The organism is Anaerotignum sp. MSJ-24 (assembly GCF_018918145.1).
Taxonomy (GTDB): domain Bacteria; phylum Bacillota; class Clostridia; order Lachnospirales; family Anaerotignaceae; genus Metalachnospira.
The window spans coordinates 1-57,671 of sequence record NZ_JAHLPX010000002.1; the positions used below are offsets into that span (position 1 = coordinate 1).

The window sequence follows — 57,671 nt, forward strand, 5'->3', positions numbered from 1 at the left end:
GGCTGCCAGAGATAGTAATGCGGTTGGCGGAATCCATTCAATGCATCTTAAGATGCTGCGCCTGTAATACGCCCTTCTAGGGCGAGTACAAACCACTAGTTTAACTAGTGGTTTTGATTCGTTGAAAATAAGTTGCGTCAAATTCGCGTCAAAAGGCGATTTTGATAGCATCGAAATCCGCAAAAGCCTTGTATTTAAAGGCTTTTCTGGCTTCTGCAATTATTCCCACTCGAGCGCCAGACCTTAATTTCTCGTGATAATATGCACTGATAGTGCACTTTTCGCCCACATATTCCACATATTTCAAGCTATCCGTAGCGTCTCGAAGAATTCTGTAGCCATTTTGTAGCCACGGCTATAAGTGCAACCTCCGCTGGCTGATTCACCTCAAAGCCACTTGGTACTATCTTATTTCAAATAATATATGGAGGTTTGCAATATGGAAAAATGCATCTACAACAACAGCAATGGTCTTTGGTATGAACTGCACGGAGATTATTATATGCCGTGTTTGGTCATTCCGGAAGAAGAAGTCCACACCATCGGTATCTGGGGCAGAAAGCACCAGCAGTATCTCAGAGAACATCGTCCTATCATTTACTCTAATCTGATTCTCAGCGGCAAGCTGTATAGCTATCTCGCTGACATTGACACTCAGGCTCGAAATAAGCTCGACCTGCTTGTAATTCAGTTGGCAGAAAAAGAAGGTATCAATGACCAACTGAAAGAACAGAATCAGCTGGCTTGGATTGGAGCCATGAACAATATCCGCAACCGTGCCGAGGAAATCGTCCTCAACGAATTGATCTATGGGGAGGATGCAGTATGAGAATCCTTGAAGAATTCTGGTATGGCAATATTGAGCCGACAGAGTATGACACATCTTCCTGCAAGGAGTACAAGAAACTACTGGAGCTGATTTGCCGGAATGAGGAAAAGATCCAAACCGCCATGACAGACGAACAGAAAGAACTGTTCTCCCGCTACACAGATGCCGTTCGTGAACACCAGATGACAACCGATTGCCTGATATTCCAGAACGGTTTTAAGCTGGGTGCCAGGATAATGCTGGAGGTCATGGAAGAATAACAGTAAGGAGAACAGCCGGGCAGTGATTAGTTGCTCGGCTGATCGTTTATTCTACTCTTCAGCTATGCCTTTTCCCACTTCGTCGCAAACCATTCTAACAACGAAATTAGCATCATGTCTGCACTTGGAAATGATATACTCTTTTGTTTCATCAGTAATCCCGTTCATTTTATGAAGGTGTCGTATAATCAAGTTTTTGATATATACGCTATTAGAATCAACAAGATTCACCAACTGATGGTTTACGATACCGCAATTCTCCGGATTACGAGACATGGTAAGAAGAATGCGGGTGGCATTCCATCTGATATCTGTATATTCAGAATGGAGCCACTGTAAAACATTTTGAAGGATAATTGCCTCCACTCTGCACGGTAATATAACATTTTCTGAACTTTCCAAATATTCGACGATCAGGTGAGTTACTGAGATTGTTGTTGAAACATCGCCCTGAATATACGGCATTAACTCAAGTATATCAGCATACACATCTTTTCCCATAGCGGTATACAATAACTGCAATCCGATTTTCAAGGAAATGCTGTCGATATTAGATGAAATAATCGGATTGTCGGCAACTTCAATGGTCTTCTGCTGCTCAAACAGTTTTTCATATACCCATTGATTTCTTGTATAGTCTTCAGGATATTTTACTGCAATACAAATGAGAAGCGCTATCGCATCAAGTTTTGTAGAAATTCCTTCTTTGGAAATCAGAAGAGTATCTGCAACTACCGAGATAAGCATGTCCATGGTATCTGTATCGAATGTGAGCTCTTTTCCTAACAAAATGGATCTAACTGTTGCAATCTCACATGTGCCATGTCCGAAATAAACACCATCTTTTCCCTGTGTTTCATTGCTTTTTCTAATACATTCTACATATTCTTTCACGAACACAGGCATATCTTGATTTTCATCTTCGTTGGTTTCTAATTTATAGGTACCTTCGTAATAGCTTGATAAGTATTCAGCTATCTTTTTATCCATTTCCTCTGTAAGAGAACGATTTTGCTTTCTGAGAACACACAAAAAGACAGGAGAATGTTTTATCTGCTCTCGTTCTTTTTCACTGCCAAGCACACAATTAATATGTTCAACCAGCGCTTTTGCAGAAGCATCACTCATTTTTCTAAGATCAATGCAATTAGTAATGAACTTAAACATATCCATATACCAGCGACTATAATGCCTGTCAATGAATTGACAGCATATTTCACCGAGCATATCTTGTGACATACGATAAGCTACTCCGGAGAGACACTTGAATATGTTTTGTCCTATAGCCACAACAGAAGTATCACTACTCAACCACGATTTGATTTCTCCAACAATGGATTTTTCGCAAGATTCATAGCATTTATCATCCAGAAAATATCCTACTGAACCGAATGCCAACAGTTGGATGCTTAATCTCTTGTACTTTATTGGATGGTTCAAACAAAAATCCATAATTGATGCTGCTTCGTCAGCGGTTAAATTATTCAAAACCTCCGGATAAGAGTCCTGAATACCTTTGACTTCCTTTTCTTTTCCTTCAAAAATCGCAAATTTGTACAGATTGAGTCTAAGATTCCAATCATCATATTTACAGCTCAAATAAAATACAAAATTCCTGATTTTCTCGTAAATAAGTAAAATATGAGTCAATGAACCATTATACATAGATACAATAAGAGAACTTGCAAGCATTTCACCATACTGGTCTAAGTTGTTGCCTATGGTAACTGAATAAGGAGAACTTGTTTTCTTCTTATACAAACCCTCTATGTATTTTTCATGTAACGATTCATGGATGCGGTCCAGAATCGGATAATAAAGTTCTTCGCTACTTTCTGTTAACTCCTTTTGTGCAGGTGTATCAGAATACTCATTTCTTGCAGTGCAACGAGTCCAGTGCTGATTGCGCAAATCCACCAGAATATCTTTTATGATCCATGTAGGTTGATTAGTTTCTTTTGCAAGATTTAATGCTGCTTCAAGATGCTCTACACACTTTTCGATATCTCCAGCAAAATATGCCTGAATTGCTTGCCAGCGAATCTGAACGACTTGATAATGTTCATTATCTTGCTGTGCTTTCAATGCATCCAGATACATTGCAGTATTGAAGTGTTTGATAGATTTACCTTCAAATAATATAGGGAGAAACTGGATGCCCCAATCATCAAATTCACTTGTTTTTTCCGCTTCATCTTGGTATCTGCCTCGGGGATATCCAAGTACAAATTTCAAAAAGTAATCTCTACATTTATCCACATTTTTTAATGTAGATTTAGGAATAGTAGGAAGCTGATACTTTTCTGTACCAACAACGTCTACTGCTTGAATTTCATCATTTTCACCGGAGTTCAAAACTATTCTTCCAGTACAGTAGTAGTGATATATAGCAACGATATCATCTATCAACGCCTGCGCTCCATCTTGGCTTAATTCGCTAAAACTGTGAACGGTTTTACTTTTGGCAAAATGTGCTCCCATCAAGCTTTGTTCCAATGCAGTTTTTTCTTTTTGTGTTTCATCACAGAAATAGTACAAAGCCTTAATATTATGTTTTTTGACAGTGTCGATTTCCGCCTGTACCCCTGGATTGATTCCGTCTGCATTATCTATTAAGAAAATGCAAATATCACTATCTTCCAATGCCCATGTGTAATGGGATCCAGCAGACAGTGTAGAGGCACCCTTACTCTCAAAAGTGTATGCATCTGCTAATTGTGTGCTCTCAATAGCACTTTTTAAGTCAGCTCTTACTTTATCGTATTTCTCTACACCACAAATCGAACTAATAAAAACTTTAATTTTTTGACCCGGGAATATCGGCAGAGAAGTAGCGTGCCCCTCTGCCTTGGTATATTCCCAGGAAACTCCACCCACAGGTGTGCTTATGCTCGTTAACCTTACACCCATAATGCTCCTTCTAAACGAATGTATAATTTGCTCTCATAAATTATTCCTGTGCGCCCTTCTTCAAATTGCAATCACGGCAAAGCATCTGGCAGTTTTCCGGTGTAGTTTTACCACCCTTAGACCATGGTGTGATATGGTCTGCGTGCATCTGCTCAAACTCGAATGCTTCACCACAGATAGGACACTTATGCCCCTGTTTCTCATAAGCCGCCAGTGCATCACGGCGGTCAAATGTACGAATGGACAATTTCTTTTCTTCGCCTGTCAGCAAATACTCATATATACCGGATTTCTTTGTAACATCTTCGTCACCCATAAGGCGTTGAATTTCCAATTCCAGCTTTTTAGGATCGAGGTCAGTTCTCTTGCCATGTACATTGTAGAACAATCCCCAAGGCAGCCCTTTCATTTCTTTACGTTTCTTAGGGAAGATAGCCTGAACCCAATCAATCACAGAACGGAAATAGTTCCAGAGGATAACTGCACTTGGGTCATTCTGGTGCTGAGCCATATAGGCTTCAATCGTTTTTCCTTCAGCACTGGCAGCCCATAGAATTGCCGTTTCCAGATATTCCTGACGGATAGAAGCTCCCTTTAGGTAGTCTCCAGCAAGTGTGTCTGCAGCACATCCGGTCTTTGAAAAATATCTCTTCGCATCAGAAACCCATGAACCGGCATACACCGCATTTCGCAGTTCCTGATCTGTGAGCTGTTCGCCAGCAATATTGATGATTCTGAACCATTCCAGTTTCTCAGAATCAGTTCCATCGCACACATAAACGAATAGAGGATAATCCAAAATCTGCTTTTTCTTATCCACAGGCAGATTATAGAAATACTTATCATCAACAGAGAAAGAGCCATCCACATATTCGCATACGGAAATGGTACGCTGCTGACCATCAAGCACTTCAAATCCGTCTGTTCCGTCCTCTTTCTTGACCTTGCACCAATAAATGACATTCAGCGGCAAGCCTTTCATTACGGTGCGGATTACTTCATCACGTTGCTTGTCTTTATAAACAAATTCCCTCTGATATTTAGGACGAATATCAAGAAGCTCATTATAACCAACAACGCCTTCCTCTGCATCATTGAAATATCCTTCATAAACTTCGCCTATTGTAACTTTTAATTCTTTTATTTCCACAATTTATCTCTCCTTAGGCTGTTCGGGATTTCTGTTTCGTATAATAACCCTACGATATGGAACAACGCATTTTCCATCCGAATCGTAGTAACACAAATCAGGGTGCCCCTCTGAAATCTGTGCTGTCCCGCCTTGAGCAAAATAATCTTGAACAAATTCGGCACTCATACCAGTCTTGCCAGGCAAAGTCATCTCTCTGCTCAATCCCAAGATTTCAAACTGTTCTGGATTATATTGACTCATGAATGTAATAGGCACACCCATCAATCCTGCGAAATCACAAGGAATGTCCACAATTTTATTCACATTGATACTGTTTTCAAGATTTTCGTATGAAGGGTACTCCTCGGGAGAATACCTTTTCACAAGTATCATTTTTTCATGTCTAAGACGAAAATCCAGATTAGTATACCAACAACAATTACGGAATTTAACTCTGCGTGTTTCTGGATCATAAACACCTTTCGCATATTGAGAGGTATCAACACCCTCTGGAATATAAAAATACGCATTTCCAGACTGGAATGGTGCACCCAACCACATTTTATCACTTTGCATCAATGGGAAAATCTCTTTCATGGAAATGGCATTGGTGCTTCCGATTATTATAAAGCTTTTCTCATAATCCATAAGGGTAGCAATATATTCTCTGAACAATGAGAAAGGCGGATTTGTAGCAACAATATCAGCCTCTTTCAGTAGTTCTATGCACTCTGTGCTTCGGAAATCTCCGTCCCCATTAAGCTCTGTCAGTTCGTTTTCTCCTGACTTGAACAACTCCGCAACATCAACCATGTCTACGCCACCATCACCAGTTGTATCATAAACCTTTGTTACAATGGCTTTATATGGTCGTTTAGAATTTTCGTCCTCAATGCAGTTTTCGCCAAAGCTAAAAGCTAACTGTCCATCACTATTTTCATAATACTGTAGTTGCTGCCCTGCAACAGGAGAGGAAAAATAGCAAGTTGCGATCAATTTTTTCAAGCCTAAGCGATTAAAATTCAAGACAAAATACTTAAAGAAATTGCTTTCAAAAGGGTCATCACAGTTACAGAGTACTGTTTTCCCATTGAAGTGTTGCTTGAAATAGCGCATTTCTCTTTCTATATCAGTAAGCTGTGTATAAAACTCATCCTGCTTTGCCTTTCTTGCACGATCAAAGCTGGCGTTCTTTGCCATTATTCCTTCACCTCACTTTCCTGTTGTTCCTGCAACCACAAACGGATTAACGCAGAAACCGTCATATCTTTATTAAGCGCAATCTGCTTTAGAGCTTTTCGTTCCTCTTTTGTCATTGTAATCATAAGATTCACCATATTTCTTTCAGCCATAATCTTATACCTCGTAACACATTTACTTGTGTATCTGTGTAACAGTGTAACATAAGCATTCTTAAAAATCAATCTATCCTCTGTGCTGAAAAAATCATTTCGCATAGGTTAATGTTCTCTCGTTTTACAAATCGGCAAGCAGTGTAAACCTGTACAGGTTCACTCATTTTCTCGATTTTCCCTCTGGGTCAATCTTCACAAATTTGCTTGTTGGGGAAGCATCCCCAAGCCCCTTTGAACGGTATCTGCGATACCGGCTGCACGATTTTCCAATCGTTTTATAAGAAACAAAATTTTTCATTTTCATCTTTACAACAAAAAAGTGATGACCGCAAAATCACTAAGTGGGGAACACCCACTTTCGGTGGAACCGCTGCAATCATCACTCTCTTATCTGCAACTAACAGGAGCGTGGCACGCTCCTGTCATCTCTCCCAAGGAGAAGTTGTCCATCGGAAGCTCTGCGGAACTCCACGTTCATCCAAATAGCGCTGGCGGGCTGCTTCTCGTTCTTCCAGGGTAGGGGCAGTCTTGTACTTTGCATACCATTCATGCCGCACCATAGCTTCCAATTTTTGCTCCAAGCCATATCGGATTTCATCCGCATAATCGTCATCCATCATCAGATGATATTGGAGCAAAGCGACAAATAAATCATAAGGGATTTGCACATTTTTCATTTTCGATTCGTTCCTTTCCTGTCCGTGTCGGTGGTGACGATGGTGACGGTGTTTTAGGTACCGCCACCACTATCAAAATCATCGTCACAACCGTCACGCTGCTCTGAAACTCGTTTTAAGATGATTCTTCTCCCTGCGTGAGTGCGAATATTTTCATATTGAGTCTGGCACTCGTGAAGCAACCTGCTTGCATTGACATTCAGGTGTTTTGTCAAAAGATTGGGCTTTACCTCTAACTGTAAGGCTTCTGCCAGTTCCGTTGGTGTTCCACTCCACTCTGGAATTTCTTCCGACAGCAAAGCTGCAACCTTTTCCAGAATCGGATCTGGCGGAATCTGCCACAGTTCTGTTTCGGATTTTTCCAGCTCCCAAACAAGACGTTCCATATCCTTTTTTAGAATTAGTCTTTGCTCTGGTTGGTCTCTGCCGGACACTTCCAGTACAGCCGTATTGACTGTGCGTTTTTCTTTTTGCAGAACGAAAGCTCCGTCGGCAGCGCCGAGCAATCCATTGGTGCCGGAAATCATATCAAACTTATCATCAGCTTGCTGTTTTCGGGTGTGATGCACCAGCAGCAGCGCAATGCCAGTCTGATCTGCAAAGTGTTTTAGCTGACCAATCATTTCATAATCGCTTGCATAGCTGTATCTGTCTCCGTTGGCTTCTCTGATTTTCTGCAAAGTATCAATGATAATCAACCGAGTGTCTCTGTGCTCTGATACAAAACGAGTCAGCTGTTCGTAAAGCCCTGCACCGAGCTGTTTGGCGCAAGTTGCGAAGTGGAGGGTATCTGTACCCTCTACTCCGAACATACGGGATAAACGCTCCTGTAAACGCCTGTAGTCATCCTCCAAGGCAAGGTATAAGACCGTACCCGCATGGACAGGATAGTTCCAGAGTGCTTGTCCTGTGCTGACATGATAGGCGATCTGCGCCATCAGGAATGATTTGCCGACCTTGGGAGCGCCTACAAACAGATAGGTGCCGGGATAAAGCAAACCGTCAATAATTGGTAGTCTGCTTTCGTATACAGTATCATACAGCTGGCTCATAGTCATGGTAGCCAGATAGGACGGGTCCGACATTCTCTGCATCTGACGAAGCATCTCCTCCATACTTTCATCTATGGGATCGATTTCTTCGTTGCCAGTTGCTATAATTTCATTTGTTACATAGGAAAGCGACTGTTCCCCATCTGCGCCAACAGATGGAATCGGGACGGTCGTTTTTTCTTTTTCTCCCATCAAGCGCTTTCACCTCCAATTTCCAGGTCGTAGAACTTTTGCTTGAAGAACTGGATAGGGCATTTGCCGGCAATGGTGTGATAGCCCATACTTTTCAGTTCTTTGTTCAGATCTCGGATGACCTGATAGGACTTGCTGCGGCTCACATTCAAAATCTGCTGGACTTCTTCTGCGGTGATAAACTGTGCTCTCATTAGTACCTCCTGTGTTCAAAAGATGATTTGCGTATGTATAATTCACTAATTTCCATAGCATTTTATAAATACGCACTTTTAATACGTTTTCATTATACGAACAAAGGATGCTTTTGTCAATACTTGCAGAATAAAAATATGTACTTGCAATTCGCATTATCCTGTGATATGATATGGACGAGGTGAATGATATATGGACAATTTCGATTATTCCATAATCGGCCAGCGGATAAAAACACTACGAAAACGCAAAGGGCTGAATCAGACACAACTGGCAAACCTAATCGGCAAATCTCTGCGCACCATGCAGAAGTATGAAACCGGAGAAATCGAGGTTTCCATTGATGTCGTCAATGCACTGGCAAAACATCTTGATACTACGCCGACCTTTATTCTTGGCTATGAAACCAATACGGCGCCGATCAGAAGTCTTGCAGACATAATGAACTTCCTGTTTGAACTGGACAAGGTTTCTTCGCTTAAATTCAATGTAGATGTGCAGAAACCGCCCCGCAGCAATGAGTGGACCTGTTCCATCCGTTTCAACGGCAAGGAAATGGATGCCGACCACAATGCGGATATGTGCCTGTTCTTGGAACAATGGGAAGAGATGCGTGAGGATATGCGCAGCTACAACTGTACTCCTGCAGCATTACATAGCTGGCAAGAGCAGACCCTTGCGTACTATGCTGGGGCTTCCGTGGAATGTGTGAAACCGGAAGAACTTGACGAGGACGAGCGCTTGGCTCGTCGCAGAGCTTATCTTGAAAAGGAGTTCGGCTCTGAGAAGTAATTAAGGTCTGACATTGGGATAGAAAAGGAGAACACAATGTCAGTAACAAGAGACAAAAGCACAGGAAAATGGATGTCTCAAATCCGAGTAAAGGATTGGACAGGAAAGGAGATTCACAAAAAGAAAAGAGGCTTCAATACCAAGAAAGAAGCCGTACAATGGGAACGTGATTTTATCAGTCAGGCAGATGGTAGCCTGGGCATGAAGTTTAAGGATTTCGTTGCACTCTATATGAAAGATGCTGATCCTCGTCTCAGAGAAACAACTTTAGCCAACAAGCGCTACCTGTTCGATAAGAAGGTCCTTCCTTACTTCGGTGAGATGCCGATCAATGCCATCAAGCCGACCGATATTCGCAATTGGCAAAACGAGCTGATTCACTACCGCCGTCCCAACGGCAAATGTTATTCGCCAACCTATTTGCGAACCATCAACAACCAGCTCACCGCAGCCTTCAACTTTGCGGTGAAGTTCTATGGGCTGAGAGAGAACCCCTGTCACAAGGCAGGAACTATGGGTAAGAAAAACGCCGATGAAATGCTGTTCTGGACGAACGAGGAATTCAAGGTGTTTATCGAAGCCATGGAGGAAAGACCTGTTGGATACGCAATCTTTACGGTGATGTACTACACCGGGTTGCGTGTTGGCGAGCTACTGGCTCTGACACCAGAGGATATCGACTTTGACAGACACATTATTTCTGTCAACAAGAACTACCAGCGTCTGAACGGAAAAGACTATATCTATCCGCCTAAGACAGAAGCTGGCTACCGTGAGGTGGTCATGCCTAAGGTACTGGAAAGCTGTCTGAAAGACTATCTGGCAAAGCTCTACGATGTACAGCCGACAGACCGTATTTTCCCTTATGATAGGGGCTGGGTCGGCAGACAGATGAAGTATGGTTGTGACCACTCCGGAACACAGAAAATCAGGGTGCACGATGTACGTCATACCCACGCCAGTTTGCTGATTGACATGGGCTGTACGCCACTTCTGGTAGCAAAACGCTTGGGACACGAAAGGGTGCAAACCACCATGGAAACCTACAGCCATCTGTACCCGAACAAGCAGACCGAAGTTGCCGCTCAGCTTGATGCCATAGCCACAAACGATGATGGCTACGAAAAAATGCCTGATGTAGCCAATTTGTAGCCAGTAAAAAACAAGAATCCCGGAAAACCCTGTAATATCAAGGTTTTCCGGGACTCAAAAGCCTAATTTAATTTATTCCCACTCTTCTTACGAAGCTTAACTTAACACATTTTGTTTAGCGATTATTGCTTCGTATCCTCTTGATTATCTAATGTATTCGTATTATCCTGACTTAAAAAGCTCCTGTTATCATTTTGTTATCGAGGTTGATAACAAGAATAGTAACATCGTGGATAATAACAAGTGGTATATAAGTATTATAAACGATTTTGCTTGGAATTTCAAGGGTTACAAGGAAATATCTATAAACCAAAAGCCTTGCCTTATCTTAAATCACACATCACCTTCGCAATATCAGTATCTATATTTCACTCTTATTACTTATCAAATTTTTATTTATCAATATCCCAATTTTTCTCCAATCAAAATAATCTCAAACTCGCCCGTCATCGGCTTTGACCATAACACCGACAGTCCTCGGCAGATACGTTCGGGACTTTTGCAATCATAGCAACGAAGCTCACCAACGGCGCAGGGCGTTTTGAGTCCGAAGCGGCGGGCGTTCAGAGGCGATGCGATATTTCTCGCACGCCAAAGTGCGCTGTCGTAGTCTTTGGCAATTTTGTTTTCGCCTGCGACAAGATACACCTTTTCGTGTCCGTAAAAGATTGATGCCACACGATTGCAGTTGCCGTCGATATTGATGATCTCGCCCGTTTCGGCAAGTCCGTTGACCGAGGACACGTAGATCTCGGCGGCATTTGCGGCAAGGCGCACCTCTTTACTCGTTTTGCCTTCAGGAATACGCTGATGCCAACGCACGTCGTTATGTGTGGAAAGTGCCTTGTAAAGCCCCATTTCTTCTAACGTCATAGAGCCACCGAAGCCGACGGTCTTGCCATCAATCTCGCCGTTTATGTACTCGGTCGCTTCTGCTGTCGTATCAAAGCAGGATACCTTGTAACCGAGGGCTTCTAATTTCTTTTTTATCGTATCGAAGTTCATTTTAAGTATCCTTTCGTACCATTTCCACAAGGGCTTTGTTGCGGTAGGTAAGGTCGTTCCTGACCGTAAAACCTTGCTTTTCCCAAAAGGCGTTGCCGCCTTGATTTCGCTCAAACACCACAAGCGCTACTTTAGTTATGCCGACAGACCTCAAGGTTTCCAGTGCCGCCGACACGAGCGCCGATCCAATGCCTTGTCTGTGATAGTCGGGATGCACCGCTGTGTGATAGATAAATCCGCGCCTACCGTCGTTGCCTGCCATAATGACACCGACAAGCCTACCGTCGCGCTCTGCGACAAAGCAGGTATCGGGGTTGCGGTCAAGAAAACGGACAATGCCACTTTCTGAATCGTCTACATCGTTTAGCCCCATGCCTTTATTGGCAAGCCATAGGTTATATACATCGCTGTAATCTGCTATTTGCATTTTGCGTATCATTGTCGTTTTCCTCACTTATTTGTTCGTATAGTAGAAGAAAATATCCTTCTTGTTCTCCTGCGACGTGCCGTTATACACGTGGGTGTTCAGCCCACCGATCTCAAAGCCGTTGCCAAGATAAAAGTGGCAGGCACCGAGATTGTTGTCCTGACCTTGCGTGTAAACGCCGATGTAGCCGTTATCCTTTGCGACCTTTTTGGACTCGTCAATCAGCATTTTGCCGACACCTTTACTGCGATACTCGGCGTTGACCTTCAAGTCATAAAGGTACATATATTTGAACATATCGTGGCGCAGAATGGCAAGACCAATGCATTTGTCCCCGTCGTATGCGCCGATAAAAATGTGCTTCTTTGCCATCTTATCATAATTGTAATTCTCGTCGGGAAAGCACATTTGGGTGTGGTTTTCGGGCGGGAATACAAGCTCCGTATGATCCCATTTGCCGTTGTTGTAGGACGGCAGCATCAGTCCGAATAGTCGGAAAGGGTGATTGGGAATGTTAATATCGTCTTTTCTATCACTATCTATAATTTTTACAGTTATCATTAAAATCACCTTCAAATTCACTTTTTTGCAAGTCGGTAGCTTTCGTCAATCCGAGTGCAAACTTCCTCGGTCTGTATGCGACCGTCAAGGATAATCGTGTACCAATTCTTTTTGTTCATGTGCCAACCGGGGAAATAGCGGACGTTGTCAATCGTCTGCTCCATAAGTTCCTTTTCAAGCCGCAGGTCTATAATTTCAAGAATTTCATCGGTCGGGAGTCCCAACTTGCGTCCCGATACGGTAAGAATTGCGCCGTACCATTTTTGGTTGTCTTTTCTTCTCCATACGGCATTGTCGGGAAACTTTTCCCATAGATATTCAAGTTCATCACCGTATGTATCCCGAACATAATCGATAACCGCAAGCGTTTGGTCGTTTTTGAAAACGGAAAAATCAAAGCATTTACCAGCGATCTCTGAAAGAACGCTCCCGATCTCGGTTCTTACTTCACCTACAAAAGAGCCTGCCGCACTCGTCTTATACAAAACATACGGCTCATCGGTTTCTTTTTCTACAAGTCGTGTATCGACATTGCCGTTCTTCGTCACCAAAACGGTAAGCAAAAAGGCTTCGTTCATAATAGGCACAGTATATTCAAAGCTACCATTTCGCATTTCAAAACCGAAACTCTGTAGTTTTTCGATATTTAGCTTTCTTCTATGGAAAATATCTTCAAACATAACTGTGCCTGCCTTTGTTTTCAAACTTGAAAGTTCATTTTTAATGTATTATATCACAGAAATATGACTTTTTCTACCTGTTTTACAAAGTAAAGCGGCGGCAAGGAGTTTTATTCTCCCTGCCGCCGTTAATCATAGTGATAAATTTTACTTGTTCCATTCGGAGAGCAGTTTCACCACATCTGCCGTTTTCAACACCTTGCCCATTGAAACCACCTGCTCGTTCACCACAAGCGCCGGAATGTGCATAACACCATATTCCATAACCTTTTTCAAGTCCGTAATATATTCTACTTCTACGGAAATCCCCATTGCTTTAACGGCGGATTGTGTGTTCTCATAAAGAGCATGACAACACCCTGAACCTAATACCTTGATACAGCAAATTCTGCCTTGTATGTCTTGACAACAGTTATTCAAATTTTCCGGTTCAACTGTTTCAGACACGGAACAGTTACCATTGCAAGTACAAACAGGAGCGTTTATTTCTTTTTCTTTCTTCTTTCCAAAACCAAATAATGCCATAATTATTACCTCCAAATTTTATATAATCAAAGGTTGGATCAGATTAAAGAAATATCCAACCACAATAATTCCTACCGTACATACTCCAATAAAGATGGCAAGCAGCTTTGGCTTAACTGCCTTGCGAAGCATAATCATAGAAGGCAGGGACAGCGTTGTAACACCCATCATAAAGGACAAAACTACACCAAGCAAAGCACCCTTTGCAAGTAAAGCTTCTGCAATCGGAATTGTGCCGAAAATATCTGCATACATAGGAATACCTGCGACAGTTGCAAGGATAACACCGAACGGATTGTTATCGCCAAGCACCTTTACGATAAAGTCTTCCGGTATCCAGTTATGGATAAAGGTGCCGACACCGACTCCAACCAATACATAGGGAAATACCTTCTTTGCAGTTTCAGCCACCTGCTCCCACGCAAATTTCATACGGTCTTTGAAATGCAGTTCCTCTTGCGGTACTTCAAGGGTATGACCGTTTCGGATATATTCCTCCACTTGATTTTCAAGGTGAAGCTTCTCGATAATTGTGCCGCCAAGAACGGCAATAACAAGACCGAGTATGACGTAGAGTACAGCAACTTTCCAACCGAAAATGCTCATCAACAACACAAGGCTGCCGAGATCGACCATCGGGGAAGAAATAAGGAACGAAAATGTTACACCGAGAGGAAGTCCCGCACTTGTAAAGCCGATAAATAACGGGATAGACGAGCAAGAACAGAAAGGCGTTACTGTACCAAGCAAAGCGGCAACAATATTTGCTCCAATTCCGTGAAATCTGCCGAGTATCTTCTTTGTTCGCTCCGGCGGGAAATAGCTTTGAATATACGAAATAATCAAAATCACCACACCGAGCAATACCATAATTTTGATGGTATCATAGATAAAGAAATGAATGCTGCTGCCGATCTTGCCGGTTGTATCCAACCCAACGGCATTCAGAATCGTTGCAAGAAGCCGATCCAGCCAATTCATTCCGAGAACTTCATCTTGGATGAAGTTCCACACAGTTTTTAGTGCTTCCATAAGAAAAAGCTCCTTTCATACATAAATATATTGAGATGTGTCTATATATAGGTGTTAAAGGAAGTCGTGCGGAAAAGATTGGACTTCCTGCTTTTCACATCACGACTTGTTATCCCTTTGGGGCGGATGTTAACTCCTTTATACAATCCGCAGCGACTTTCGCCCCTTCTGCCGAAATGGAATAATACATCCACTTACCTTCTTTGCGACCAAGCACAATACCGGAGTCACAAAGAATTTTCATATGATGGGACAGCGTAGGCTGTGTTACATTGAGTTCATCAAGCATTTTACAAGCACACTTTTCGCCGCTTCGGAGCATTTTCAAAATGCGGATACGGTTTTCATCGCAAAATGCTTTGAAGATCAACGCCATCTTTTTTTCATCCATCCGAAACACCTCCAATAGACAATCATCTATATGTATTATATGCAATACATAGATGTTTGTCAATAGGTTTTGCAAAAAAAAAGAAGCGGCGGCAGAGAAATTTTATTCTCCCTGCCGTCACTGACGTTATGCGAATATCAATTTTGCTTATTGACAATTATCTCGTCAACCTTTCAAGTGCCTCATCCTGCGTAGCAACAAAGAACACATCCTTGCCTTTATTACTCTCGTAAATAAAATCCTTCAGCGGCTTGCTTGTATAGTGAGAATAATCTCCGAAGATGGCGAGTTTTGCTTGATAGGTGATGAATTTTTCGAGCATCTCGCCCGCAAGACCTCGACTAAGGATAAAGAAGTCATCGGCTACGGCACTTTTTTCAATGGCAATCAGATTTGTGCCTACCTCATATTTAGCGGTCATAATGAGGTCAAGTGCCGATTGCACATCGGTCAATACTTTTTCAGCTCCCGTGATCACGGCAACCGTTTTTTCATTTCTTATAAATTTCTCAACATTCATTTTCTGTTTCTCCATTTGTTATTTCACGATTGGCAGTTTCCTCCTGCAATATCCTGCGAACCGCCTCTTTCAATTTTGCATTAGCCGACGATGACGGATCAAAGCACATCGAAAGAAACGATGATAATTGCGTGTCCTCTAACGGCTTCGGCTGAGCATCGTACAACTGTCCATGCGGCTCGTCACATCTTCCGAAAATATAATCCAACGATACATTGAAAAAATCCGCATACTTCATCAACACACCGTAAGGCGGAAAGGATTGAGCGTTTTCATAGCGAAAGATGGCAGGCTGATCTAAATCAAAAACAGCCGCAAGCCTTGCTTGTGAGACGTGTATCCCTTCTCTCAGCTCGGTCAATCTATGTGCAACAATGGCAGGTTTCTTTTCCATAATATTCTCCCATAATCGTGATAATATAAATATTATATACGAAATTTATATTATTGTCAATACGCATAATGAATTAACGGCAGGGATTTTTATCTCCCTGCCGCCGCTGACGTTATGCGAATATCAATTCTGCATTTACAATTTCTGTGGCTCTGCTGCGGATATTATTCATACGACCAACCCACTCCATTTGATTATCCGCTTTGAGTTTTTCCGTCACTCCCTCACGCTCTGCCATCTGTTTTACGAGCCGAAAAAACATATCCTCAGCCTGCTTGTCGATCTCGGTAAGGTGGTCATTGAGTTTTCCGGTGGTGAGCAAATTGGTGTATAAAACCTTCCGGTTTTGCTTTAGATACCGTAAATGCCGCTGCCCCCATAAGCCGATTTCGGTTTCTTTTTCGGGTGGTAATTGCAGATCGGGCAGATAATAATCGCCTTGCAAAGTGTAGCGGATGCCGGTTCTTTCGTCTGTGAAATGCTGTTTCATTGTGTGTTCCTACCTTTCATAATTTCTATTTTTTGAGCGTTGCCCACGCTCTTGGGGTTGATTTTTGGGTGCAGGAATCGGCTCATACATAATGCTCTTTTCCTGCTTTTTGAAGCGTTCAAGAATACCGTCTATAAATTCCTTAACCGCTTTCGGAGCTGCTTTTAATGCTTCAAGGTATGGGCGGCACTTCTCAGTCAGCTCAGATAACGCTTCCTTCAGCCGAGAAACTTCCGACTGTAACGACCATATTTGCCGTGACAAATATCGGTTTTGGTCTTGCAATTTTCGCACCTCGGACTCTGCCGAGTAGCTACGCTTCGCAAGAGAAGTCAGCTTCTGATAGTCCTCTGCCGACACGGTGTATTTTCCCGTGAGAGATTTTTTGCCGGAATTGTCTATCTCCATAAAAGTCATTGAAGCGGTTTTCTTGTCATCATAACGCACCTGCACATCGGCAATTTTCTCTTGCAGATCGGACAGCCGCTTTTGATCCTGCTTAATTTTGTGTTCAAGCGAGGTGAGATTTTCAGCGGTGCTGCCACGCTCTCCACGGCTAAAACCGTTAAAGCCTGCACTCTGCATATGCTCATAAAATTTGTCTTGCAGAACACTGTAGGAAGCGTGATAAACTTGTTTCCCTTTGCTGTTGAGAATGGGATTTCCGTCTTCGTCAAGTGCTTTTTCGGAACGCCATTTCTTTGAATGGCTTACTTGATGAATGACCTCTTTGACCGTTCCCACAAGTTCGGGGCTCTTGCACCGCTTTGACCAACGGACTTCTTTATCCACCACCGGCAATGCCATAATGTGCAAATGGTAGTGATAAATCGGTCTGCCGTATTTCTCGGTCATTGCTACGTTCAGCTCGTCAGCGTGCATTACGGCTGAAATAATATTGTCCTTGCCGTATATTTTTTCTGCAAAGCGGAACGCTTCTTCATAGAATCTGCAAGCAAAATCATAGCCGCCGTTCTTCTCAAAATACTCGGTGTTGACATCCATAATCATCTCGTCAAAGACCTTCGCATCGGGTTTCAAGCCTTTCAGCGATACCGTTTCTGCGGCAATCATTTGGTCGAGATATTCATTATAGGTCAGCTCACCGCAACCCTTAAAGCTAACGTTCATCGGGGTACGGGAGAGGTCAACGTTCATATTTTCATAACTCTCGTTTTTGCGTTCAATGTGTCGCTCAAACTTGCCGACAGATGCTCTCGTTCGGGTTTCCACACGAGCGACACTAAAATTTTCCTTCGCCATCTTCTCACTTCCTTTCCATAGGCGAAATTTTGGAGAGCCGCTGTTACACAACTTTTTCAAAGTGTGTAACCCACTATGACACTTTCAGCAATTCTGCTGCAAAGATGTCGTGGGCTCTCCGAGGGGGGTGTAGGGCGTTGCCCTGCTTACTGCGGTAAGCACCCAGCAGAGCTGCCCTTTGAAAATGGCACCCTGCACCCCGCCGAAACTTTCGTATTGCTCACTACCACCCGAAAAAGAACATTGCAAGATTGCGAAAGTCCCGCACCTTTGCAATGTTGCAACCTTAAAAGTTGCCTGCTTCTTTTTCATCGGGTAGTTCCCAATACCATTGACTGCCTTCCTTAACAGACCGCACCCTCAGCGTTTTCTTCGCTTCGTCAAGCACTCGTTTGGAGATACCCAAACGCTGTGCTTTCTGCAGCACGATTTGTTGCGGATACTTCCCATCGGAAAGGCAGTCAACGATGAGGCTTTCAGCCATATCGGATTTCTTCTCACGACTAACACCGCTGAGAAGATCGTCGATAGAAATATCATAATGACCGAGCCATCGAAACCCGTTTGCTTCGCTCAGTTCAAAGGCAATAGGTTTACCTTCCGGTGCAAGTGATGACTTTTGATGTGCTGCCACACGCACCTCCGGCTTGTCCTTTACTCTGCCGACCACAAGGACGCTTCGTGCCGTTGCTTGAAAGTCAATAGAGCCAAGACCTCTATAATTGGATTTATTACCCTGCGCCTTGTTCAAATGCCCTACAAGGATAATCGCACAGCGATATTTCTCTGCGATCCTGCCAAGTTGGGAGAGAATATTTCTGACTTCGTTCGCTCGGTTCATATCGACCTTAGCGCCGATATACGCCTGCATCGGATCCAAGATAATTACCCTTGCTCCCGTTTCAGCAATAGCCTTTTCTACACGCTCGTCAAGCATTGTAAGCGCCGCTTCGGATTCGTCTATCACCTTAATCTGTGAGCAGTCCGCATTGCCTGCAAGCAGGCGGGGCTTGATGGTATCACCAAGTCCATCCTCTGCGGTCTGATAGATGATTTTGATCGGCTCACGTGCGGTATCGTCGCAGGGAAGTTTTTCTCCCCTCGACAACAGCGCCGCCAACCGCAAAATCAAGGTTGTTTTACCTTCGCCGCCGTCACCGTGAATGATTGTCAGTTTCCCGTATGGGATATAGGGATACCACAACCATTCCACTTCCTCGACGGCAACCTCATCCATACTGATGATTTTAAGTTCTGCCATAGGCATTACCTCCTTTCAATTTTCATCAAAACTATTGAAATTGAAGGAGAAGTCGGTTATAATAAGGACAGTACATTTTTGAGAAGACTGTTCCGTATCTGCGCCAACAGATACATTGGGAACAGTCTTTTCGGTTTTATACGCCAACGCCGCCGTCTCCTTTCATTCCATATAAGGTGGTGTTTATCTGCTCAATGGTGTCGAGCAGTTCATCGGTTACGTTGCCGCCGCTTTCGATACGCTTCAGTTCTGAAAGAACAGCGGCAAGCTCATTGCGAAGTGCCTTATACACTCTCGGATTACCGACTACCGTTATCTCCTGCTGCAAGGAGCGAGAACAAAGGTAGTCTTGTTTAGTCAGTCCCGACAGCCTTACGTTCGTATCGAGCTGATCGGCTTCTTCGGGAGACATACGGAAAGCAACAGTTTTGCTTCTCCAACGGTTGTGACGGTCAAGATTTTTAGCAGACATTGGTTATATCCATCCTTTCATAATCTAATTTCTTTGCCATTTCCACTTGCTTTGATGGAAACAGATGTGCGTATCGGTAGGTTATCTCAATGCTTTCGTGTCCTACACGGTCAGCGATTGCCACCGCCGAAAATCCCATATCAATTAAAAGGGAAATATGGCTGTGTCTGAGATCGTGAATACGAATACGCTTTACCCCTGCGGCTTTTGAGCCACGCTCCATCTCTCTGCTCAAATAATGCTTTGAGATATTGAAAATGCGGTCTTTTTTGCCCACGCCGTAGAGCATACCGAGATAATCCTGCATTTCTTCACAAAGAAACTGCGGCATTTTAATGGTACGGTTGCTTTTCTTGGTTTTAGGTGTGGTAATCACATCCCGCCCTTTCAAACGCTGATAGGATTTGTTAATGGTAAGCGTACCTTTTACAAAATCGAAATCGGCAGAGGTTAATGCCAACAGTTCGCCTTCACGGATGCCGCACCAATATAAAACCTCAAAAGCATAGTAGGAAACGGGTTTGTCCATCATTTCATCCGCAAACTTTTTATACTCGTCTTTTGTCCAAAACTTCATTTCCTTGCGTTCCTCTGTGCCCATATTTCCGGCTTTGGAAGCGGGGTTGGAACGAAGGTCATAGTGTCTGACAGCGTGGTTAAAAATGGCGCTGAGTTGATTGTGGACGGTCTTGAGATAGGTCTGCGAATATGGCTTGCGGTTTTCGTCACGGTAGGCAAGCAGTTCATTCTGCCACGCCATAACATCCTTCGTGGTTATCTCGCTGATAATTCGCTTTGCAAAGTAAGGCATAATCTTGGTTTCCACGATATGCTCTTTGGTCAGCCAAGTGTTTTCTTTCAAGCGGGGCTTAATATCGTTTGCATAAAGCTCAAAGAAGGCTTCAAAGGTCATATCCATATCGGCGGCGTTCTGCTGCTGAAAGGTACGCTCCCATTCGACTGCTTCTTTTCTTGTTTCAAATCCTCGCTTGCATTTCTGCTTGCGTTCGCCCTTCCAATCTAAATATCGGGTAAGGACATACCAAGTGCCGTTGTCGCTCTTGTATACCGGCATTTATATCACCACCTTTCCATTGTGATAAAGTCTTTCGTAGAAATACTCTCGGTTGATACGCCCTGCGATTGTTATGAAGCCTTTAGCTTTTAACTCATCGTTCAACTGTCTTATGACCTTATAGGCGAATGAAGTTGAAACTTCGAGGACTTCCGCAACTTCTTCTACTCGCATAAATTTGTTTTCCATTCTGATCTTCCTTTCTTAATAGTAATTGTGATTTGTGCTGCCGTTCTGCCGTCACAAGTTCCTGCAGGCATTCCCACTTGTCGATGGGCGCTGTGCAGTCCCCTTACGGAGCGCTCACTTCCTTTCGGAAGGTCTTGGCGGTTTGTGCTTGATCGGACGGTCATTTAATTTTCTGCAAATACACTAACGGTATTTGTTTAACCATTATACCAAGCAAATTCCGTTAAGTCAAGAGGTTTGCAAGAAAATATTTAACTTTTTTGCTTTGGTTATCTTGACAACGCCCAAGCGTATATGCTATACTATGTTCACAGCACATAGATTGGAGAAGATAACTATGGCAATCGGTGAAAGAATACGTTTTTTGCGTAACCTAAAAGGTATGACTCAAAAGTGGCTCGGTATTGCTGTCGGTTTTCCCGAAAAGACCGCCGACATTCGTATGGCTCAATATGAGTCCGGCTCAAGAACACCCAAAGCAGATTTAACGCAATCGCTTGCACAAGTATTAGAGGTTTCGCCTTTGGCTTTGACCGTACCGGACATTGACAGCGAACTCGGTCTTATGCATACGCTTTTTACATTAGAGGATATTTACGGCTTCAAGATCGACAAGGTCGATGATGAAGTTTGTATCCGTCTTGACGGCAGAGTAGGTAGCAACGCTTCTATTCAGAAATACTTTGCTGCTTGGCAGAAGCAAGCTGAAAAGTACAGAAACGGCGAAATCTCCAAAGAGGAATATGACCGTTGGCGTTACAACTATCCTAAGTTCGATACCGAAAGCGGATGGGTTAAAGTCCCTTCACAAGAACTCAGCGATGCAATGGTCGAAGCATTCAAAGACCACTTAAAAGACAAATAAAGACGACAAAAAGCCCTTAACTGCGTTATCCACAGTTAAGGGCTTTCATCGTCTTATAATACGGTTACATTAGTCCCAATCCACGCATTGTTTATTCTGATAACCTGCAAACCATACGGGATATAGAATAAAGGGTGCTTCAAAGGGTGTTATCAAATTGTTATCAAAAGGGGTGGTCGAAGTCCGAAAAACCTTGATATTACTGGGTTTTTGAGCCTTCGTTAATTATTCCCACTCAATAGTTGCGGGCGGTTTACTTGTTATATCATAGCATACTCTATTTACATGCTTAACTTCATTAACAATTCTTACGCTTACTCTATCAAGCACATCATAAGGTATTCTTGCCCAATCGGCTGTCATAAAGTCAGTCGTTGTAACGCCTCTGAGTGCTATTGTATAGTCATATGTTCTGCCATCACCCATAACGCCTACCGAGCGAAGATCTGTGATTACTGCAAAATACTGGTTAATGCTTCTGTCAAGTCCCGCGTTCTTGATTTCTTCTCTGAAAATAGCATCTGCATCACGAAGAATTTCAAGCTTATCCTCTGTTACCTCGCCGATAACACGGATACCAAGTCCCGGACCTGGGAAAGGCTGTCTCCAAACGATATAATCGGGAAGTCCAAGCTCTGTACCCATCTGACGAACCTCGTCCTTGAAAAGAAGTCTTAAAGGCTCAATAAGCTCTTTGAAATCTACAACTGAAGGAAGACCGCCGACATTATGATGTGACTTTATAACAGCACTGTCACCAAGACCGCTTTCGATTACGTCCGGATAAATTGTTCCCTGTACAAGGAAATCAACCTTACCGATTTTCTTAGCCTCATCTTCAAACACACGGATGAATTCCTCACCGATGATTTTTCTCTTCTTTTCGGGATCCTTAACGCCTTTAAGCTTATCAAGGAATCTGTCCTTTGCATTTACTCTGACAAAGTTTGAATCAAAGAAACCGTCAAATACGTGCTCAACCTCATCGCCTTCATTCTTACGCATAAGACCGTGGTCAACAAATACACAAGTAAGCTGTTTACCGATTGCTTTACTTACAAGAGCGGCAACAACGCTTGAGTCAACTCCGCCTGAAAGTGCACAAAGAGCTTTACCGTCGCCAACCTTTTCTCTGATTGCCTTAATCTGCTCTTCAATGTAGTTTTTCATTACCCAATCGCCTGTACAGCCGCATACATCATAAAGGAAGTTTTTAAGCATAGTCCTTCCATTAGGTGTATGGTTTACTTCGGGATGGAACTGAACAGCATAGAAGTTTTTCTCAGGGCATTCCATTGCCGCTGTCGGGCATGTTGAAGATGTAGCTGTTACTTTAAAGCCTTCGGGAACCTGTGATACATAATCGGTATGGCTCATCCAGCATATTTCTTCTTTATTTACACCCTTGAAAAGCTTGCTTGCCGTATCAAGTGTAACCTCTGTTTTACCGTATTCGCTCTTTGAGTTTGCCGATGTAACAGTACCGCCGAGTGTATATGCCATAATCTGACAACCATAGCAGATTCCAAGCACAGGCACACCAAGTTCAAATACTTCTTTTGAAATATGAGGAGATTTTTCATCATAAACACTGTTAGGGCCACCTGTGAAAATAATTCCGACAGGATTTTTTTCTTTAATCTCATCGATAGACATTGTGTAAGGCTTTACCTCACAATATACATTACATTCACGGACTCTTCTTGCAATAAGCTGATTATACTGTCCGCCGAAGTCAAGTATAAGTACAAACTGATTTTTCATTATATATCCTCCAAATTAATACTCTACACTGTAATTAGGTGCCTCTTTTGTAATCTGGATGTCATGAGGATGGCTTTCTCTGAGACCTGCACTTGTCATTTTGATAAATCTGCCATTCTCTCTTAATTCGTCAATAGTTCTTGCTCCGCAGTAGCCCATACCTGAACGAAGACCGCCCATAAGCTGGTATACTGAATCCTCTACGCTGCCTTTATATGCAATACGTCCTTCAACGCCTTCGGGAACAAGTTTTTTAGCGTCTTCTTGGAAATATCTGTCCTTACTTCCACATTCCATAGCGGCAAGTGAACCCATTCCTCTGTATACTTTATATTTTCTTCCCTGGTAAAGTTCTGTTTCTCCCGGGCTTTCCTCACAACCTGCGAAGTAACTTCCGAGCATACATACATTTGCTCCGGCAGCAATAGCTTTAACAATATCTCCTGAATATTTGATACCGCCGTCGGCGATGATAGGAATATTGTATTCTTTGGCAACCTCTGCACAGTCAAGCACTGCTGTAAGCTGAGGAACACCAATACCTGCAACAACTCGTGTTGTACAAATAGAACCGGGTCCGATACCAACCTTAACGCAGTCTGCACCGGCTTCGATAAGCGCTCTTGTTGCTTCGCCTGTTGCTACGTTTCCGGCAATAAGCTGAACATCGGGATAAACTGTCTTAATCTTCTTAATAGTTTCGATAACACCTGCTGAATGGCCATGAGCGGTATCGATAACGATAACGTCTACATTAGCCTCGATAAGAGCTGCCATTCTGTTAAGAACATCGGCTGTTGCTCCTACTGCCGCACCGGCAAGAAGTCTGCCCTGTGCATCCTTTGCAGAATTAGGATATTTGATAGCCTTTTCAATATCCTTGATTGTTATAAGACCTTTAAGATAACCGTCCTTATCAACGATTGGAAGTTTTTCGATTTTATGCTTTGTAAGGATTTTCTTAGCATCAAGAAGTGTTGTTCCTACGGGTGCTGTTATAAGGTTATCCTTAGTCATTACGTCGGTAATTCTCTTATTATAGTTTGTTTCAAAACGCATATCACGGTTTGTAAGAATACCTTTAAGCTTACCATGCTCTGTAATAGGAACGCCTGATATACGGTATTTTTCCATAAGGGCAACTGCATCATATAAATAATGATCCTCCGAAAGATAAAAAGGATCTGTAATTACGCCGTTTTCGGAACGCTTAACCTTATCTACCTCTTCTGCCTGTCTTGCAATAGACATATTTTTATGGATAATTCCGATACCGCCCTGTCTTGCCATGGCAATTGCCATTTTTGAATCTGTTACGGTATCCATTCCGGCACTCATAATAGGTGCGTTAAGAGTGATTTTATTTGTAAGTCTTGTTGTAAGATCAACGTCTTTGGGAAGAACATTGCTCTTAGCAGGAATGAGAAGCACATCGTCAAATGTTAAGCCTTCTTTTACAATCTTATTCATAGCCGTTAGTCCCCTTCTTTATATATTTTTTGATTTGGCAGAGCATTTTTGCACATATTAATACAAATATCACATCACAGCCTTGCCGTTAATTTGATTAACAATTTTAACAAAAAAACAACCTCTTTGTCAACGAAAATACGACATCTTCCGACCGATTTGCGATTTTTGTAAAACTCGTATTTATTCTTTACATTAAATATGTTTTTAATGTGCAACTTTTCACTTGTGCCGTTATTTTTTTCTATTAATCAGCAAAAATCCTTCGGTATGGAAATCCGAAACCGAAGGATAATTTTTTAGTAATTAGGACCTGCCTTAACTACATTTTCAGGCATATGTGTATATTTTTTGAAGTTCTCATTGAACTTAGCCGAAAGAGCCTTTGCTGTCTTATCATAAGCCTCTTTATCTTCCCATGTGTTCTTAGGATTAAGAATTTCTTCCGGTACATTAGGGCATGTTTTGGGAATAAATACATTAAATATATCATCAAGAACATATTCAACCTTATCAAGATCGCCTTTAAGTGCCGCGGAAACCATAGCTCTTGTATATTTTAACTTAATTCTGCTGCCTGTGCCGTATGAACCGCCTGACCAGCCTGTATTGATAAGGAATACTCTGGCATTGTTTCTCTTAATTCTTTCTCCGAGCATTTCCGCATATACGCTTGGATCAAGAGGAAGGAAAGGAGCTCCGAAGCATGTTGAGAACGTTGTCTGAGGCTCTGTAATTCCTCTTTCTGTTCCGGCAAGCTTGCTTGTGTAGCCCGATACAAAATGGAACATGGCCATATCGTTATCAAGTCTTGAGATAGGCGGAAGTACACCGAAAGCATCAGCTGTAAGGAAAATAACAGTTGAAGGCTGTGCACCCTTTCCGCTCATTTCTGCATTGGGAATATATGATACCGGATAACCGGCTCTTGTATTTTCAGTAAGTGATTTATCGCTGAAATCCGGTGTACGTGTTTCGGGATCGATAATTACATTTTCAAGAAGTGTTCCGAACTTGATTGCTCTGAATATTTCAGGTTCATTTTCTTCAGTAAGGTCTATACATTTTGCATAACAGCCACCTTCGATATTGAATACACCGTCATCAGACCAGCCATGCTCGTCATCACCGATAAGCTTTCTTTCGGGATCTGCAGAAAGAGTTGTTTTTCCTGTTCCGGAAAGTCCGAAGAATACAACAGTATCGCCATCCTTACCAATGTTTGCCGAGCAGTGCATTGAAAGAACGCCGTTCTTAGGAAGAACATAGTTCATAACAGAGAATACGCTCTTTTTGATTTCTCCGCTGTACTGTGAACCGGCAATAAGCACTGTTTTTGCCTCATAGTCTATTGCAATGCAAGCCTCGCTGTTTGTTCCGTCAACTTCAGGAATACATTTGAATCCGGGAGCTGCGATGATTGTATAATCGGGAACAAAGTCCTCTAAATCCTCTGCCTCAGGCTCAACAAGGAGGTTCTGAATGAAAAGGTTCTGTGAAGCAAGCTCATTTATAATTCTGAATTTCTTTGAGTACTTTCTGTCTGCTCCGGCAAAACCGTCAAATACATAAAGCTCACGATTCTGAAGATAGGCGAGCATTTTACTCTTTATAAGGTCAAACTTTTCTTTTTCGATGGGACGGTTTACACTTCCCCATGCAATGTCATCATGTACTGCAGGTGTATCAACGATATATTTATCGTCAGGTGAACGACCTGTATATTTACCTGTGTTCACAACAAGAGCACCTGTGTCCGAAAGCACACCTTCTCCATGTTTCAATGCGATTTCAACAAGCTGGGGTGCAGTAAGATTACGGTATACAACACCGTTGCCGCCGATACCGAGCTCAATGGCATTTAATGTTTTCATTAAAATTTCCTCCTAATATAATCTATAAGTCGAAAACAGGTTTTCGACTTGTTTAAATTAAGGCATGAACGTCTATTCCATCGGCTTTTAAATAAAAGCCTTGAAACACGCCGTTCTCCTCGACGGAAGTGAATCCCGTCTATTGACCGCACAAGACAGTGCGGCGGCAAAGCCGCTTTTGCTTTTTCAAAGCAAAAGTCATGACAGTATGGATTCCACTCGGAAAACCGTTGACTGTGCAAGACAGCACAGTTGCGAAGCAACTTTCGTTTACGAAAGTCATGACTATTGTTTTCCGAACCTTTCCGCTTATAAGCCTTTAGCTCTTAAAAATTTATTTTAAAAACCTTTAACAGAAAACTTTCTAAACAAGTATATCATAAATTTTTCAGTCATTCCACCCATATTTTATCAATTGGAATAAACTTTTTACATTATTTTTACTGCTTTTTATTATACACCAATACTTTACCACAATAGTGAACAAAAAACACATTTTTCAAAAAAATTTTTTTACACTTTTTCAAAATTGTACAACAATTTAAACTTAATTCAGATTAAATTCACAAATTGCGACTATTATTGTTATTTTGTGTAAAGATTGTATTATATCATTTTCATAATAAGCAAATATACAAGTTTTAATTGTTTTACATTACATATGCTGATATAATTAAATAAAAATTAAAAGGGGGCTTACTATGCTTAAATTTACTAAAAAGGCAATGTCCGTTGTTGCTCCGGTTATCCTTTCCGCAGCCATGGTTTTTCCCGTTTCTGCGGCAGAGCAGAAAATTTCGGTTTACCTCAATAATGTTCCCATTGTGTTTGATACCGAACCGTCAATAAATGACGGAACTACATACGTACCTATGAGAGGAATATTTGAGGCTCTCGGTGCAGATGTAAAATGGAACGACAGCGAAAAAAGCATTACCGTCATAAACAACAGTGACACAATAAAGCTTTATGTCGGCAAAAACGACATTGTTATAAACGGCAAAAAATCCGCAAAATCGCCCTATCCCGTAATTTCCGACGGAAGGACTCTCGTACCGTTAAGAAGCATATCCGAGCTGCTGGGTGCTGATGTTGACTGGAATTCGGCAACAAGACGTATTGATATTTCAACCGAAGATAACATTAAATATAAATCAATCGAAGGTGAATGGGTAAACTGTGCATACAACCGTTACTACGGAATGACGATAACCGTAGTTAAAAGCGGTAACAGCTATAACGCAGTTATAAGTGGCATTTCTCCGGCAACAAAGCTTGACACCAAATATGTAACAGGTCACAATATAGTGAAAGACATAACCGGAAGCAAGGGCTCATATAAAGGAACAAGCTATGATAATGATAATAAAAAATCCGTAAATTCTTCTATACAGGTAAACGATAATTTTACGGAAATGGTTATTAATCCAAGCACAAAATATCAGTTCTATGATAATTATTTCAAATTCCGAAGATTATCACCTACTGACGATACAGTAAAAATGCAGAAGCTTGCCGACAACATAAATGTTCCTTCTCCTGCAACAAAAAGCGTTTATTTCGGAAAAGAACGCTACAAAACAATGGACGAGCTGAACAAAATAATCGATGATTTTGTTACGGCTAAATTCAGATATAACGAAGCAATGGCCGAACGTGACAGAATTACGTCTGTTATAAAAACAGACAAGCTTAATGCGGATTCAATCAGAAAAAAGCTTAACTCGCCGACAACACCAAAATATCAGATAGAAACCTATACAAAACAGCTTGCAGAGCTTGAATCTGCAATTGCCAAAAACGAGAGACTTCTCAGTGAGCAAGAGAAAATCGTTGAAAAATCAAGAATAGATTACGACAACAAGGAAGAAATTTACACCGCTACCAAAAAGGCTGTTGGTGGAGAAATAAAATAATTTTCAAAATATGCAAGGAGCTGACATCAATGACATCAACAGATATACTTTTAAAAATGATTGACTTTTCAGACGGAAATCTTCACGACATAGCACACTTTATGAAGGTGCATGGTTATGCACAGGCAATAGCCAAAGCCGAAGGACTTGACAAAGATACCGTTGAACTTATCGAGGTTGCCGCATTGGTTCATGACATAGCCTGTCCGCTCTGCCGTCTTAAATACGGCAACACAAACGGAAAATATCAGGAGCTTGAAGGCATTGAGCTGACAAAGGAATTTCTTAAGGACACCGGCTATTCGGACAAATTCATAGAAAGAGTTGCCTATCTTGTAGGTCATCACCATACATTAAACGCAATAGACGGCATTGATTACCAGATACTTATTGAGGCCGATTATCTTGTAAATGCCGACGAAAGTAAGTATTCAAAAGAAAATATCGCTAATATGGCAGAGAGATATTTCAAGACAAAAACAGGTCTTGCCATGCTGAAATCAATTTATAAGCTTTAAACACAAAACGGACACCAATTCATTTAGAAAAGATGTCCGTTTATTTATGTTATGCCATTATGCGGCCGTTGTTTTTGTGCTTTCTGTTGCACTTTCTGCATATGTTACATTTGTAAAGTTTCTTGTCTCTCTCGTAAAAACAAAGTCTGAGCTTTCCTCTTCAGCTGAATTATTCATACCCATATGGTCTCCGAAGCCGCCTTCCGGCTTTTCCTTAGGCTCTCCGTTTCCTTCCGGTTTTTCGGGAGGTGTTGTCTGAGAGTTGTCCGTATTAGGTTCATTTTCCGGTTTTTCAGGAGGTGTCTTGGAGCTGTCTGAAGAACCTTCTGAATTATTAGTGTTTTCCGGCTTTTCCGGTGGTGTAGGCTGTGTTCCGTCTGAATTTGGTGAATTTTTAGGCATTTCTCCATTGTTATCCGATCTTGCAGGCGGTTCTCCGTTCATTCCGCCCTTTAATTCTCCACCATGCTTAAGCTGTGTTCCGTCCGTATATGATGTTATGCTTGTATAAAGTCCGTCCTCCTCTGTTCCTTCAATGCTTCCGCCTATATAAACATGGTATGTTCCTTCCGCAAGCTTCGGTGTACTGAATACTATATATGTATAATCATAAGGGAAATCATATGCAAATACAGGATTGTCGTTTTCATCTGTCACAACTATTGTATCATCGGTATCTTCCGCAAACTGCATAAACATAAAGAGCTGTTCAGAATCATTTTCAATTTCATCATACATTTCGCCTGCACCTACAACTGTACCGCCGTTTATATATGTTCCCATATCGGAATCAATTCCGCCGTCCATTGAATTGGGATTTGCAAGAGAAATAACAGTACCGCCGTTTATTACAATCCAGCCGTTTGAGTCAATGCCGTCGCCTTCTGCTCCGTTTCCGGCAAAGATATAAAGATAACCGCCGTTTATCGTTGTTACGCTTACTCCGTCCTCATTTGTATTGATACCGTCATCAGCAGAATTTATATGTATAATTCCACCGTTAATAGTAAGGTGAAGCTCACTGTCAAGGCCTTCGTTATCGGCTGTTATGTTAAGTCTGCCTGTTCCGAGTGTTCCTCCGTCAATATTCATTGACATTTTAGAATAGAAAGCCCCGTCAAATTTATATTTTTTATCAGTTGTTCCATCCTTATAGATTTTTGCCACATGCGAGCCTGTTATGTTGTTTACAGTTCCGTCTGCTATTATTACATTTGCTCCTGCCGCTGATGTATCAACATCGCTTGTTGCGGTTTCCGTATCACCAGAACCGCATTCATACACATTATAGAATATTACAGCCGGTGCAACCGAGCAGTTAATATCAACACCGTCAAGCACAAGCGTTACAACCGCATTTGGATCGTCCTCTGCATCTTCGCCAAGGTCACTGGCAAGCTGTCCGTTTGAAAGCGTTCCTTTTATTTCATATGTGCCCGGCTCTGTTATTGTAACCACCGTATTTGCGGCAGCCTCCTCTGCCGAATGCTTTTCGGCCTCCGTTCCTGCACCGTAGCTTTCGTCTGTTCCGTCCTCATAATAAATTATGTCTGCACCGGTATAGACTGCCGAACTGCTGTCTGTCGATGCTTTCTCTCCGTCAACAAGTATTTCGCTGTCGCTCAGCTCAATTACCGAATCGGCCTTTATGTCCTCAGTCATTGCCGATGAAGCCGGCACACAAGCCGTTGTCATAAGAGAAACCGTTCCCAGTGCAACTATTTTATTCAAAATTTTTGTTCTCATTTACATCATCCTTTCGTTTATTTTTTATTACGGATATTATTCTAATATAAAAGTTATTTAGAAACCATTTAACAGAATTAAAATATAAATTAGAATAACTTTAAACCGTTCTAATTTAGAATTGTTGTATATAAACATATTCAGACAATATATTTCTAAAACTTTTTTTGAATGCCTAACTTTTTTTCTGAAAAACTCTTGATTTTCATTCTCCGTATGTTATTATTGTAATATAAAAATATGAGAGGATTGAGGCATTTATGGATAAAAAGATGCTCGATTTCCTTACCCGGCTCAGTCATGGTCTTGCCGCACAGTTCGGTGAGAACTGCGAAATTGTTATACATGACATCAATCCGCACGACGGAAGCTTAAGCAGTATCGCCGCCATCGAAAACGGACAGATTTCCGGCAGAAAGCTCGGTGACGGTCCTTCACAGGCTGTACTTGATGCCATTATGGGTGAGGACAGAGCTGAAGATCATATTTCTTATCTTACCCATACCGAAGACGGAAAAATTCTCCGTTCTACCACAATCTATATCAGAAATGATGAAGATAAAATCGAAGGCGTATTTGCCATAAATTATGATATTACATATCTTGCCATGGCAGAAAACGTAATACGCTCTTTCACCGGAACGGTAGATACAAAAACCGAAACACCGAAAATTGCCGCCAATGTGGAGGAACTGCTCGATGAGCTTATCAAGCAGTCCGTTATACAGGTTGGAAAGCCTGTTGCTCTTATGAGTAAAGACGACAAAATAAAGGCAATCAATTTCCTTAATGATTCCGGAGCCTTTCTTATTACAAAATCCGGAGATAAGGTTGCCAGCTATTTCGGTATTTCAAAATTCACTTTATATAATTACATTGACATCGGAAAGAAAAAAGATAAACAGGAGGACTGAAACTATGGATTACGCAAAAATCAACGAAGCAGCAAAGGCTTATCTTCCGCAGATGACTAAATTTTTAAGAGATCTTATTGCTATTCCCGGCGAAAGCTGCGGCGAAGAAGGCGTTATCAAACGTATCGAGGCTGAAATGAAGGAAGTAGGCTTTGATAAGGTTGTTATCGATCCTATGGGAAACGTAATGGGTTACATGGGAAAAGGCGAAAAAATCATTGCTTTTGACGCTCATATCGATACAGTAGGCATCGGCGAAATCATCAACTGGACATTCGATCCTTACGAAGGCTATGAAACAGACGAAGAAATCGGCGGCCGTGGTGCATCTGACCAGCTCGGCGGTATCGTAAGCTCTGTTTACGGTGCTAAAATAATGAAGGATTTAGGTCTTATTCCCGATGATGTTACAGTTCTCGTTACAGGTACTGTTCAGGAGGAAGACTGCGACGGTCTTTGCTGGCAGTATATTATAAATGAAGATAAGGTTAAACCTGAATTTGTAGTTATAACGGAGCCGACTGACAACAAGATTTACAGAGGCCACAGAGGACGTATGGAAATCCGTGTACAGGTTGAAGGCATAAGCTGTCACGGTTCTGCTCCCGAAAGAGGCGACAACGCAATCTACAAGATGAGCGAAATCATTCAGGAAGTAAGAGATCTTAATGACAAGCTTCATTATGATGAATTTCTCGGAAAAGGCACTCTTGCCGTTTCACAGATTTTCTTCAACTCTCCTTCACGCTGTGCAGTTGCCGATATGTGTGCTATCTCAATCGACAGACGACTTACAGACGGCGAAACATACTTAACAGCTCTTGATGAAATCAAGGCACTTCCTTCAGTTAAGAAATACAATGCAGAGGTCACAATGTATGACTATGCACGTCCCAGCTGGAAAGGTCTTACATATCCGACAGAGGCATTCTTCCCTACTTGGGTTATTCCCGAAGACCACCCTGCATGCAAGGCTCTTGTTGCATCGCACAAGGCTCTTATCGGCGAACCCGTTGTTGACAAATGGACGTTCTCAACAAACGGTGTATCAATAATGGGACGTTACGGCATTCCCTGCATAGGCTTTGGCCCCGGCAGAGAGGCACAGGCCCATGCTCCCAACGAAAGAACATGGAAACAGGATTTAATCAACTGTGCGGCAGTTTATGCGGCTGTACCTATGCTCTACAACAAATAATCTAAGGCTGAACATAAATAGGAGGACAACATCAATGGATAACTTCAACGAATATATTGAAAAGCTTGAAAAACTTGAATACAGAAATATGTATAAAAATGACTTTTTCCTTACATGGGAAAAGACAGATGAGGAACTTGAGGCTGTTTTCACAGTTGCAGATGCACTCAGAAATCTCAGAAAACAGAACAAATCAACAAAGATTTTTGACAGCGGTCTTGGTATCTCAATATTCAGAGATAATTCAACAAGAACACGTTTTTCATATGCTTCAGCCTGCAACCTTCTCGGTCTTGAGGTGCAAGACCTTGATGAAAGCAAATCACAGATTGCTCATGGCGAAACATTAAGAGAAACAGCAAACATGGTTTCATTTATGGCTGACACGGTTGGTATTCGTGATGATATGTACATCGGCAAGGGTAACAAATATATGCACGACTTTGCTGACGCCGTTGACGAAGGCTACAAAGCCGGAATTCTCGAACAGCGCCCCACTCTTGTAAACCTTCAGTGTGATATTGACCACCCTACACAGGTAATGGCAGATACTCTTCACATTATCCATGAGTTTGGCGGAGTTGAAAACCTCAAGGGCAAAAAAGTTGCCATGACTTGGGCATATTCACCTTCATACGGCAAGCCTCTTTCAGTTCCCCAGGGTGTTATCGGTCTTATGACACGTTTCGGCATGGACGTTGTTCTTGCTCATCCCGAAGGCTACGAGGTTATGGACAATGTTATGGAAGTTGCAAAAGAAAACGCTGAAAAGAGCGGTGGTTCTTTCAGAGTAACAAACAGCATGGAAGATGCTTTCAAGGATGCCGACATCGTATATCCTAAGAGCTGGGCTCCTTTCAAAGCTATGGAAGAAAGAACAGAGCTTTTCGGAAACGGAGATATGGAAGGTATTAAGGAGCTTGAGGCACGTCTTCTTGCACAGAACGCTGAGCACAAGGATTGGGAATGTACAGAAGAAATGATGAAGCTTACAAAGGACGGCAAGGCATTATATCTTCATTGTCTCCCTGCCGACATCACAGGAGTAAGCTGTGAAGCCGGAGAAGTTGCCGCTTCTGTATTCGACAGATATCGTGAGCCACTTTACAAAGAGGCAAGCTTTAAGCCTTATATCATTGCAGCTATGATTTTCCTTGCAAAGGTTAAAGATCCCGTTGCAATGCTCAAAAAGCTTAACGAAGGCGACGAGAGATTAAAGCATTAAGTCGAAAACAGCTTCTCGACTTGTTCACTAAATTTTACTAAAATATTTGAAAGTCAACAATGGGGTTGTTTACACAACCCTTTTGTCAATTAAAGATTTTTCAACATATATAGATTGGGGGCTATTTTATGAAGGTTGTAATTGCACTCGGTGGCAATGCTCTTGGTGATACGCTGCCGGAACAGATGGTAAATGTAAAAAAAACAGTTAAAGTTATTGCTGATTTAATAGAAGACGGAAACACCGTAATACTTTCACACGGAAACGGCCCACAGGTCGGCATGATTAATATTGCCATGGGCGAGCTCCACAAGGCACAGCCAGACCTTCCGGTTATTCCCATGTCGGTCTGCGATGCCATGAGTCAGGGCTATATCGGATATGACTTACAGAATGCACTTCGTGAAGAGCTTTTGGACAGAGGCATTCACAAAGGCGTATGTACACTGATAACACAGGTTGTTGTTGACAAGGACGATCCGGCTTTTCTCTCCCCTACTAAGCCTATCGGACGTTTCATGGACAAAGCGGAGGCTGATGAGCTTATAAAGCTCGGCTACACTGTTATGGAAGATGCCGGCAGAGGTTACAGACGAACAATAGCATCGCCCAAACCCGTCGAGATCGTTGAGCTTGATGTAATAAAATCACTTGTAGACAACGGAAATGTTGTAATTGCGGCAGGCGGTGGCGGTATTCCGGTTGTTCATGCAAAAGGCAACCATTTACGCGGTGTCGGCGCAGTCATAGATAAAGACTTTGCAAGCTGTCTAATGGCTAAAAATCTTGATGCAGACTGCCTTGTAATACTTACTGCGGTTGAAACAGTAGCAATCAATTTCGGCAAACCGAATGAAAAAGAGCTTTATAATGTAACCGTTGACGAAATGAATAAATATATTGAGGAAGGACATTTTGCCGCAGGCTCAATGCTCCCCAAAGTTCAGGCTGCTATCGATTTTGCATCATCAAAGCCTGGCAGAACCGCACTTATCACTCACCTTAACAAAGCAAGGGACGGTATCAACGGAAAAACTGGCACAAGAATAATTAAATAAACAAGTTTAATGCACCACTTATCTGTTTTATAAGTTTCAGGTAAGTGGTTTTCTTTTTTATAGCTGTTATTTTGACAACTATATACAAATCTACATTGAAATAATACAATTTCCACTATATAATAGTAATAAGAAATGTAAAATTTTGATGTAATATTTATCATTATAGGAGGTTAGGTTAAATGGCTCTTTCCGAACTAATAAAGTATGAAGGCGATAATTCAACCTTTATTTGGAAATATCCTCATGAAGATTTTAACAACATGACCGAATTAATCGTACATGAAAGCCAAGAAGCGATTTTCTTTGCAAATGGACAAGCAGCAGATACTTTCGGTCCCGGCAGATACAAATTAGATGCAGATAATATTCCCATACTTACAAAGTTAGTTAATATTGTTACCGGTATCAGTGTATTCCATTGCGAAGTTTATTTCATTAATAAAACCGTTCAAATGGCTGTTAAATGGGGAACTGATTCGAAAGTGAGATTTAATGAACCGACTTTAGGGGTTCCCATTGAGTTAGGTGCATCAGGCAGCATGAACCTATCGATTGCAGACGGCAAAAAGCTTCTTGTCAACCTCGTCGGAACAATGAAGGGAATAGCATGGGAAAATGAAGGAGCTGGCTTCACCAAGTCATTGCAACTCTCTTTCAGACCTCTTATTACAACAGCGGTTAAATCCAATCTTTCCTCAGCAATTAAGCAAAAAAATATTGACATTGTAGAAATAGATGAGCATTTAACAGAGCTTTCAGAAGTACTTAAGACAGAAATTGCTCCCGGATTTGACGAATACGGTCTTTCAATTCAGCAATTTTATGTAACAAACATTGTTCTTCCGGAAGATGACCCTAATTTCAGGCGTCTTCGTGAATTACATACAATTACCTTACAGAAACAAATGGCGGCTGCCGAAGCTGAAGTACGTGCCTCACAGGCACAAAACCGCGCTTCATATATGGCTGCCGAAGCCGAAGCCGAGGCTAAAATTAAAGCAGCCCAGAGAGGTGCTATTCTCGAAGGACAAACAACCGAAACCGAAATTGCCAAACGTGAGGCTGAACGAAAACTTATTCAAGCCCAGGCTGATGCACAGGCTGCACAAATAAGCGGCATGGCTGAAGCTACCGTTATGCAGGCTAAGGGATACAATCAAAAAGATGTTCTTCAAGCAGAGGTACAAAAGGCATATGCAGAAGGTATCGGAAACATGGGTTCCGGCGTTTCATCCGGAAGCGGTTCTCCCATGGGTGATATGTTAGGTCTTGGTATGAGTATGGCAGCAATGAATGCAATGGCTCCTCAAGTTGGAGCTATAATGAAAAATTTCAATATCGGAAACACAGACAACACTTCTGCTTCAAATTCAGAATCTTTACAAAATCAGAACACAAAATGTCCTAACTGTGGCAGTTTATTGCCTTCAAACGCAAAGTTTTGTCTTGAATGCGGAACAAAAATTGAAACTCTTTCTGATAACGAAATTATTTGTCCTAATTGCGGAAAGAAAACACCAAAAGGTAAATTCTGTATAGAATGCGGTCAACCTTTAATTAATAAATGTCCTAATTGCGGAGCAGAAGTTCCACCAAACGGTAAATTTTGTTTGGAGTGTGGAACTAAACTAATATAAAGTTTGTTTTATTAAATAATTTTACAGCTTATTAAGGGGGATAAAAATATGTCTGTATTTAAATGTAAAATGTGCGGTGGTACATTGGAATTTAATCCGGGTGACACCGTTGCAGTCTGTGACAGCTGTGGTACAAAACAAACATTACCAAAGCTTGATGATGAAAGACGGGCAAATCTCTATGATCGTGCAAACCATTTTCGCCGCAACAATGACTATGACAAAGCAATGAGTATGTATGAACAGATACTAAGCGAGGACAAAACAGATGCCGAAGCATACTGGTCACTTGTGCTTTGTCGTTACGGAATTGAATATGTGGAAGACCCGACTACGCATAAACGTGTTCCGACTGTTAATCGTTCTCAGTTCACATCTATATTTGATGATGACAATTATAAATCAGCCTTAGAGTACGCCGATTCTGCTCAGCAAGAAGTTTACGAAGAAGAAGCAAATGCCATCAATGAAATACAAAAAGGTATTCTTGCAATTTCACAAAAGGAAGACCCATTTGATATATTTATTTGCTACAAGGAAACAGACAACAGCGGAAGACGAACTCCCGACTCTGTTTTAGCAACAGATTTATACCATCAGCTGACACAGGAAGGCTTCAAAGTATTTTTCTCCAGAATCACTCTTGAAGATAAGCTCGGCATTGATTATGAGCCATACATATTTGCTGCATTAAACAGTGCAAAAATCATGGTAGTTCTCGGCACAAAACCGGAATATTTTAATGCCGTATGGGTTAAAAACGAATGGAGCCGTTATCTTGCCCTTATCAAAAACGGAGCAAAAAAAGTCCTTATTCCGGCATATCGTGACATGGATCCATATGACCTTCCAGATGAATTTTCTCATTTACAGGCTCTTGATATGTCAAAGCTTGGATTTATGCAGGATTTAATCCGTGGCATCAAAAAAATTATTGCTGATACCGAACCAAAAACCGTTATTCATGAAAAAGTTATAGAAAGCACCCCTATTTCAAACGCCGCTCCCCTTCTTGAGCGAGCATATTTATTTCTTGAAGACGGAAACTGGAAAGAAGCAGATGAATATTGCGAAAAAGTTCTTGATATTGAGCCGAAAAACGCAATGGCATATCTCGGAAAGCTTATGGCTGACGAACACGCAAAAACAAAAGAAGCTCTTAAGAACTCTCCTTACAAATTTGATAATAACGATAATTACCGTAAAGCTATACGCTTTGGCAATGATGAGCTTAAAGCAGAGCTTGAAGGCTACATTGATTTTATCGTAAACCGCAACCTTGAAAACGCTTACAATGCTGCCGTAAAATCAATGAATGATGCAAATAATGAAGACAGCTATAAAAAAGCGGCATCAAAATTTGAATCTATTTTAAACTATAAGGATTCGGAACAGCTTAAAATTAAATGTCTTGATTTAGCTGAAAATTCCAGAAAAGAAGCTATTTATGTATCAGCTGTAAATTGGATGGAAAATTCAAAAACCGAGGAATCCTATAAGGCTACTGCATCACATTTCAAGTCTATTATAGACTATAAAGATTCGGAACAACTCAGAACTAAATGCCTTGATTTAGCTGAAAATTGCAGAAAAGGAGCTATTTATGAAGCCGCAACAATAGATATGAATGCCGGCAATCATAAAGAGGCAATATCAAAATTTGAATCCATAATTGATTACAAGGACTCGACAGCTCTCATTGAACATTGCAAAGATAGAATCGCAAGCTTGGAAGCCGAAAGGTTAAGAAAAGAAAAAGAAGACAAAGAAAAAGCAGCTAAAAAAGCTAAAACAATAAAAATTGCTATTCCAATAGTACTTGCCTGCTTTGCAATCATTATGCTTGTTGTAAATGTTGTAATTCCAAGTCAAAAATACAATAAGGCTATGGCATTTATTGAAGCAGAAGATTATGATTCAGCTTATAAAATTTTAACTGATTTAAACTATAAAGACAGCAATGAGAAACTTACTGAACTTATATCAAATAATTATAAATTGGCTGAAGTCGGAGATACTATCAAATTTGGTTCTTATGAACAAGATAACAACTTATCTGACGGAAAAGAACCAATCGAATGGATAGTAATAAAAAAAGACAATAACAAATTATGGTTAATTAGTAAATATTGCTTAGATGCTAAACCATTTGATAACTCATTTAATAGTTCAATTATACATTGGTATTCTTGTTCATTGCAAAATTGGTTAAACAACGACTTTTTTAATACAGCTTTTGATAATACCGAACAATCAGTAGTTTTAGATACAGAACTGAACAAAAATACTTATGATAATAAAGATACTATAACTTATAAAGTTTTTTTAATCAGTAACCATGAATACGATAGTTATAATATTGCTAACTTAGGTTTAAGATTTGCAACCGAATATGCCAAAGCTAACGGCATAAATGATAAAAATGAATGGTGGAAACGAATGACACCGTCGAATCTAAGGGATTCTTCCGGTGGTGTTCGTCCGTCAATGTGGATAAGCCTTGAAGACTAAATCCACTCCAAAAGAGCGGCAATGCCGCTCTTTTCTTTATCATAACATGAAAATGACGCATCTCTTTCGAAATGCGTCATTTAAGTAGATTATATTTTTTTACAATTTAGGGATCAAACATAATTATTTCTTATATTTAAATGAGGATATAAGCACTTTAGATCAAAGTATTTCTGAGAATGACTGAAGTCTTGTCTTTGTCTGCTCATATGATGTAGCTTCCTGGTCAACTTCAATCTGGATATTTTTAACGCCTGCTTTTTCAAATTCCTGAATAAGGATAGGATAATCCCACTCTTCGGGATCGCAGAACTTCATCATGCAAACGATAACTGCATCTGCATTGTATTTCTTAGCCATGTCGATAAGCATTTTTCCACGAGGTTTTTCGGGATCTGTTGCAAGTGAACATCCGTCAAGTGCCTGCCATGCTTTTGCAAGAGCCATAAGAGGATCGCCTGTGTTTTCCTCAACGTCAACTCTGAACTGTCTGCCTTCCTGAGCAAGGTCATCAGCAACAACAGCAAAGTTGTTAGCCTGGAGAATGTCAAGAAGTCCGTCGGGCTCTGCCATGATACCTGTAAGAATAACTTTCTTACCTGTCCAAGGCTGTTTTTCTGTCTTTTTAACAGCTTCGATAAGCTCGTTTACAAGAGCTGTATGCTGTGATTTTTCCATGAAATGTCTTGCTTTGATTACTGCATGACGTTTTGCGGGTGTGATAATGTTAGGATACTCTGCTGCAAGGTCTGAGAATGCTCTCATAGCCTGTCTGTTTGCATTGTATACCTTAATGCTGTTTTCTATAGCTTCATCTGTGATTTTTACACCGAGAATCTGCTCAAACTTTTCTTTAACTACTTCATATTCGCCCTTTGTGAATACATTAGCAGCAGCGATTTTTCTGTTCTGAGGATGTGTAAATGTGATTGTAGGGCATTTACCTTTCCATTTCTGGCTCATACATTTTAATGTATCGCAAGGAACTGAGAATACAACTGCTTCAAGGTCATCATATGCACCTTCAAGCTCAAGCTCCATAACTTCCTGCATGATTGAACATGCGAAAGGAGGAAGGAATGCTCTTGCCTTTGAAATGCTCTTGCTGCCGCCCCACATACCCATGGGAAGGTAACCTGCTGCGTGTACAAGCTCTTCAGGTGAATAAACGGGCATGATACCAACTGCACCTTTACCTGTTGCTTTTTTATAATCATCCATTGCTTTCTTAGGGTTTGAAGCAACGGCCTGTAATTCAGCTATAATGCTGTCGATTGTTCTCATGACGTTATTCCTCCTTATTTTCTTTCCTGTATCATTTCAACGAGAGCCTGAACTCTTGTTTCATACTGTGCTTCTGAATAATTTCTGGGGTCTGTCTGGTCGCCGTCGAAGCTTACATAAGGGATACCAAGCTCTTTTGTAAGATATTCGCCGCCCTCATTGTTGAGGAAGCCCATGAGCTTACAGCTTCTGTTAAGATGCATAACAGCACCTTCGCTGTGTGATTTTTCTGCTGTTTCTTTAAGTACGTTTGCTCTGTTTTCAAGGCAAGTGTTGATATAAATCTTTGTGTATGCCTCAGCCATTGAAAGCATATCGCCGGGTTTGTAAACAAGGCTCCACATTCCTGGGTAGCATGAACCAACCATAACTGCACCCTCTTTTTTGAGTGTCTTGAATGTGTGTCCGAGGTATGTCCAAACTGCGATACCTTCCCAAGCAACACGGCATTTTTCGTTTTCGGCAGCACCGAAAGCATACTGTCCTGCTTCATATTTAGCCTGAAGCTCATCAGCAAACTTCTTGAATGTGATTTCAGCATAATCTCTTGCTCTTGCGCAAACGATAAGGCCCATGTAGTTGAAGAGGTCGAAACCGTTAAGAGGTGAAGGCTCTAACTGAGCGAATGAAGCAACTCTGTTCCACTGCTCAACTGAACGCTGAACCTGTTTCTGAACCTCAAGGAATTTGTCATAGTCAAATTTTCTTCCGCAAACCTTTTCAAGGATTTTGATAGCTTCTTCAAACTGAGCTGCGATATATTCCTTGCAACGTCTCTGTATAGGCATTGTGTGGTTGAAAGGAACGTCGATTATAATGCAGGGAATGTCAAGCTCTTTTGCAAGGTTTTCATACCACTTAAGAAGTGTATTACAGATATTGTTACATGTAATAACGAGATCGGGAAGAGGTACTCTTGCTGCGGGAGAGTTAGCGAGCTTTTCGGGTGTTTCGCCTGTCATAGCCTCCTGTTTAAGAAGTTCCATATATCCGAGGTTTACTCTTGCGTATGAACAGATGTCAAGGTTGTAGCCCTTCTGTTCTGCAACTGCAAGCATATCAAGTGAACCCTTTCTTGCACCGATTCCGGCTGCATGTGTTTCGGGATAAACCATAGCGATGTCCATAGCTACGCACATTTCCGGAGGAGCAACTGATGCTGACCAGCATACAAGCTTGCCTGCTTTTTTTGCTTCTCTTGCTTCCTCATCAAGCTTTGCCTGATAGTAGCCAAGTAATTCTTTAGCACTTGCTTCATTAATGTTAATCACGTTCATATCATCCTTTCCGATAATTTATAAACATTAGTATTTTCAGTGCGGCATAACCGGCAATGTTTTGATTTTTGTTCATTAACATTTTCTGTCATGTCCGACTTGATTAATCTTTATTGCATACTGCTGTAAATATTCAAAATACCCAGCACTGTATTGTCAAAATAATCACAGCAGTATTACTTTTTAATTTGTTTTACAACATTTTCAACATCTGTTTGCATTATATACCACTTTTTATTGCAATGGAATGAAATCAAGTAGCCTTTAGTTTATTCAACTTTCTTGCCTTTGTTTTTATTTCTCACTTTTGAATGTCAAATATTCAAATTGAATTCATATATTCAAATTAATTTTAGTTATCAAAACATACTTAATTGAGATTAGCACGTAAGTTCATGCAGAAAATTGTTTTGTTTTTTCTGCTCTCACAAAATAACGATAGTATTGTTCATAGGCTTTGTGGTATAATTCGAATGAATAAACGGAACAGCAAACTGAATTAAGTGAGGTGTTTTAATGAAAAATAAGCGTATTGGTTTATGTGTTATAGTCTTTTTTCTGGTAGTGATTTTCAGTTATTACAATATACAGAAAAATCATACATATACCTTTTCAAGCAATGAAGGTAAAATAAAGTCAGAACAAATACAGCCACTTTGGGGAACTGTAAAAGTAAGCGGTGATTGCGATACAGATGTGCTTTTTACTGATATCGAAACGGGAGAGCAATATATAATCGGATATATTACACACGGTATGACAGAAAAAATAAGACTCGAAAGAGGAAAATGGTATAAGGTGGAAGGTGCGGGCAATCTCAGGCTGAGGCCGATAAATGTTCGAGTTGAATAACTCCCGATTTTACAGAACGTTTAACTGTGTGATAAATTTGAATTTATGGAGGTCATCTTTTGCGAACGTATGAAAATAAAGAAGAACTTAAAACGGAAATTCGTAAAACATTCGAAAAATATATTTCTGAATTTGATAATATACCAGAAGCATTAAAAGATATAAGAGTTGATGAGGTTGACCGAACTCCGGCAGAAAACCTTGCTTATAATGTGGGATGGACAACGTTGGTTCTTAAATGGGAAGAAGATGAAAGAAACGGACTTCCGGTAAAAACTCCATCAGATGAATTCAAATGGAATCAGCTTGGCGGATTATATCAGTGGTTTACCGATACTTATGCCCCATTATCATTAACAGAGCTAAAAAATATGTTAAACGAAAATGTTACGGCACTCTACGCCATGATTGATTCCATGAGTGAGGACGAGCTGTTTCAACCGCACATGAGAAAGTGGGCAGATGATGCCACAAAAACAGCGGTATGGGAAGTTTACAAGTTTATTCATGTGAATACCGTTGCTCCTTTCGGAACTTTTAGAACTAAGATTAGAAAATGGAAAAAGGCCGCACTGTAACTTATGGTTTGTTATTATATAATAAGAAAAATTATATGCATACATTTAGCAGTGCAAACAATGCCAAAATGTGAAAAACCGACTGATGATAACCATCGGTCGGTTTTTTGTCTTATGACATAAGATATTTGATAATGCCCGGTTTCGCTTAAAACGTAAGTCTCATTTCGTGCCACACAACTCCGCCATGCTCGGAATCCGAAACACCTTCATCAACAAAGCCCAGCTTTCCATAAAAATGTATGAGTTTTTCCTTACAGGTCAGCACAAGACCCTTTCTACTCTGTTCTTTTGCATCGGAAATGACATTTCTGAGAACAGCTTCCGCATAGCCGTTTTTTCGGTATTTCGGCAATGTATTAACGCCGAAAATCATCTGCCATGCGCCGTTTTCATTGTGCATTGACGCATTTTCATACATTTTGTCCGTCAGATGCTCTTCGTCTGTAACCATTCCGTTTACAAAGCTGATAATTTTGCCGTTATCGTCCTCCAATATCCAAAAATGGTCTGCATAATGCTTAAGTCTGTCCTCAAAGGACTTTCTTTCCGCAGCCTCTGCCGCCGGAAAGCACTCTGCCTCTATTGCGGTCAATTCATCAACATCGGAAATTCTTCCGTTTCTTATATTCATTTTTGTACCTCATTTATTTTTTAATGCCTCTGCCATTCTGTTAAGTCCCTTTTCTATTATTGATCTCGGCATAGCAAAATTAAGTCTTACAAAACCATCTGCATTACCTACAAACATATCGTTTCCGCCCTCAAGGAGAACTCCTGCATTGTTTGCGAAAAATTCCGATAAATTTTCACCCTTTACAAAATATCCTCTCATGTCAACCCATGCAAGATATGTTGATTCCGGTATATAGAAATTAGCCTTTGGCATATTCTCCTTAAAAAATTTATCCGCAAATGCAAAATTTCCGTCAAGGTATTCCTTAAGTCCGTCAAGCCATTCATCGCCTTTTTCATAAGCAGCCTGTGCAGCCGCAAGAGAAATCGGGTTGAGCGAACCGGAAGTAAAATCTGTGCTTCTCATGGCGTTTCTGAGTGCCTTATCTCTTATAATTATATTGGACAGCATAAGTCCGGCAAGATTAAATGTTTTGCTCGGAGCCATACAGGTAACAAGCTTATCATAATCGCCCATAATCTTTGCCATAGGAATATGCTTATTTCCTGTTCTTATAACATCACAGTGAATTTCATCCGATATAATCCAGAGATTATATTTTTTTACTATATCGGCAACCTTCTTAAGCTCGTCCTCTGTCCACATTCTGCCTGTCGGGTTGTGAGGATTACACCAGATAACGGCTTTTACGTTTTTATTCGACGCCTTTTTCTCAAAATCATCAAAATCTATCGTAAAATATCCGTTTGTATTGATTAGATCCGAGCATACGTAATCAATTCCGTTGAACTGTGCCGCACCTCTGAACTGCTTATATGACGGTGTTGTTATAAGCAGACTGCCTTTCTTTTCCGTCATTATTCCGATAAGCTGATATATTGCTGCAACAACACCCTGAGTGAACATAAGCTCTTCTTTCGGGAACTCCCAGTCATATTTTTTTCTGCACCAATCGCAGAAGGCGTTATAATAATCATCATTGAATGTTCTTGTATATCCGAAAATGCCGTGGTCTGCTCTTTCCTTTATTGCATCTATTATTTCCGGAGCGGTTTTAAATTCCATATCGGCAACCCACATACGGACAAAATCTTCGTCCGCATAATTAAACTTCTTGTCCGGTCCTGCATGGAATATGTACTGACGGAAACCGTCTGTATTGAGTGCATTGGTATTTCTTCTGTCAATTATTTCGTCAAAATTGTATTTCAATTTACTGCCTCCAAAATATATAATCTTTTATTTTTCAATTTTGTTTATTATATCACATATTACATCTGCTCTTGAAAACGGTGTCATAAAATAATATCCGTCAGCAATGTCCTTAACCTTTTCAGCAATATCAACGGATATTTTTATTCCGAGCTCAACACTTTCTTCCTTGCTCAGTCCTTTGAACATTTCAATAATCTTATCTTCAACATTTATGCCCGATATTTCGCTTTCCATAAAGCAAGCATTCCTATAGCTCATTACAGGAATTATTCCGGCAAGTATCTTTCCGCTAAGCTCCTGTTTTGCTCTTTTAAGATTTTCAAAGCCTTTTTCCGTAAGCACCGGCTGAGTAAGAAAGCCTTCCATTCCGTTAAGCTCCTTTTCCTTAGCCATTTTGAGCTGGACATCAAAATTCTTTGCGTTTATGTTCAATGCGCCGAATGTATGGAATCCGTCGGGAAAAACAGTTTCGTTAAGCGTTCTTACATATTTTGCAAGCATACGCGAATTGAAATTAAACACGCTCTTTACTTCATCTCTCTGTGCCGAAGGAATAGGATCGCCGGTAACGATAAGCACATTTCTTATGTTCTCTATATTCAGGCCGAGAAGAAGTGCTTTTGTTGCATTTATGTTTCTGTCACGACAGGTAAGATGAGGAATAACATCAATATTAAGCTCTCTTTTCAGCTTACAGGCAAGAAGCGAGCTGTCCACTCTTGCCCTTGCTATCGGGCAGTCGGCAATGGTTATTATATCCACTCCGGCATTTTTGAGCATTCCGGCATTTTTCATAAACTTGCTTATATCGGCATTTTCCGGAGGATCCAGTTCAACCGCTATAACCTTTTTGCCTTCGGAAAGCTTTCTGTTGAACTGTGGAACATATCTGATTATTTCAGAAGAATTGCTGTCGTTCTCCTCTTCCTTTATATCACTGGATATGCTTTCGGAAAGCACTTCTATTGTTCTCCTTATGTAGTCCGGAGTTGTTCCGCAGCAGCCTCCGAGTATTGATGCACCGCATTCTGCCATATCACGCATTTTAAAAGCGAAATAATCCGGACTGCTTTCAAAATATGTTCTGTTGTTTATAACCGTAGGATAGCCGGAGTTCGGCATAACGCTGAACGGCTTGCTGAATTTCTTAAGGCTCTTGAAATAGCTGAACATATGGTGAGGACCGGAAACGCAGTTAATACCTATCGCATCTATCCATTTGCATTCATCTGCCGCCGAAAGCAACTCTTCTCCAAGCTCTCCTTCCTTTGTGTATCCGTCGGGAAAAACCGCAAAGGAAACAAGCACAAATGCGTCCGGATTGACCGATTTTATATATTCGGCAGTTTCCGCAATGCCTCTGTAATTGGAAAGCGTTTCAAGCAGAAAGTTCTCGGCACCGAGCTCAAGAAATATCTCTGCATTCTTTTTGTATTTAACGGCAACATTAACATCTTCCGTTGCCTGAATATGTCCTATATCCGCAAAAACATATGTATCGCTGTCGTTTGCGACAAGCTCTGCATTTTTCCAGCCTGCCTCAAGAACGGCTTTAAGCTGTGCTTCATCACCGTTATAGTTATCTATATTTGCGGCAAATGTATTTGTCTTTATTGCATGACTGCCTGCCTCGATATATTCCCTGTGTATGCCGTATATTTTCATAAAATCCGTAACATTCACATTTTCGCAGCGTTCTGCCATTGTTCTGTATTTTGAGGCAAAGTATGTACCCATACTTCCATCAAATATAAGCTTATCATGTTTAAGAAAATCTCTTATATTTTCCATCAGCCGAATACCTCCTTTGCAAAATCAACCGTAGCCTTTGCGTCCTTTGCATAGCAATCGGCACCTATCATTTTTGCATATTCCTCCGTAAGAACAGCACCTCCGACAACTATTTTGCATCCATGTCCGCTTGCTCTTAACATATCGACTGTTTCCTTCATACTGTTTAATGTTGTTGTCATAAGCGCACTTAAGCCGACAAGCTTAACATCTTCTTTAATTGCCGTTTCAACAACAGTTTCGGGAGGTACATCTCGTCCGAGGTCAATAACCTGATAGCCGTAATTTTCAAGAATTACTTTAACTATGTTTTTGCCTATGTCGTGAATATCACCTTTAACTGTGGCAAGAATTATTTTTCCTTTCGATACCGAGCCTGTTCCTTTCGCGAGTATGCTCTTTTTTATTACCTCAAAGGCCTCGCATGATGCCGCCGCCGAATTGATAAGCTGAGGAAGGAATATTTCCTGTTTTTCGTATCTTTCGCCTACTCGGTCAAGTGCCGGAATAAGCAGTTCATTTATTATTTCAAGCTCTGTTTTTTCTTTAAGAAGCTCTTTGGTTAATCGAGCCGTTTCCTCTTTCAGACCTTTGGAGACCGCATAGCCTATTCCTGTTTCGCTATCGGCTCCGTTAGACTTTTTTTCCGTTGTCTGCACAACCTTCTGCTCGGTCCTTCCCGAAAAACGCTCGATATATTTTTCGCTGTTTACATCCTCACCGCTTAATACACGATAGGAGCATACAGCGTCCATAACAGCCTGCTGATTTGGATTGATTATAGGCAAATCAAGTCCGGCATACATGGCCTGTGTAAGGAAGTTTGTTGTTATATATTCTCTTGCCGGAAGTCCGAAGGAAATATTCGATACACCGAGAACATTGTGAAGTCCGAGCTTTTCCTTTACATATCTTACCGCTTTAAGCGTTTCCACTGCCTGCTCCTGCTGCGCCGAAACCGTAAGCGTAAGGCAGTCGATAAATACATCTTCCTTATTTATTCCCATGCTCATTGCTTTATCAAGTATTCTTTCGGCAATGGCAATTCTCTTTTCGGCTGTATCGGGTATGCCGTTTTCGTCCATGGCAAGTCCGATTACAGACGCACCGTATTTTTTAACGATAGGCAGTATTGTATTAATCTTTTCATCTTCGCCGTTTACGGAATTTACAATAGCCTTTCCGTTGAATATTCTTAAGCCTGCCTCAATGGCTTCAGGATCTGACGAGTCTATCTGGAGAGGAAGGTCGCATACAGACTGAATTGTCTTAACAACCTTAATCATCATTTCTTTTTCATTTATACCGGGCATACCGACATTAACGTCAAGTATGTCAGCACCGGCCTCTGCCTGTTCAATGGCTCTTTCGGCAATATATGCCATATCGCCTTCACGAAGTGCCTGCTGAAAACGCTTTTTGCCTGTAGGGTTTATTCTTTCGCCGATAACTCTTACTCCGTCAACCGTAACAACCTTTGACGGCGAACAAAGAACTGTTTTTCTTTCAACCTTTGCTCTTTCATTCTTTATTGGCAAAACAGCTTTTACTACCTCTTTTATGTATTCGGGAGTTGTTCCGCAGCAGCCGCCCATTACTCTTATACCTATTTTGGCATACTGTTTCATGCTTTCCGCAAACTTATCGGCAGTAATGTCATAGGTATTTGTTATGGGATCGGGAAGTCCGGCATTTGCCTTTACGACAACGGGAAGTGTCGTTGCCATTGCAAGTCTTTTTGCTATCGGGAAAATCTCATCGGGGCCAAGCGAACAGTTTATGCCTACTCCGTCAGCACCGAGTCCTTCCAGAACAGCCGCCATTGCCTCAACGGAACAGCCGGTAAATGTTCTTCCGTTTTCCTCAAAGGTCATTGTACAAATAACGGGAAGTGATGTATTTTCCTTAGCCGCAAGAAGTCCGGCCTTTACCTCATACAAATCCGTCATTGTTTCAAAAACGATAATATCACAGCCGGCTTTTTCTCCTATAACAACCATTTCCTTGAAAATATCGTAAGCACTTTCAAAGGACAATGTTCCCGAAGGCTCAAGCAATTCTCCGATAGGGCCTATATCAAGCGCAACCATTGCATTAGTGCCTTCAACGGCATTTTTTGCACATTTAACAGCCGCCTCTATTACCTTATCGACCTCAAGACCTGTCCCTTCAAGCTTATGTCTGTTTGCACCGAAGGTATTTGCATAGACAATTTGGCTTCCTGCCTCAACATACTGTCTGTGTATATCCGTAATTATTTCCGGCTTTTCTATACATATTGCCTCCGGTCTTTCACCGAGCTTAAGACCTGCTTTCTGGAGCATTGTTCCCATTGCTCCGTCAAGGAACAGAAATCCGTCCTTCATTAATTTATCTAATCTGTTTACTTTATCTGCCACAACTTTTATCTCCTTTTCGGTACTCACAATTTTCAAACATGGAACAGCTTTCACAGCCTCGGAACCGTTTTTCTTTAGGCTTATCGGAAATTCCCATTATAGCTGTAACCGTCTTTCTCGGTATCATTATTCCGCCGGAGCTTAGGCTGACGCCTATATTTTTTTCGGTTCTCAGCATTGTGCAAATATCCTTCTGCTGTTCAAAGGGCATATCTCCGTATCCCGGAGAAAATCTGTCGGTTAAAAACAAGCCCTGTTTATTCACCTTTTCTTCAAGCTCATTCTGGAAATTGTCACATACGTTTTCAATGGCCGAGCTTGCACAGCAATCAAATATCAAAGCCGAATACATATCCGTAATCTGTATTGCCCTGAGCTTTTTTTCTATCTCCATTCCGAGAGTAGCCGCCATGAGCACCGCTTTTTTACAGCCCTCAAGCATTTTCTTTATGTCATTTCCGCCGGGAATAAAATTTGTTCCCGAAAAACAGAAATTATCTTCAATATCAAAAACCATATATGTTACAGCCGGCTGTGCCGTTTTTATAACATCTTCGGAAATTCTCTGTATATCGTTTATTGTTTTTTCGTCCGTAGCTCCGCCCTTATAGCCGAGGTATTTCAGCACTTCATTGCGGTTTACGGAATTAAGTGTACCTTTCATAACATCACCGTAAAAGCTTATAGTGGATTAATTTTAGCACAAAACCTACTTTATTGCTATACTTTTGTATCAATCGTCATTTGTAAAATACAAATTCACAAAAATTAAAGCATCTGACGAAACACATCAGATGCTGTTAAAAATCATATATTCTTTAAAACCATTTTAACATAAATATTAATTGTACAAATCAAATTTACTTGCGTGTCGCCTGTATCGGCACAAATTCAATCTTTAACTGCATTCCCATACCTGTCGCAAGCTTCTTCAAAAGCTTTAACGACGGATTTTTTGTTCCGTTTTCAAGCTTACTTATATCTGCCTGATCAATTCCGGTACGTGAAGCAAGTTCTTTTTGTGTCAAATTTTGTTTAATACGCATATCTACCATTGCACGAATAACATCCATTTCAGGCTGTATCTCATTCCATTCCTTTTCAAATTCCGGATCCTTTAATTGTTCATTCAACAACTCTCTGAATTCACTCATTATCTATCATTCCCTTCTAAAAAATCTCTTCTATATTTTTTAGCAAGAGCAATTTCATTTTGCGGAGTTTTTTGTATTTTCTTAACAAATCCGTTTGTTAAGATTATTCTCCCTTCATAATAGAAAAAAATACAGAACTCTCTAAATATCCGAGCCAACCTTTGCACGTAATTCAAATATACCGTCATCTAACGATTTACTATATGGCTCTCTTAATTGATTGCCGTACTGTTCCAAAATATCAATCAAGCCGAAAATTTTAGTATACCGATTTTAGCCAAAATTGAAGTTAAAGCGGCAAATACAGATGAAAGGACCGCAAACAACAGCCACATAAAGCATCCCAAAATTTAAATAATAACAAAGGCACTGTCAAAGACAGTGCCTAAAAGTAATTAATTTATTTCGGTTAATTAGATTTCGATTTTAGCACCCATAAGTTTAACGAATTCTCTTACGATTGCCGCATCTCCGGGCCATGCAGGTGATGTAACAAGGTTGCCGTCAACAACTGCCTGATCTGCCGGTACTTCAACATATGTACCGCCGGCAAGAGTGATGTCAGGGCCAACTGCAGGATAGCATGTAGCCTTTCTTCCTTTAAGTACATTAGCTGCTGTAAGAATCTGAGGTCCATGGCAGATAGATGCAACAGGAAGATTGTTGTTCATGAAATACTGAACGATTTCGATTACTCTGGGATTAAGTCTGATATATTCGGGAGCTCTGCCGCCTGTCATGAAAAGACCTGCATACTCTGTAACATCAACCTTATCAAAATCTGCTGTAAGTGCGAAGTTATGACCGCTCTTTTCAACATATGTCTGGTCGCCTACAAAGTCATGAACAGCTGTCTTAACGATGTCGCCTGCCTTTTTATCGGGGCAAACTACGTCTACCTGATAACCGAGCATCTGCATACTCTGGAAAGGTACCATTGTCTCATAATCCTCTGTAAAATCGCCTGCAAGCATTAATACTTTTTTAGCCATAATGAATTCCTCCTTATATTTTTATGAACTAATTATAATACAATTTATTCATATAAACAAGTATACATCGGTCTTTTTTTATAAAATTCTGATTAAATATTCATTAAAGCTAAAGCTGTATATCAAAAAGCATCTTTCATTATTACATCTTTCAGAAAGCTGTTAAATTCATTATATTCAGCATCGGTAAGCTTATTCGGACGGCTCATAACAATCAGCTCATGTCCGGAATTTCCGATATGATACGGAGGATGAATATGAGAATACTGATTTTTAACAAAACCGCATCTTTCATAAAAGCCCTTTCTTCTTATTGAAATATCGTCAACAGGAGGATCTATTTCAAGAATCAGTCCTATTTCTTTCAATAAATCCAATATTCTCTCTCCATAAATAATTATATAATAAAACCCATCCGGGACTGCTCCCGAATGGGTTTGTATTTTACCTAAATTTACCTAAGGCAAACTATATTACTCATAAAGAGGATATTTCTTTGTAAGTGCATCAACTCTTGCGATAGCCTCTGCCTTAAAGCCTTCAAAGTCTTTAAGTGTGCCTGAAATAATTGCTGCGATTTCCTTCATATCTTCTTCTTTCATGCCTCTTGTTGTAACGGCAGGTGTACCAAGACGAACACCGCTTGTTACGAAAGGTGACTGAGGATCGAAAGGAATTGTATTCTTATTGCATGTAACTCTTACTTCGTCAAGCATCTTTTCAGCATCTTTGCCTGTTACATTGTATTTTCTGAGGTCAACAAGCATAAGGTGGTTATCTGTTCCGCCTGAAACGATGTCAAGGCCGTTTGCCATAAGTCCTTCTGCAAGAGCCTTAGCGTTCTTAACAACCTGTGTCATATATTCCTTATATTCGGGTGTAAGAGCCTCTTTGAAGCATACAGCCTTAGCCGCAATGATGTGCATAAGAGGACCGCCCTGTATTCCGGGGAAAATAGCTTTGTCAATCTTCTGTGCATACTCTTCCTTGCACATAATCATACCGCCTCTGGGGCCTCTGAGTGTCTTATGTGTTGTTGTTGTAACGAAATCAGCATAAGGTACAGGTGAAGGATGAAGTCCTGTTGCAACAAGACCTGCGATATGAGCAATATCTACCATAAGATATGCTCCTACCTTCTTGGCAATCTTTGAAATTCTTTCAAAGTCGATTGTTCTTGCATATGCACTTGCTCCGGCAACGATAAGTTTGGGCTTTGCTTCAACAGCAATTCTCTCAAATTCATCATAATCGATGAAGCCTGTTTCGTCTACACCGTAAGGTACAACGTGGAAATATTTACCCGAAATATTAACCGGTGAACCGTGTGAAAGATGTCCGCCATGGCTTAAGTTCATACCAAGGATAGTATCTCCCGGCTCAAGCATAGCAAAATAAACAGCAATGTTTGCCTGGCTGCCTGAATGAGGCTGAACATTAACATGTTCACAGCCGAAAAGCTGTTTTGCTCTTTCCCTTGCAAGGTTTTCAACAACGTCTACGTTTACACAGCCGCCGTAATAACGCTTTCCGGGATAGCCTTCTGCATATTTATTTGTAAGATGTGTTCCCATTGCATCCATAACAGCAGGTGAAACAAAGTTTTCAGATGCAATAAGCTCGATATTATCTCTCTGACGCTTAAGTTCTGCCTCCATAGCCTGTACAATTTCAGGATCTTCAGCAGCAATTCTTGAGAAATCAAGTACGCTCATTTAAAATATCCTCCTTGAATTATATTTGTAATTTCTAAACTTACAACGAATAATATTATATACCAAAATTCGGCTAATGTCACCAAATTTTTTGTATCAGCCGTTTTATGCTCTGTTCTGTCAAATATGTATAACAAAACGTCAAAAAATTTGTTTATAATTGTCATTATATTTTTATCTGACATTCTGTTATCATGTATGTTATGCAAATTTTCAATTAAACCATGCAGTTTGATACAGTCAGGAGATGCAGTTTAGGTGAACAGTCGAAATATCCTCGAATTTGCCGTAACCACCGGCGAAAGAATGCTTGCCAACGGTTGCGGAACACATAGAATAGAAGGTCTTATAAACAAAATACTTGAGCCCTGCAAGTTCAGAAACCATGAAATTTTCGTTACAACAACCGGTATTGTTATAACAGTGGAATCTGTCGATGAAGGCGTTATAACCGTTATGAAACAGGTGCCGAAGAAAAAAATGCACACGGAGCATATATCCCTTATTGAAGACATAGTAAATTCATTTGTTGCCGGCGAACTCACAGCTGAACAGGCACTTGTGGAACTTAAAAATGCCGATTCAAAGGCGACCTATCCGTACTGGATAACAATACTTGCCTATGGTATGGCAGGCTGTTTTAGAACGCTTATGTTCGGAGGCCAGATAATAGACGGCCTTGTTTCAGTATGCGTAGGAGTATGTATGGGAATTTTTGTGCAGGCATTAAACGCCAAAAACACATTTACGTTTCTTGTAAACTGCTGCGGAGGCTTTGTGGTCGGTTTCCTTGCGGTATTGTTTATGCGTTTCGGTATGGGTTCAATGCTTGATAAAATAATAATCGGAACACTGATGCCCATTGCTCCGGGAGTACCCTTTGTTCATTCGGTAAACGACATTCTTCACGGCGATTATACATCCGGCATGACCCGTGCATATGAAGCAATACTTACCGCCGCCGCAATAAGCACCGGAGTTGCCTTTGCTATGATATTATGGAAGCTTTTGGGAGGTAATGTTTCATTATGAGAACAGTTTTAATAGAAATGCTGCTTGCATCGCTTGCATGTATGTTTTTTGCGATTGTGTACAATACGCCCAAAAAAGAATTGGTTTTCTGCTGGCTTTTCGGCGGCATAGGTTACGGAATATATTATTATCTTGTTAAGTTTTGCAGTATGGGAACATTTGCGAATTTCTTCGGCGCCTTCGCCATAGCAATTCTTGCAAGATTTACATCTAATAGACGAGAGATACCTGTGATGGTATATGTTCTTCCTTCTGTGTTTCCGCTTTCGCCCGGCGGAAATATGTATAACGCCTGTTATGCGCTTATTATGAACAACCTTGATATGGCAATGACAGAAACAATGAAGTGCATAAAAATAGTTGGTATGTGCGTAATAGCGATATTGATTGTGCTTTCACTGCCGGAAGGAATATTCAAAAACAGAGACAAAGCCAAAGCTTAAAATACAGAAAAAGCTCATGTGTGATTACATGGGCTTTTCTTATGTTTTTTAAATTATTATTTAATTCAAATTCATACAATTTTAAAATTAAATATAATTCAGAAAATTTAGATCGAGCAATGAACCGCAAAGTATGCACCCCGAAGAAAACGGGGCGGTCGCAGACCGTTTTGCGTAGCAAAATGCTTTGACCATGATGCGGTGGTCGAAGACCACTTTGCGAAGCAAAGTTCTGACAGTTTTAAAGGTTCGCAGGGTATGGGACAGAGTCCCATAGGTTTTTCAATAGTTTTATTCTTCTCTTGGCAGAAGCTTTTTCCTTTTTGCGAAATAATATCCGTAACCCATTATGTCCGCAAGCACCCAGCCTATCGGTATTGCCATCCATATACCTATCTCACCTATCGGTCCGGCAAGCGTATATGCCAATACAACACGCATTCCGAGTGATATTACCGTAAGCACAACCGACATTCCCGGTCGTTTAACCGCACGATAAAATCCATAAAGCAGAAACAAACAGCCTATTCCTACATAAAACGCTCCTTCAATATGCAGATACTGTACACCGACGGCAAGCACCTGTGTTTCCTCGGCTTTTATAAAAATCCTCATAAGCGGCTCAGCAAATACAAATACAAGTGCAGAGATCACCGCTGAAAAGCCTGCCGACAATGCCGTTGCCTTCTTAAAGCCTTCACGTATACGTGATGTATACCCTGCACCATAATTCTGTGCAATAAATGTAGAAAACGCATTTCCGAAATCCTGAACCGGAAGATATGCAAATGTATCAATCTTTACTGCCGCTGCAAATGCCGCCATTGTTACCGCACCAAAACTGTCAACAAGACGTTGTATAAGCAGTATACCGAAATTCATTGCCGACTGCTGAACACAAGTGAGCATGGACATATCGCATATTTCCTTTAAAATAGCTTTATTCCATTTCATGTGCTTTCTGCTCGGAATAAAATCCTTGCATTTCGTAAGATAATATATCGATATGCCTATTCCCGAAACATACTGTGCCGCAACCGTTGCCGCAGCCGCACCGCCAATTCCCCAATGAAAAACAAGCACAAACAACATATCCAGACCTATATTAAGCAATGCAGATGTTCCGAGAAACCACAACGGCGTCATAGAATTTCCGACTGCCCTAAGCAGACAGGCAAAGAAATTATAAAGCGAGGTTGCGATAAGTCCGGCAAATATAATTATTATATACTCCTTCATTGAACCGTAAAGCTCATCGGGAACCTGCAAAAAAGTAAGTATCGGATTAACGCATATGTAAACGATAATATTCATAACAATCGTTACAGACATAATAAGCCCGAAGGCATGGACTATTGCACTTTTCAGCGAATCTCTGTCGTTTTTTCCAAGATAAATAGAAAACAATGCTCCCGCTCCCATTGAAAGCCCTATAAAAATCGAAGTAAGAAATGTCATCAGCGTATAAGCCGAACCGACTGCCGCAAGTGCGTTTTTTCCGAGAGCCTGACCGACAATCAGCGTATCGGCAATGTTATAAAGCTGTTGCAGCAGATTTCCTGCCATCATGGGCAGTGCAAACAGTACAAGTCCTTTGGTTATACTTCCTTTGGTTAAATCTCGATACATATAATCACCCATAACATTATAATTAATTATAGTAAGCATTATACCATTTTTGCTTACATAATGCAATATATAACTTTCATATTGAAATACAACTACAACTATGCTATACTGTCATAGAGGTGATATTTATGTATCTTGACGGCTTAGACGAAATCGACCAGAAAATAATTACACTGCTTATAGAAAATGCGAGATACACCTATTCGGAAATCGGCGACCGATTGGGACTTTCCCGTGTTGCAATAAAAAACCATATAGATGCTCTTGAAGCACAGGGAATTATAGAAGAATACACAACAATAATAAATCCACAAAAGCTCGGCGGTGCTGTTTCATGCTATTTTGAAATAGAAACATCACCTTCAAGCTTTACAAAGGTTATACAGCTTTTGTGTGACTGTCCTACCGTAACGCAAATTTACCGCACTACCGGCAAATGCCGGCTTCATGTACATGCCGTTGCCGCAAACCACGATGAGCTTGAAGGCTTTCTTTCCGAGGTAATCGACAAGCTTCCGGACATTGTTTCAATAAGCACAAATGTTATTCTATCAAGCATAAAGGACATAAAAGGCTTAAGATTATAGGACGCAAAAATGCACCGAACTTCTTCATTCGGTGCATTAATTTTTGCTTAATTCTCAAATATATTTTTTTCTTTTGCCAGCTTGGCTATATCCTCATAAAATCTGCCCAAAATGCCGTTATAATCATCTTTCCATGGCTTATTTTCACCATAATAGTGAATAATGACTGAGTTTTCCCAAACCCAATTTATATCAATATATTCATTCTTTGGATTTAGATTGTTCATTTTTATAATTCTGTCACTGATATTATACTTCAGAGTATCAAGCAGATTTATTTTATCTCCGTATAATGCGGAAATTATATCCTGATCAGGAAGAATAAAGTGCTTTCCATATTTCTTGACGTAATCAAACACTTCCTTTATTGTCTGGTTTCTTCTAAGTTCATCAAGATTCATAAGCATAACTCCCGAATTGATATACGGTGTGTTTTTCTTCATTCCGAGCCTTATTCTGTTCACATCATTCAAAAACGTCTTTGTGTGGCTGCATGCCGCATAATAATATCCGTCAAGATTGGTATTATAAAGCTCTTCAAGGGAATTTATGACAA

Annotated in this window: 60 protein-coding genes and 1 pseudogene (1 of these 61 running past the window's edge); 18 read left to right on the forward strand and 43 right to left on the reverse strand. The window is 40.9% G+C overall.

Going from position 1 to position 57,671, the window contains the following annotated elements; all coding sequences use genetic code 11:
- Window positions 1–439 precede the first annotated feature (439 nt).
- Both KQI66_RS01715 and KQI66_RS01720 read left to right on the forward strand, forming a co-directional pair.
- Window positions 440–829: a TnpV protein gene (locus KQI66_RS01715; RefSeq protein WP_216426994.1), complete on the forward strand. Its 390-nt coding sequence runs from the start codon at window positions 440–442 to the stop codon at window positions 827–829.
- A complete protein-coding gene (locus KQI66_RS01720; protein WP_216426995.1) occupies window positions 826–1,089 on the forward strand; it encodes a DUF6809 family protein in 264 nt (87 codons plus the stop codon). Before KQI66_RS01715 ends, KQI66_RS01720 begins: the two co-directional genes overlap by 4 nt.
- Window positions 1,090–1,140: 51 nt before the next feature.
- On the opposite strand, the gene KQI66_RS01725 is transcribed toward KQI66_RS01720, so the two are convergent.
- The 7 genes from KQI66_RS01725 to KQI66_RS01755 all read right to left on the reverse strand — a co-directional run bounded on the left by KQI66_RS01725 (window position 1,141) and on the right by KQI66_RS01755 (window position 8,601).
- Window positions 1,141–3,999: a hypothetical protein gene (locus KQI66_RS01725; RefSeq protein ID WP_216426996.1), complete on the reverse strand. Its 2,859-nt coding sequence runs from the start codon at window positions 3,997–3,999 to the stop codon at window positions 1,141–1,143.
- Window positions 4,000–4,039: 40 nt separating this feature from the next.
- Window positions 4,040–5,149, reverse strand: coding sequence for an HNH endonuclease family protein (locus KQI66_RS11460; protein ID WP_216426997.1), 1,110 nt, complete (start codon window positions 5,147–5,149; stop codon window positions 4,040–4,042).
- 3 nt (window positions 5,150–5,152) lie between these two features.
- Window positions 5,153–6,331, reverse strand: coding sequence for an adenine-specific methyltransferase EcoRI family protein (locus tag KQI66_RS01735; protein ID WP_216426998.1), 1,179 nt, complete (start codon window positions 6,329–6,331; stop codon window positions 5,153–5,155).
- Window positions 6,331–6,483, reverse strand: a complete 153-nt coding sequence (locus KQI66_RS01740) for a hypothetical protein (protein ID WP_216426999.1) — start codon at window positions 6,481–6,483, stop codon at window positions 6,331–6,333. The genes KQI66_RS01735 and KQI66_RS01740 overlap by 1 nt, the downstream gene beginning before the upstream one ends.
- A gap of 425 nt (window positions 6,484–6,908) precedes the next feature.
- Complete coding sequence (locus KQI66_RS01745) at window positions 6,909–7,163, reverse strand: complexin-2 (RefSeq protein ID WP_216427000.1); 255 nt, start codon at window positions 7,161–7,163, stop codon at window positions 6,909–6,911.
- A gap of 53 nt (window positions 7,164–7,216) precedes the next feature.
- Window positions 7,217–8,407, reverse strand: coding sequence for a helicase RepA family protein (locus KQI66_RS01750; RefSeq protein ID WP_216427001.1), 1,191 nt, complete (start codon window positions 8,405–8,407; stop codon window positions 7,217–7,219).
- Window positions 8,407–8,601 carry an ICEBs1 excisionase gene (locus KQI66_RS01755; RefSeq protein WP_216427002.1) on the reverse strand — a complete coding sequence of 65 codons (195 nt, stop codon included), beginning with the start codon at window positions 8,599–8,601 and terminating at the stop codon, window positions 8,407–8,409. Before KQI66_RS01755 ends, KQI66_RS01750 begins: the two co-directional genes overlap by 1 nt.
- 193 nt (window positions 8,602–8,794) lie before the next feature.
- Here KQI66_RS01755 and KQI66_RS01760 point away from each other — a divergent pair, with 193 nt between their 5' ends.
- Together KQI66_RS01760 and KQI66_RS01765 are read left to right on the forward strand one after the other, a co-directional pair.
- The gene (locus KQI66_RS01760; RefSeq protein WP_216427003.1) at window positions 8,795–9,394 is read left to right on the forward strand and encodes a helix-turn-helix domain-containing protein; all 600 of its coding nucleotides are present in this window, start codon (window positions 8,795–8,797) and stop codon (window positions 9,392–9,394) included.
- 36 nt (window positions 9,395–9,430) lie between these two features.
- The gene (locus tag KQI66_RS01765) at window positions 9,431–10,546 is read left to right on the forward strand and encodes a site-specific integrase (protein ID WP_216427004.1); all 1,116 of its coding nucleotides are present in this window, start codon (window positions 9,431–9,433) and stop codon (window positions 10,544–10,546) included.
- A gap of 399 nt (window positions 10,547–10,945) precedes the next feature.
- On the opposite strand, the gene KQI66_RS01770 is transcribed toward KQI66_RS01765, so the two are convergent.
- The 16 genes from KQI66_RS01770 to KQI66_RS01840 all read right to left on the reverse strand — a co-directional run bounded on the left by KQI66_RS01770 (window position 10,946) and on the right by KQI66_RS01840 (window position 20,831).
- Window positions 10,946–11,551 (reverse strand): lactate utilization protein, encoded by a 606-nt coding sequence (locus KQI66_RS01770; RefSeq protein WP_216427005.1) that lies wholly within the window; start codon window positions 11,549–11,551, stop codon window positions 10,946–10,948.
- Window position 11,552: 1 nt separating this feature from the next.
- On the reverse strand, window positions 11,553–11,990 hold the full coding sequence (locus KQI66_RS01775; protein ID WP_209346206.1) for a GNAT family N-acetyltransferase: 438 nt from the start codon (window positions 11,988–11,990) through the stop codon (window positions 11,553–11,555).
- A gap of 15 nt (window positions 11,991–12,005) precedes the next feature.
- Window positions 12,006–12,539, reverse strand: coding sequence for a GNAT family N-acetyltransferase (locus KQI66_RS01780; RefSeq protein WP_209346208.1), 534 nt, complete (start codon window positions 12,537–12,539; stop codon window positions 12,006–12,008).
- A gap of 17 nt (window positions 12,540–12,556) precedes the next feature.
- On the reverse strand, window positions 12,557–13,219 hold the full coding sequence (locus KQI66_RS01785; protein WP_209346210.1) for an MmcQ/YjbR family DNA-binding protein: 663 nt from the start codon (window positions 13,217–13,219) through the stop codon (window positions 12,557–12,559).
- Window positions 13,220–13,366: 147 nt separating this feature from the next.
- On the reverse strand, window positions 13,367–13,744 hold the full coding sequence (locus KQI66_RS01790; protein ID WP_216427006.1) for a thioredoxin family protein: 378 nt from the start codon (window positions 13,742–13,744) through the stop codon (window positions 13,367–13,369).
- 18 nt (window positions 13,745–13,762) lie between these two features.
- Window positions 13,763–14,776, reverse strand: coding sequence for a permease (locus tag KQI66_RS01795; protein ID WP_216427007.1), 1,014 nt, complete (start codon window positions 14,774–14,776; stop codon window positions 13,763–13,765).
- 109 nt (window positions 14,777–14,885) lie between these two features.
- Window positions 14,886–15,167, reverse strand: a complete 282-nt coding sequence (locus KQI66_RS01800; RefSeq protein WP_178418505.1) for an ArsR/SmtB family transcription factor — start codon at window positions 15,165–15,167, stop codon at window positions 14,886–14,888.
- A 157-nt stretch (window positions 15,168–15,324) separates the two neighbouring features.
- Entirely contained in the window at window positions 15,325–15,687 is a 363-nt protein-coding gene (locus KQI66_RS01805; protein WP_178418504.1) for a DUF4180 domain-containing protein, read from the reverse strand.
- A complete protein-coding gene (locus KQI66_RS01810; protein WP_178418503.1) occupies window positions 15,677–16,081 on the reverse strand; it encodes a helix-turn-helix domain-containing protein in 405 nt (134 codons plus the stop codon). The genes KQI66_RS01805 and KQI66_RS01810 overlap by 11 nt, the downstream gene beginning before the upstream one ends.
- A 112-nt stretch (window positions 16,082–16,193) precedes the next feature.
- Entirely contained in the window at window positions 16,194–16,571 is a 378-nt protein-coding gene (locus KQI66_RS01815) for a TnpV protein (RefSeq protein ID WP_178418502.1), read from the reverse strand.
- Window positions 16,572–16,580: 9 nt separating this feature from the next.
- A complete protein-coding gene (locus tag KQI66_RS01820; RefSeq protein WP_178418501.1) occupies window positions 16,581–17,834 on the reverse strand; it encodes a plasmid recombination protein in 1,254 nt (417 codons plus the stop codon).
- Window positions 17,835–18,120: 286 nt separating this feature from the next.
- Complete coding sequence (locus tag KQI66_RS01825) at window positions 18,121–19,095, reverse strand: AAA family ATPase (protein WP_209346223.1); 975 nt, start codon at window positions 19,093–19,095, stop codon at window positions 18,121–18,123.
- Window positions 19,096–19,110: 15 nt separating this feature from the next.
- Complete coding sequence (locus KQI66_RS11380; RefSeq protein WP_256441562.1) at window positions 19,111–19,242, reverse strand: hypothetical protein; 132 nt, start codon at window positions 19,240–19,242, stop codon at window positions 19,111–19,113.
- Window positions 19,232–19,567 carry a plasmid mobilization protein gene (locus KQI66_RS01830; RefSeq protein WP_178418499.1) on the reverse strand — a complete coding sequence of 112 codons (336 nt, stop codon included), beginning with the start codon at window positions 19,565–19,567 and terminating at the stop codon, window positions 19,232–19,234. The genes KQI66_RS11380 and KQI66_RS01830 overlap by 11 nt, the downstream gene beginning before the upstream one ends.
- Window positions 19,557–20,642 carry a site-specific integrase gene (locus tag KQI66_RS01835; RefSeq protein ID WP_216427008.1) on the reverse strand — a complete coding sequence of 362 codons (1,086 nt, stop codon included), beginning with the start codon at window positions 20,640–20,642 and terminating at the stop codon, window positions 19,557–19,559. Before KQI66_RS01835 ends, KQI66_RS01830 begins: the two co-directional genes overlap by 11 nt.
- Window positions 20,643–20,831: a hypothetical protein gene (locus KQI66_RS01840; protein WP_022236794.1), complete on the reverse strand. Its 189-nt coding sequence runs from the start codon at window positions 20,829–20,831 to the stop codon at window positions 20,643–20,645. It lies immediately after the preceding gene.
- 337 nt (window positions 20,832–21,168) lie between these two features.
- On the opposite strand from KQI66_RS01840, the gene KQI66_RS01845 reads away from it, so the two are divergent.
- Window positions 21,169–21,696: a helix-turn-helix domain-containing protein gene (locus KQI66_RS01845; RefSeq protein ID WP_178418497.1), complete on the forward strand. Its 528-nt coding sequence runs from the start codon at window positions 21,169–21,171 to the stop codon at window positions 21,694–21,696.
- A 225-nt stretch (window positions 21,697–21,921) separates the two neighbouring features.
- On the opposite strand, the gene guaA is transcribed toward KQI66_RS01845, so the two are convergent.
- The 3 genes from guaA to pckA all read right to left on the reverse strand — a co-directional run bounded on the left by guaA (window position 21,922) and on the right by pckA (window position 26,804).
- Window positions 21,922–23,460 carry a glutamine-hydrolyzing GMP synthase gene (guaA, locus tag KQI66_RS01850; RefSeq protein ID WP_216427009.1) on the reverse strand — a complete coding sequence of 513 codons (1,539 nt, stop codon included), beginning with the start codon at window positions 23,458–23,460 and terminating at the stop codon, window positions 21,922–21,924.
- 15 nt (window positions 23,461–23,475) lie between these two features.
- Window positions 23,476–24,930, reverse strand: coding sequence for an IMP dehydrogenase (gene guaB, locus KQI66_RS01855; RefSeq protein ID WP_216427010.1), 1,455 nt, complete (start codon window positions 24,928–24,930; stop codon window positions 23,476–23,478).
- 299 nt (window positions 24,931–25,229) lie between these two features.
- The gene (gene pckA, locus KQI66_RS01860) at window positions 25,230–26,804 is read right to left on the reverse strand and encodes a phosphoenolpyruvate carboxykinase (ATP) (RefSeq protein WP_216427011.1); all 1,575 of its coding nucleotides are present in this window, start codon (window positions 26,802–26,804) and stop codon (window positions 25,230–25,232) included.
- 701 nt (window positions 26,805–27,505) lie between these two features.
- On the opposite strand from pckA, the gene KQI66_RS01865 reads away from it, so the two are divergent.
- Together KQI66_RS01865 and KQI66_RS01870 are read left to right on the forward strand one after the other, a co-directional pair.
- Window positions 27,506–28,720, forward strand: a complete 1,215-nt coding sequence (locus tag KQI66_RS01865; RefSeq protein WP_216427012.1) for a copper amine oxidase N-terminal domain-containing protein — start codon at window positions 27,506–27,508, stop codon at window positions 28,718–28,720.
- A gap of 29 nt (window positions 28,721–28,749) precedes the next feature.
- Window positions 28,750–29,238 carry an HD domain-containing protein gene (locus KQI66_RS01870; protein WP_216427013.1) on the forward strand — a complete coding sequence of 163 codons (489 nt, stop codon included), beginning with the start codon at window positions 28,750–28,752 and terminating at the stop codon, window positions 29,236–29,238.
- A gap of 57 nt (window positions 29,239–29,295) precedes the next feature.
- On the opposite strand, the gene KQI66_RS01875 is transcribed toward KQI66_RS01870, so the two are convergent.
- Window positions 29,296–30,984, reverse strand: coding sequence for a carbohydrate-binding domain-containing protein (locus tag KQI66_RS01875; protein WP_216427014.1), 1,689 nt, complete (start codon window positions 30,982–30,984; stop codon window positions 29,296–29,298).
- Between the two features lie 260 nt (window positions 30,985–31,244).
- Here KQI66_RS01875 and KQI66_RS01880 point away from each other — a divergent pair, with 260 nt between their 5' ends.
- The 6 genes from KQI66_RS01880 (at window position 31,245) to KQI66_RS01905 (ending at window position 39,530) form a co-directional block, all read left to right on the forward strand.
- On the forward strand, window positions 31,245–31,898 hold the full coding sequence (locus tag KQI66_RS01880; protein ID WP_216427015.1) for a helix-turn-helix transcriptional regulator: 654 nt from the start codon (window positions 31,245–31,247) through the stop codon (window positions 31,896–31,898).
- A gap of 4 nt (window positions 31,899–31,902) precedes the next feature.
- Window positions 31,903–33,096 (forward strand): YgeY family selenium metabolism-linked hydrolase, encoded by a 1,194-nt coding sequence (locus KQI66_RS01885; RefSeq protein WP_216427016.1) that lies wholly within the window; start codon window positions 31,903–31,905, stop codon window positions 33,094–33,096.
- A gap of 34 nt (window positions 33,097–33,130) precedes the next feature.
- Window positions 33,131–34,321, forward strand: a complete 1,191-nt coding sequence (ygeW, locus tag KQI66_RS01890; RefSeq protein WP_216427017.1) for a knotted carbamoyltransferase YgeW — start codon at window positions 33,131–33,133, stop codon at window positions 34,319–34,321.
- 128 nt (window positions 34,322–34,449) lie between these two features.
- Entirely contained in the window at window positions 34,450–35,379 is a 930-nt protein-coding gene (arcC, locus tag KQI66_RS01895) for a carbamate kinase (protein ID WP_216427018.1), read from the forward strand.
- A gap of 182 nt (window positions 35,380–35,561) precedes the next feature.
- Window positions 35,562–37,019: an SPFH domain-containing protein gene (locus tag KQI66_RS01900; RefSeq protein WP_216427019.1), complete on the forward strand. Its 1,458-nt coding sequence runs from the start codon at window positions 35,562–35,564 to the stop codon at window positions 37,017–37,019.
- Between the two features lie 48 nt (window positions 37,020–37,067).
- Complete coding sequence (locus KQI66_RS01905) at window positions 37,068–39,530, forward strand: TIR domain-containing protein (protein WP_216427020.1); 2,463 nt, start codon at window positions 37,068–37,070, stop codon at window positions 39,528–39,530.
- Between the two features lie 162 nt (window positions 39,531–39,692).
- On the opposite strand, the gene KQI66_RS01910 is transcribed toward KQI66_RS01905, so the two are convergent.
- Both KQI66_RS01910 and KQI66_RS01915 read right to left on the reverse strand, forming a co-directional pair.
- The gene (locus KQI66_RS01910) at window positions 39,693–40,814 is read right to left on the reverse strand and encodes a 2-hydroxyacyl-CoA dehydratase subunit D (RefSeq protein ID WP_216427021.1); all 1,122 of its coding nucleotides are present in this window, start codon (window positions 40,812–40,814) and stop codon (window positions 39,693–39,695) included.
- Window positions 40,815–40,828: 14 nt separating this feature from the next.
- Entirely contained in the window at window positions 40,829–42,085 is a 1,257-nt protein-coding gene (locus KQI66_RS01915; protein ID WP_330654952.1) for a 2-hydroxyacyl-CoA dehydratase subunit D, read from the reverse strand.
- A 522-nt stretch (window positions 42,086–42,607) separates the two neighbouring features.
- On the opposite strand from KQI66_RS01915, the gene KQI66_RS01920 reads away from it, so the two are divergent.
- Both KQI66_RS01920 and KQI66_RS01925 read left to right on the forward strand, forming a co-directional pair.
- Window positions 42,608–42,943, forward strand: coding sequence for a hypothetical protein (locus KQI66_RS01920; protein ID WP_216427023.1), 336 nt, complete (start codon window positions 42,608–42,610; stop codon window positions 42,941–42,943).
- Window positions 42,944–43,002: 59 nt separating this feature from the next.
- Window positions 43,003–43,521: a ClbS/DfsB family four-helix bundle protein gene (locus KQI66_RS01925; protein WP_216427024.1), complete on the forward strand. Its 519-nt coding sequence runs from the start codon at window positions 43,003–43,005 to the stop codon at window positions 43,519–43,521.
- Window positions 43,522–43,669: 148 nt separating this feature from the next.
- Here KQI66_RS01925 and KQI66_RS01930 read toward each other — a convergent pair whose 3' ends face one another.
- The 12 genes and pseudogenes from KQI66_RS01930 to glyA all read right to left on the reverse strand — a co-directional run bounded on the left by KQI66_RS01930 (window position 43,670) and on the right by glyA (window position 53,424).
- Window positions 43,670–44,155 (reverse strand): GNAT family N-acetyltransferase, encoded by a 486-nt coding sequence (locus KQI66_RS01930; protein WP_216427025.1) that lies wholly within the window; start codon window positions 44,153–44,155, stop codon window positions 43,670–43,672.
- 9 nt (window positions 44,156–44,164) lie between these two features.
- Window positions 44,165–45,370 (reverse strand): MalY/PatB family protein, encoded by a 1,206-nt coding sequence (locus tag KQI66_RS01935; protein WP_216427026.1) that lies wholly within the window; start codon window positions 45,368–45,370, stop codon window positions 44,165–44,167.
- Window positions 45,371–45,397: 27 nt separating this feature from the next.
- Window positions 45,398–47,164, reverse strand: coding sequence for a bifunctional homocysteine S-methyltransferase/methylenetetrahydrofolate reductase (locus KQI66_RS01940; RefSeq protein ID WP_216427027.1), 1,767 nt, complete (start codon window positions 47,162–47,164; stop codon window positions 45,398–45,400).
- Window positions 47,164–49,530 carry a homocysteine S-methyltransferase family protein gene (locus KQI66_RS01945; protein ID WP_216427064.1) on the reverse strand — a complete coding sequence of 789 codons (2,367 nt, stop codon included), beginning with the start codon at window positions 49,528–49,530 and terminating at the stop codon, window positions 47,164–47,166. Before KQI66_RS01945 ends, KQI66_RS01940 begins: the two co-directional genes overlap by 1 nt.
- Window positions 49,531–49,552: 22 nt before the next feature.
- Window positions 49,553–50,227: a vitamin B12 dependent-methionine synthase activation domain-containing protein gene (locus KQI66_RS01950; RefSeq protein ID WP_216427028.1), complete on the reverse strand. Its 675-nt coding sequence runs from the start codon at window positions 50,225–50,227 to the stop codon at window positions 49,553–49,555.
- Window positions 50,228–50,423: 196 nt separating this feature from the next.
- Entirely contained in the window at window positions 50,424–50,717 is a 294-nt protein-coding gene (locus tag KQI66_RS01955; protein WP_216427029.1) for a helix-turn-helix domain-containing protein, read from the reverse strand.
- A complete protein-coding gene (locus KQI66_RS01960) occupies window positions 50,717–50,905 on the reverse strand; it encodes a type II toxin-antitoxin system RelE/ParE family toxin (protein WP_330654958.1) in 189 nt (62 codons plus the stop codon). Before KQI66_RS01960 ends, KQI66_RS01955 begins: the two co-directional genes overlap by 1 nt.
- The gene (locus KQI66_RS11605; protein ID WP_330654959.1) at window positions 50,859–50,966 is read right to left on the reverse strand and encodes a hypothetical protein; all 108 of its coding nucleotides are present in this window, start codon (window positions 50,964–50,966) and stop codon (window positions 50,859–50,861) included. Before KQI66_RS11605 ends, KQI66_RS01960 begins: the two co-directional genes overlap by 47 nt.
- A gap of 14 nt (window positions 50,967–50,980) precedes the next feature.
- A pseudogene (locus KQI66_RS11610) lies at window positions 50,981–51,052 on the reverse strand (EamA family transporter); the annotation flags it as partial.
- Window positions 51,053–51,130: 78 nt separating this feature from the next.
- A complete protein-coding gene (locus KQI66_RS01965) occupies window positions 51,131–51,709 on the reverse strand; it encodes a DJ-1/PfpI family protein (RefSeq protein ID WP_216427030.1) in 579 nt (192 codons plus the stop codon).
- 122 nt (window positions 51,710–51,831) lie between these two features.
- Window positions 51,832–52,086, reverse strand: coding sequence for a hypothetical protein (locus tag KQI66_RS01970; RefSeq protein WP_216427031.1), 255 nt, complete (start codon window positions 52,084–52,086; stop codon window positions 51,832–51,834).
- Between the two features lie 96 nt (window positions 52,087–52,182).
- Window positions 52,183–53,424 (reverse strand): serine hydroxymethyltransferase, encoded by a 1,242-nt coding sequence (glyA, locus tag KQI66_RS01975; protein WP_216427032.1) that lies wholly within the window; start codon window positions 53,422–53,424, stop codon window positions 52,183–52,185.
- Window positions 53,425–53,682: 258 nt separating this feature from the next.
- Between glyA and KQI66_RS01980 the strand changes: the two genes are divergently transcribed.
- Window positions 53,683–54,456 (forward strand): threonine/serine exporter family protein, encoded by a 774-nt coding sequence (locus KQI66_RS01980; protein WP_216427033.1) that lies wholly within the window; start codon window positions 53,683–53,685, stop codon window positions 54,454–54,456.
- Window positions 54,453–54,899, forward strand: a complete 447-nt coding sequence (locus KQI66_RS01985; protein WP_216427034.1) for a threonine/serine exporter family protein — start codon at window positions 54,453–54,455, stop codon at window positions 54,897–54,899. The genes KQI66_RS01980 and KQI66_RS01985 overlap by 4 nt, the downstream gene beginning before the upstream one ends.
- A gap of 291 nt (window positions 54,900–55,190) precedes the next feature.
- Here the strand turns inward: KQI66_RS01985 and KQI66_RS01990 are convergent, their stop codons facing one another.
- On the reverse strand, window positions 55,191–56,630 hold the full coding sequence (locus KQI66_RS01990) for an MATE family efflux transporter (protein ID WP_216427065.1): 1,440 nt from the start codon (window positions 56,628–56,630) through the stop codon (window positions 55,191–55,193).
- Between the two features lie 26 nt (window positions 56,631–56,656).
- On the opposite strand from KQI66_RS01990, the gene KQI66_RS01995 reads away from it, so the two are divergent.
- Window positions 56,657–57,115: an Lrp/AsnC family transcriptional regulator gene (locus KQI66_RS01995; RefSeq protein WP_216427035.1), complete on the forward strand. Its 459-nt coding sequence runs from the start codon at window positions 56,657–56,659 to the stop codon at window positions 57,113–57,115.
- A 47-nt stretch (window positions 57,116–57,162) separates the two neighbouring features.
- Here KQI66_RS01995 and KQI66_RS02000 read toward each other — a convergent pair whose 3' ends face one another.
- On the reverse strand, window positions 57,163–57,671 hold the 3' portion of the coding sequence (locus KQI66_RS02000; RefSeq protein ID WP_216427036.1) for a glycosyltransferase family 8 protein. It continues 319 nt past the right edge of the window; only the last 509 of its 828 coding nucleotides appear in the window; its start codon lies off the right edge, out of view — the gene reads right to left on this strand; the stop codon is at window positions 57,163–57,165.

Bases quoted from the DNA above. Each gene is read 5' to 3' on its own strand.
- KQI66_RS01715 (WP_216426994.1), top strand. From the start codon at position 440: ATGGAAAAATGCATCTACAACAACAGCAATGGTCTTTGGTATGAACTG.
- KQI66_RS01720 (WP_216426995.1), top strand. From the start codon at position 826: ATGAGAATCCTTGAAGAATTCTGGTATGGCAATATTGAGCCGACAGAG.
- KQI66_RS01725 (WP_216426996.1), bottom strand. From the start codon at position 3,999: ATGGGTGTAAGGTTAACGAGCATAAGCACACCTGTGGGTGGAGTTTCC.
- KQI66_RS01735 (WP_216426998.1), bottom strand. From the start codon at position 6,331: ATGGCAAAGAACGCCAGCTTTGATCGTGCAAGAAAGGCAAAGCAGGAT.
- KQI66_RS01740 (WP_216426999.1), bottom strand. From the start codon at position 6,483: ATGGCTGAAAGAAATATGGTGAATCTTATGATTACAATGACAAAAGAG.
- KQI66_RS01745 (WP_216427000.1), bottom strand. From the start codon at position 7,163: ATGAAAAATGTGCAAATCCCTTATGATTTATTTGTCGCTTTGCTCCAA.
- KQI66_RS01750 (WP_216427001.1), bottom strand. From the start codon at position 8,407: ATGGGAGAAAAAGAAAAAACGACCGTCCCGATTCCATCTGTTGGCGCA.
- KQI66_RS01755 (WP_216427002.1), bottom strand. From the start codon at position 8,601: ATGAGAGCACAGTTTATCACCGCAGAAGAAGTCCAGCAGATTTTGAAT.
- KQI66_RS01760 (WP_216427003.1), top strand. From the start codon at position 8,795: ATGGACAATTTCGATTATTCCATAATCGGCCAGCGGATAAAAACACTA.
- KQI66_RS01765 (WP_216427004.1), top strand. From the start codon at position 9,431: ATGTCAGTAACAAGAGACAAAAGCACAGGAAAATGGATGTCTCAAATC.
- KQI66_RS01770 (WP_216427005.1), bottom strand. From the start codon at position 11,551: ATGAACTTCGATACGATAAAAAAGAAATTAGAAGCCCTCGGTTACAAG.
- KQI66_RS01775 (WP_209346206.1), bottom strand. From the start codon at position 11,990: ATGATACGCAAAATGCAAATAGCAGATTACAGCGATGTATATAACCTA.
- KQI66_RS01780 (WP_209346208.1), bottom strand. From the start codon at position 12,539: ATGATAACTGTAAAAATTATAGATAGTGATAGAAAAGACGATATTAAC.
- KQI66_RS01785 (WP_209346210.1), bottom strand. From the start codon at position 13,219: ATGTTTGAAGATATTTTCCATAGAAGAAAGCTAAATATCGAAAAACTA.
- KQI66_RS01790 (WP_216427006.1), bottom strand. From the start codon at position 13,744: ATGGCATTATTTGGTTTTGGAAAGAAGAAAGAAAAAGAAATAAACGCT.
- KQI66_RS01795 (WP_216427007.1), bottom strand. From the start codon at position 14,776: ATGGAAGCACTAAAAACTGTGTGGAACTTCATCCAAGATGAAGTTCTC.
- KQI66_RS01800 (WP_178418505.1), bottom strand. From the start codon at position 15,167: ATGGATGAAAAAAAGATGGCGTTGATCTTCAAAGCATTTTGCGATGAA.
- KQI66_RS01805 (WP_178418504.1), bottom strand. From the start codon at position 15,687: ATGAATGTTGAGAAATTTATAAGAAATGAAAAAACGGTTGCCGTGATC.
- KQI66_RS01810 (WP_178418503.1), bottom strand. From the start codon at position 16,081: ATGGAAAAGAAACCTGCCATTGTTGCACATAGATTGACCGAGCTGAGA.
- KQI66_RS01815 (WP_178418502.1), bottom strand. From the start codon at position 16,571: ATGAAACAGCATTTCACAGACGAAAGAACCGGCATCCGCTACACTTTG.
- KQI66_RS01820 (WP_178418501.1), bottom strand. From the start codon at position 17,834: ATGGCGAAGGAAAATTTTAGTGTCGCTCGTGTGGAAACCCGAACGAGA.
- KQI66_RS01825 (WP_209346223.1), bottom strand. From the start codon at position 19,095: ATGGCAGAACTTAAAATCATCAGTATGGATGAGGTTGCCGTCGAGGAA.
- KQI66_RS01830 (WP_178418499.1), bottom strand. From the start codon at position 19,567: ATGTCTGCTAAAAATCTTGACCGTCACAACCGTTGGAGAAGCAAAACT.
- KQI66_RS01835 (WP_216427008.1), bottom strand. From the start codon at position 20,642: ATGCCGGTATACAAGAGCGACAACGGCACTTGGTATGTCCTTACCCGA.
- KQI66_RS01840 (WP_022236794.1), bottom strand. From the start codon at position 20,831: ATGGAAAACAAATTTATGCGAGTAGAAGAAGTTGCGGAAGTCCTCGAA.
- KQI66_RS01845 (WP_178418497.1), top strand. From the start codon at position 21,169: ATGGCAATCGGTGAAAGAATACGTTTTTTGCGTAACCTAAAAGGTATG.
- guaA (WP_216427009.1), bottom strand. From the start codon at position 23,460: ATGAAAAATCAGTTTGTACTTATACTTGACTTCGGCGGACAGTATAAT.
- guaB (WP_216427010.1), bottom strand. From the start codon at position 24,930: ATGAATAAGATTGTAAAAGAAGGCTTAACATTTGACGATGTGCTTCTC.
- pckA (WP_216427011.1), bottom strand. From the start codon at position 26,804: ATGAAAACATTAAATGCCATTGAGCTCGGTATCGGCGGCAACGGTGTT.
- KQI66_RS01865 (WP_216427012.1), top strand. From the start codon at position 27,506: ATGCTTAAATTTACTAAAAAGGCAATGTCCGTTGTTGCTCCGGTTATC.
- KQI66_RS01870 (WP_216427013.1), top strand. From the start codon at position 28,750: ATGACATCAACAGATATACTTTTAAAAATGATTGACTTTTCAGACGGA.
- KQI66_RS01875 (WP_216427014.1), bottom strand. From the start codon at position 30,984: ATGAGAACAAAAATTTTGAATAAAATAGTTGCACTGGGAACGGTTTCT.
- KQI66_RS01880 (WP_216427015.1), top strand. From the start codon at position 31,245: ATGGATAAAAAGATGCTCGATTTCCTTACCCGGCTCAGTCATGGTCTT.
- KQI66_RS01885 (WP_216427016.1), top strand. From the start codon at position 31,903: ATGGATTACGCAAAAATCAACGAAGCAGCAAAGGCTTATCTTCCGCAG.
- ygeW (WP_216427017.1), top strand. From the start codon at position 33,131: ATGGATAACTTCAACGAATATATTGAAAAGCTTGAAAAACTTGAATAC.
- arcC (WP_216427018.1), top strand. From the start codon at position 34,450: ATGAAGGTTGTAATTGCACTCGGTGGCAATGCTCTTGGTGATACGCTG.
- KQI66_RS01900 (WP_216427019.1), top strand. From the start codon at position 35,562: ATGGCTCTTTCCGAACTAATAAAGTATGAAGGCGATAATTCAACCTTT.
- KQI66_RS01905 (WP_216427020.1), top strand. From the start codon at position 37,068: ATGTCTGTATTTAAATGTAAAATGTGCGGTGGTACATTGGAATTTAAT.
- KQI66_RS01910 (WP_216427021.1), bottom strand. From the start codon at position 40,814: ATGAGAACAATCGACAGCATTATAGCTGAATTACAGGCCGTTGCTTCA.
- KQI66_RS01920 (WP_216427023.1), top strand. From the start codon at position 42,608: ATGAAAAATAAGCGTATTGGTTTATGTGTTATAGTCTTTTTTCTGGTA.
- KQI66_RS01930 (WP_216427025.1), bottom strand. From the start codon at position 44,155: ATGAATATAAGAAACGGAAGAATTTCCGATGTTGATGAATTGACCGCA.
- KQI66_RS01940 (WP_216427027.1), bottom strand. From the start codon at position 47,164: ATGGAAAATATAAGAGATTTTCTTAAACATGATAAGCTTATATTTGAT.
- KQI66_RS01945 (WP_216427064.1), bottom strand. From the start codon at position 49,530: ATGAAGGACGGATTTCTGTTCCTTGACGGAGCAATGGGAACAATGCTC.
- KQI66_RS01950 (WP_216427028.1), bottom strand. From the start codon at position 50,227: ATGAAAGGTACACTTAATTCCGTAAACCGCAATGAAGTGCTGAAATAC.
- KQI66_RS01955 (WP_216427029.1), bottom strand. From the start codon at position 50,717: ATGAGTGAATTCAGAGAGTTGTTGAATGAACAATTAAAGGATCCGGAA.
- KQI66_RS01960 (WP_330654958.1), bottom strand. From the start codon at position 50,905: ATGACGGTATATTTGAATTACGTGCAAAGGTTGGCTCGGATATTTAGA.
- KQI66_RS01965 (WP_216427030.1), bottom strand. From the start codon at position 51,709: ATGGCTAAAAAAGTATTAATGCTTGCAGGCGATTTTACAGAGGATTAT.
- glyA (WP_216427032.1), bottom strand. From the start codon at position 53,424: ATGAGCGTACTTGATTTCTCAAGAATTGCTGCTGAAGATCCTGAAATT.
- KQI66_RS01985 (WP_216427034.1), top strand. From the start codon at position 54,453: ATGAGAACAGTTTTAATAGAAATGCTGCTTGCATCGCTTGCATGTATG.
- KQI66_RS01995 (WP_216427035.1), top strand. From the start codon at position 56,657: ATGTATCTTGACGGCTTAGACGAAATCGACCAGAAAATAATTACACTG.